This window comes from Enterobacter sp. CFEC122 (assembly GCF_052983755.1).
In genome coordinates this window covers 57,672-114,688 of sequence record NZ_JBRIQR010000003.1, presented here as the reverse complement: position 1 = coordinate 114,688, position 57,017 = coordinate 57,672, and the positions used below count along the sequence as shown (strand labels likewise).

At 58.7% G+C, this 57,017-nt stretch carries 49 protein-coding genes and 2 pseudogenes (1 of these 51 only partly in view); 18 read left to right on the top strand and 33 right to left on the bottom strand.

Features of this window, described 5'->3' with window-relative positions; all coding sequences use genetic code 11:
• Window positions 1–419 carry the beginning of a NarK family nitrate/nitrite MFS transporter gene (locus tag ACVCAM_RS03920; RefSeq protein WP_025910957.1) on the bottom strand. The gene continues 970 nt to the left of window position 1, outside the view, so only the first 419 of its 1,389 coding nucleotides appear in the window; the start codon lies at window positions 417–419; its stop codon lies off the left edge, out of view.
• A gap of 207 nt (window positions 420–626) precedes the next feature.
• Window positions 627–1,202, bottom strand: a complete 576-nt coding sequence (locus tag ACVCAM_RS03915) for a TetR family transcriptional regulator (protein ID WP_021240211.1) — start codon at window positions 1,200–1,202, stop codon at window positions 627–629.
• 117 nt (window positions 1,203–1,319) lie between these two features.
• Between ACVCAM_RS03915 and ACVCAM_RS03910 the strand changes: the two genes are divergently transcribed.
• Window positions 1,320–2,807, top strand: coding sequence for an MFS transporter (locus ACVCAM_RS03910; protein WP_025910960.1), 1,488 nt, complete (start codon window positions 1,320–1,322; stop codon window positions 2,805–2,807).
• A gap of 66 nt (window positions 2,808–2,873) precedes the next feature.
• Here the strand turns inward: ACVCAM_RS03910 and ACVCAM_RS03905 are convergent, their stop codons facing one another.
• Genes ACVCAM_RS03905 through ACVCAM_RS03875 form a run of 7 tightly spaced genes read right to left on the bottom strand, consistent with a single transcriptional unit; the run spans window position 2,874 to window position 9,324 of the window.
• Complete coding sequence (locus ACVCAM_RS03905) at window positions 2,874–4,100, bottom strand: Zn-dependent hydrolase (protein WP_407223382.1); 1,227 nt, start codon at window positions 4,098–4,100, stop codon at window positions 2,874–2,876.
• On the bottom strand, window positions 4,097–4,579 hold the full coding sequence (locus ACVCAM_RS03900) for an L-2-amino-thiazoline-4-carboxylic acid hydrolase (RefSeq protein WP_045352491.1): 483 nt from the start codon (window positions 4,577–4,579) through the stop codon (window positions 4,097–4,099). Before ACVCAM_RS03900 ends, ACVCAM_RS03905 begins: the two co-directional genes overlap by 4 nt.
• A gap of 17 nt (window positions 4,580–4,596) precedes the next feature.
• The gene (locus ACVCAM_RS03895; protein WP_039025279.1) at window positions 4,597–5,754 is read right to left on the bottom strand and encodes a branched-chain amino acid ABC transporter substrate-binding protein; all 1,158 of its coding nucleotides are present in this window, start codon (window positions 5,752–5,754) and stop codon (window positions 4,597–4,599) included.
• Between the two features lie 28 nt (window positions 5,755–5,782).
• Window positions 5,783–6,502 (bottom strand): ABC transporter ATP-binding protein, encoded by a 720-nt coding sequence (locus tag ACVCAM_RS03890; protein ID WP_025910970.1) that lies wholly within the window; start codon window positions 6,500–6,502, stop codon window positions 5,783–5,785.
• Window positions 6,495–7,262: an ABC transporter ATP-binding protein gene (locus ACVCAM_RS03885; protein ID WP_023327554.1), complete on the bottom strand. Its 768-nt coding sequence runs from the start codon at window positions 7,260–7,262 to the stop codon at window positions 6,495–6,497. The genes ACVCAM_RS03890 and ACVCAM_RS03885 overlap by 8 nt, the downstream gene beginning before the upstream one ends.
• Window positions 7,259–8,365 carry a branched-chain amino acid ABC transporter permease gene (locus ACVCAM_RS03880; RefSeq protein WP_128302257.1) on the bottom strand — a complete coding sequence of 369 codons (1,107 nt, stop codon included), beginning with the start codon at window positions 8,363–8,365 and terminating at the stop codon, window positions 7,259–7,261. The genes ACVCAM_RS03885 and ACVCAM_RS03880 overlap by 4 nt, the downstream gene beginning before the upstream one ends.
• 8 nt (window positions 8,366–8,373) lie before the next feature.
• The gene (locus tag ACVCAM_RS03875) at window positions 8,374–9,324 is read right to left on the bottom strand and encodes a branched-chain amino acid ABC transporter permease (protein ID WP_128302256.1); all 951 of its coding nucleotides are present in this window, start codon (window positions 9,322–9,324) and stop codon (window positions 8,374–8,376) included.
• 170 nt (window positions 9,325–9,494) lie between these two features.
• On the opposite strand from ACVCAM_RS03875, the gene ACVCAM_RS03870 reads away from it, so the two are divergent.
• Complete coding sequence (locus ACVCAM_RS03870; protein ID WP_045333835.1) at window positions 9,495–10,439, top strand: LysR substrate-binding domain-containing protein; 945 nt, start codon at window positions 9,495–9,497, stop codon at window positions 10,437–10,439.
• A gap of 52 nt (window positions 10,440–10,491) precedes the next feature.
• Here the strand turns inward: ACVCAM_RS03870 and ACVCAM_RS03865 are convergent, their stop codons facing one another.
• Complete coding sequence (locus ACVCAM_RS03865) at window positions 10,492–11,580, bottom strand: porin OmpC (protein WP_447093533.1); 1,089 nt, start codon at window positions 11,578–11,580, stop codon at window positions 10,492–10,494.
• 68 nt (window positions 11,581–11,648) lie between these two features.
• Between ACVCAM_RS03865 and ACVCAM_RS03860 the strand changes: the two are divergent.
• A pseudogene (locus ACVCAM_RS03860) lies at window positions 11,649–12,454 on the top strand (IS5 family transposase).
• Between the two features lie 647 nt (window positions 12,455–13,101).
• Here the strand turns inward: ACVCAM_RS03860 and yddG are convergent.
• A complete protein-coding gene (gene yddG, locus ACVCAM_RS03855) occupies window positions 13,102–13,980 on the bottom strand; it encodes an aromatic amino acid DMT transporter YddG (protein WP_045352495.1) in 879 nt (292 codons plus the stop codon).
• A 220-nt stretch (window positions 13,981–14,200) separates the two neighbouring features.
• Between yddG and fdnG the strand changes: the two genes are divergently transcribed.
• From fdnG to fdnI, 3 genes are read left to right on the top strand one after another with little or no spacing between them, the layout of a single operon-like run.
• On the top strand, window positions 14,201–17,248 hold the full coding sequence (gene fdnG, locus ACVCAM_RS03850; RefSeq protein ID WP_407223381.1) for a formate dehydrogenase-N subunit alpha: 3,048 nt from the start codon (window positions 14,201–14,203) through the stop codon (window positions 17,246–17,248).
• An 11-nt stretch (window positions 17,249–17,259) separates the two neighbouring features.
• Complete coding sequence (gene fdxH, locus ACVCAM_RS03845; protein WP_023292337.1) at window positions 17,260–18,144, top strand: formate dehydrogenase subunit beta; 885 nt, start codon at window positions 17,260–17,262, stop codon at window positions 18,142–18,144.
• Window positions 18,137–18,793 carry a formate dehydrogenase-N subunit gamma gene (gene fdnI / locus ACVCAM_RS03840; RefSeq protein WP_008501728.1) on the top strand — a complete coding sequence of 219 codons (657 nt, stop codon included), beginning with the start codon at window positions 18,137–18,139 and terminating at the stop codon, window positions 18,791–18,793. The genes fdxH and fdnI overlap by 8 nt, the downstream gene beginning before the upstream one ends.
• A gap of 58 nt (window positions 18,794–18,851) precedes the next feature.
• On the opposite strand, the gene ppk2 is transcribed toward fdnI, so the two are convergent.
• Window positions 18,852–19,670, bottom strand: a complete 819-nt coding sequence (gene ppk2, locus ACVCAM_RS03835) for a polyphosphate kinase 2 (protein WP_008501727.1) — start codon at window positions 19,668–19,670, stop codon at window positions 18,852–18,854.
• Between the two features lie 339 nt (window positions 19,671–20,009).
• Between ppk2 and ACVCAM_RS03830 the strand changes: the two genes are divergently transcribed.
• A complete protein-coding gene (locus ACVCAM_RS03830) occupies window positions 20,010–20,516 on the top strand; it encodes a YbjP/YqhG family protein (protein WP_407223380.1) in 507 nt (168 codons plus the stop codon).
• A 189-nt stretch (window positions 20,517–20,705) separates the two neighbouring features.
• Entirely contained in the window at window positions 20,706–21,881 is a 1,176-nt protein-coding gene (gene araJ, locus ACVCAM_RS03825) for an MFS transporter AraJ (RefSeq protein ID WP_447093532.1), read from the top strand.
• Between the two features lie 5 nt (window positions 21,882–21,886).
• Here araJ and ACVCAM_RS03820 read toward each other — a convergent pair whose 3' ends face one another.
• The 12 genes from ACVCAM_RS03820 to ACVCAM_RS03765 form a co-directional block, all read right to left on the bottom strand.
• Window positions 21,887–22,978 carry an alkylhydroperoxidase domain protein gene (locus tag ACVCAM_RS03820; RefSeq protein WP_407223378.1) on the bottom strand — a complete coding sequence of 364 codons (1,092 nt, stop codon included), beginning with the start codon at window positions 22,976–22,978 and terminating at the stop codon, window positions 21,887–21,889.
• 10 nt (window positions 22,979–22,988) lie between these two features.
• Window positions 22,989–23,978, bottom strand: a complete 990-nt coding sequence (locus ACVCAM_RS03815; RefSeq protein WP_008501724.1) for a putative FMN-dependent luciferase-like monooxygenase — start codon at window positions 23,976–23,978, stop codon at window positions 22,989–22,991.
• Window positions 23,975–25,582 (bottom strand): dipeptide ABC transporter ATP-binding protein, encoded by a 1,608-nt coding sequence (locus ACVCAM_RS03810; RefSeq protein WP_248244992.1) that lies wholly within the window; start codon window positions 25,580–25,582, stop codon window positions 23,975–23,977. Before ACVCAM_RS03810 ends, ACVCAM_RS03815 begins: the two co-directional genes overlap by 4 nt.
• Window positions 25,579–26,430 carry an ABC transporter permease gene (locus tag ACVCAM_RS03805; protein WP_126348272.1) on the bottom strand — a complete coding sequence of 284 codons (852 nt, stop codon included), beginning with the start codon at window positions 26,428–26,430 and terminating at the stop codon, window positions 25,579–25,581. The genes ACVCAM_RS03810 and ACVCAM_RS03805 overlap by 4 nt, the downstream gene beginning before the upstream one ends.
• Window positions 26,427–27,371, bottom strand: coding sequence for an ABC transporter permease (locus ACVCAM_RS03800; RefSeq protein WP_407223377.1), 945 nt, complete (start codon window positions 27,369–27,371; stop codon window positions 26,427–26,429). The genes ACVCAM_RS03805 and ACVCAM_RS03800 overlap by 4 nt, the downstream gene beginning before the upstream one ends.
• Before the next feature lie 10 nt (window positions 27,372–27,381).
• Window positions 27,382–29,001 (bottom strand): TIGR04028 family ABC transporter substrate-binding protein, encoded by a 1,620-nt coding sequence (locus ACVCAM_RS03795; protein WP_106105861.1) that lies wholly within the window; start codon window positions 28,999–29,001, stop codon window positions 27,382–27,384.
• 149 nt (window positions 29,002–29,150) lie between these two features.
• Entirely contained in the window at window positions 29,151–30,161 is a 1,011-nt protein-coding gene (gene adhP, locus ACVCAM_RS03790; protein ID WP_023327537.1) for an alcohol dehydrogenase AdhP, read from the bottom strand.
• A 197-nt stretch (window positions 30,162–30,358) separates the two neighbouring features.
• The gene (locus ACVCAM_RS03785; RefSeq protein ID WP_407223376.1) at window positions 30,359–32,068 is read right to left on the bottom strand and encodes an ABC-F family ATP-binding cassette domain-containing protein; all 1,710 of its coding nucleotides are present in this window, start codon (window positions 32,066–32,068) and stop codon (window positions 30,359–30,361) included.
• A gap of 769 nt (window positions 32,069–32,837) precedes the next feature.
• Window positions 32,838–34,535: an NAD-dependent malic enzyme gene (locus tag ACVCAM_RS03780; protein WP_008501715.1), complete on the bottom strand. Its 1,698-nt coding sequence runs from the start codon at window positions 34,533–34,535 to the stop codon at window positions 32,838–32,840.
• 176 nt (window positions 34,536–34,711) lie between these two features.
• Window positions 34,712–34,849, bottom strand: coding sequence for a stationary-phase-induced ribosome-associated protein (gene sra, locus ACVCAM_RS03775; protein WP_008501714.1), 138 nt, complete (start codon window positions 34,847–34,849; stop codon window positions 34,712–34,714).
• A gap of 95 nt (window positions 34,850–34,944) precedes the next feature.
• Window positions 34,945–35,160 (bottom strand): biofilm-dependent modulation protein, encoded by a 216-nt coding sequence (bdm, locus tag ACVCAM_RS03770; protein WP_013096534.1) that lies wholly within the window; start codon window positions 35,158–35,160, stop codon window positions 34,945–34,947.
• Window positions 35,161–35,392: 232 nt separating this feature from the next.
• Window positions 35,393–36,244 carry a Vmh family MBL fold metallo-hydrolase gene (locus tag ACVCAM_RS03765; protein WP_025911005.1) on the bottom strand — a complete coding sequence of 284 codons (852 nt, stop codon included), beginning with the start codon at window positions 36,242–36,244 and terminating at the stop codon, window positions 35,393–35,395.
• Window positions 36,245–36,354: 110 nt separating this feature from the next.
• On the opposite strand from ACVCAM_RS03765, the gene ACVCAM_RS03760 reads away from it, so the two are divergent.
• Window positions 36,355–37,230 (top strand): LysR family transcriptional regulator, encoded by an 876-nt coding sequence (locus ACVCAM_RS03760; protein WP_070532178.1) that lies wholly within the window; start codon window positions 36,355–36,357, stop codon window positions 37,228–37,230.
• Between the two features lie 19 nt (window positions 37,231–37,249).
• Here the strand turns inward: ACVCAM_RS03760 and ACVCAM_RS03755 are convergent, their stop codons facing one another.
• A complete protein-coding gene (locus tag ACVCAM_RS03755; protein ID WP_407223375.1) occupies window positions 37,250–38,209 on the bottom strand; it encodes a hypothetical protein in 960 nt (319 codons plus the stop codon).
• 115 nt (window positions 38,210–38,324) lie between these two features.
• Between ACVCAM_RS03755 and ACVCAM_RS03750 the strand changes: the two genes are divergently transcribed.
• Window positions 38,325–38,753 carry an OsmC family protein gene (locus ACVCAM_RS03750; protein WP_008501708.1) on the top strand — a complete coding sequence of 143 codons (429 nt, stop codon included), beginning with the start codon at window positions 38,325–38,327 and terminating at the stop codon, window positions 38,751–38,753.
• 23 nt (window positions 38,754–38,776) lie between these two features.
• On the opposite strand, the gene ACVCAM_RS03745 is transcribed toward ACVCAM_RS03750, so the two are convergent.
• Window positions 38,777–39,682 carry a LysR family transcriptional regulator gene (locus tag ACVCAM_RS03745; protein ID WP_045370935.1) on the bottom strand — a complete coding sequence of 302 codons (906 nt, stop codon included), beginning with the start codon at window positions 39,680–39,682 and terminating at the stop codon, window positions 38,777–38,779.
• A gap of 116 nt (window positions 39,683–39,798) precedes the next feature.
• On the opposite strand from ACVCAM_RS03745, the gene ACVCAM_RS03740 reads away from it, so the two are divergent.
• The gene (locus ACVCAM_RS03740; RefSeq protein WP_407223374.1) at window positions 39,799–40,548 is read left to right on the top strand and encodes an SDR family NAD(P)-dependent oxidoreductase; all 750 of its coding nucleotides are present in this window, start codon (window positions 39,799–39,801) and stop codon (window positions 40,546–40,548) included.
• Here ACVCAM_RS03740 and ACVCAM_RS03735 read toward each other — a convergent pair.
• From ACVCAM_RS03735 to ACVCAM_RS03705, 7 genes are read right to left on the bottom strand one after another with little or no spacing between them, the layout of a single operon-like run.
• Window positions 40,545–41,474, bottom strand: a complete 930-nt coding sequence (locus ACVCAM_RS03735; RefSeq protein WP_032663479.1) for an oligopeptide/dipeptide ABC transporter ATP-binding protein — start codon at window positions 41,472–41,474, stop codon at window positions 40,545–40,547. The genes ACVCAM_RS03740 and ACVCAM_RS03735 overlap by 4 nt on opposite strands.
• Window positions 41,467–42,453 carry an ABC transporter ATP-binding protein gene (locus ACVCAM_RS03730; RefSeq protein WP_447093531.1) on the bottom strand — a complete coding sequence of 329 codons (987 nt, stop codon included), beginning with the start codon at window positions 42,451–42,453 and terminating at the stop codon, window positions 41,467–41,469. The genes ACVCAM_RS03735 and ACVCAM_RS03730 overlap by 8 nt, the downstream gene beginning before the upstream one ends.
• Window positions 42,453–43,346 carry a D,D-dipeptide ABC transporter permease gene (gene ddpC / locus ACVCAM_RS03725; RefSeq protein WP_025911018.1) on the bottom strand — a complete coding sequence of 298 codons (894 nt, stop codon included), beginning with the start codon at window positions 43,344–43,346 and terminating at the stop codon, window positions 42,453–42,455. Before ddpC ends, ACVCAM_RS03730 begins: the two co-directional genes overlap by 1 nt.
• Window positions 43,343–44,365 carry an ABC transporter permease gene (locus ACVCAM_RS03720; RefSeq protein ID WP_407223372.1) on the bottom strand — a complete coding sequence of 341 codons (1,023 nt, stop codon included), beginning with the start codon at window positions 44,363–44,365 and terminating at the stop codon, window positions 43,343–43,345. Before ACVCAM_RS03720 ends, ddpC begins: the two co-directional genes overlap by 4 nt.
• Window positions 44,366–44,387: 22 nt before the next feature.
• Window positions 44,388–45,920, bottom strand: coding sequence for an ABC transporter substrate-binding protein (locus tag ACVCAM_RS03715; RefSeq protein WP_407223371.1), 1,533 nt, complete (start codon window positions 45,918–45,920; stop codon window positions 44,388–44,390).
• A gap of 15 nt (window positions 45,921–45,935) precedes the next feature.
• A complete protein-coding gene (ddpX, locus tag ACVCAM_RS03710; protein ID WP_059359968.1) occupies window positions 45,936–46,511 on the bottom strand; it encodes a D-alanyl-D-alanine dipeptidase in 576 nt (191 codons plus the stop codon).
• Window positions 46,512–46,523: 12 nt separating this feature from the next.
• Window positions 46,524–47,378: a MurR/RpiR family transcriptional regulator gene (locus tag ACVCAM_RS03705; protein WP_023327526.1), complete on the bottom strand. Its 855-nt coding sequence runs from the start codon at window positions 47,376–47,378 to the stop codon at window positions 46,524–46,526.
• A 265-nt stretch (window positions 47,379–47,643) separates the two neighbouring features.
• Between ACVCAM_RS03705 and ACVCAM_RS03700 the strand changes: the two genes are divergently transcribed.
• The 7 genes and pseudogenes from ACVCAM_RS03700 (at window position 47,644) to ACVCAM_RS03670 (ending at window position 56,979) form a co-directional block, all read left to right on the top strand.
• Window positions 47,644–49,125 carry an alpha/beta hydrolase gene (locus tag ACVCAM_RS03700; RefSeq protein ID WP_407223370.1) on the top strand — a complete coding sequence of 494 codons (1,482 nt, stop codon included), beginning with the start codon at window positions 47,644–47,646 and terminating at the stop codon, window positions 49,123–49,125.
• A 95-nt stretch (window positions 49,126–49,220) separates the two neighbouring features.
• A pseudogene (locus tag ACVCAM_RS03695) lies at window positions 49,221–50,431 on the top strand (diguanylate phosphodiesterase).
• An 88-nt stretch (window positions 50,432–50,519) separates the two neighbouring features.
• On the top strand, window positions 50,520–51,410 hold the full coding sequence (locus tag ACVCAM_RS03690; RefSeq protein WP_032674834.1) for an aminoimidazole riboside kinase: 891 nt from the start codon (window positions 50,520–50,522) through the stop codon (window positions 51,408–51,410).
• Window positions 51,411–51,582: 172 nt separating this feature from the next.
• Window positions 51,583–53,100: a carbohydrate porin gene (locus ACVCAM_RS03685; RefSeq protein ID WP_407223368.1), complete on the top strand. Its 1,518-nt coding sequence runs from the start codon at window positions 51,583–51,585 to the stop codon at window positions 53,098–53,100.
• A 66-nt stretch (window positions 53,101–53,166) separates the two neighbouring features.
• Window positions 53,167–54,537, top strand: coding sequence for a sucrose-specific PTS transporter subunit IIBC (locus ACVCAM_RS03680; protein WP_008501693.1), 1,371 nt, complete (start codon window positions 53,167–53,169; stop codon window positions 54,535–54,537).
• Window positions 54,537–55,943: a sucrose-6-phosphate hydrolase gene (locus ACVCAM_RS03675; RefSeq protein ID WP_306699012.1), complete on the top strand. Its 1,407-nt coding sequence runs from the start codon at window positions 54,537–54,539 to the stop codon at window positions 55,941–55,943. The genes ACVCAM_RS03680 and ACVCAM_RS03675 overlap by 1 nt, the downstream gene beginning before the upstream one ends.
• A gap of 28 nt (window positions 55,944–55,971) precedes the next feature.
• Window positions 55,972–56,979 (top strand): LacI family DNA-binding transcriptional regulator, encoded by a 1,008-nt coding sequence (locus ACVCAM_RS03670; protein ID WP_063417819.1) that lies wholly within the window; start codon window positions 55,972–55,974, stop codon window positions 56,977–56,979.
• The last annotated feature ends 38 nt before the right edge of the window (window positions 56,980–57,017 follow it).

Below are 57,017 nucleotides of genomic sequence, written 5' to 3'. Positions count from 1 at the left end.
AAGCCGCAGAGCAGGGCAATCACGATAAAAATCCAGTAAGGCGTCGCGGTGTTCTGAATGGCCATCCCCAGCCAGACGCAGGGAATGATCAGGATGACGGTACTCAATACCGTCCAATATCGTCCGCCAAATATGGGCACCATAAACGAATAGGGGACGCGCAATATCGCGCCGGAGAGAGAAGGTAATGCCGTTAGCATAAAAAGTTGATCGGTGGTGAAATTAAATCCGACTTTATTCAGATTGACGGCAATGGCGCTAAATAACATCCAGACGCAAAACGCTAACAGCAAACAGGCGACAGAAATCCACAGGTTTCTTCGCGCGATATGTTTTCCTTTGTTTTCCCAAAATTGCACATTTTCCGGTTTCCAGTTACTTAACAGATGCGGATTACTCTTCTCACTTTGTTGTGACATATCACCCTCTTGCTCGCCAGAATGAAGAGAAAACAAATGAAAACAGTTAGATAGATGTGAGTGCGCTGGTTGGTTTATTGGATGTTTTTGGATACAACTGAAAGGATAGATAAAAAAGCGAACCCCTGAGATTCGAAAGGAAATATGGGTTCGCTTAATGTGTTACTAATTGTAAAACTCGCGGTAAATAATACTCCGTTGGGAGTATTAACCCAATTCGAGGGAGATAAGTTTATCGAGATGCTTATTAAACGCCGCATCGTCCATTTCGGGCATATTTAAAATCGTGATCCCATCAAGCCCACAAACCAGCCCGATCAATCGCCAGGCAATATTTTCCGCGCGATCGGTAAGCGTAAAGGCGTTGGCCTCCGCCCCGGCGCGGATAATCGCCACGGTCTCCTGATGCCACATCTCCATGGTCAGGGCGTAAGCCGCGTTGATTTCAGGATCCCGGCTGGCGAGAATTTGAGCTTCCCGCCAGAGGCGAATGTAAGGCTCAAGCCCGCCGTCGTCACTGCCGAGCATGCTGTGCAGCCGTTCCCGCCAGCTGGCGTTTTCACCCACCACGTCGGCATCCAGCAGCTCGCGGATCACGCGCACAAAGGCCAGCGATTTTAGCTCGCCGCCGGAGGCGAAGTGGTGGTGGACCTGTCCGGTCGCGACGCCCGCTTCAGCGGCAATTCGCCGTACCGTCATGGCTGCCAGCCCCTCGGCCAGCGCCACGCGCATCGCGGCCTGCAGGATCGCTTCCCGTCTCTCTTCCTTGCTCAAATATTGCATTTTTTCACTACTCTCAATAGGAATGAAACGAGTGTAACAAAAAGCTGGACACGCGTTCAACTTTACGTAGGATCGCAATCTGGACATATGTCCAGGTTTGAGATGAAAAGGAAATTTATGTTTCGTCAGTGGTTAGCGTTAGTGATTATCGTGCTGGTGTATATCCCGGTGGCGATTGACGCGACGGTGCTGCACGTAGCGGCGCCGACATTGAGCATGACGCTGGGCGCCAGCGGCAATGAATTATTGTGGATCATCGATATTTACTCGCTGGTGATGGCGGGAATGGTGCTGCCGATGGGCGCCCTGGGTGACCGCATCGGTTTTAAACGGTTGTTGATGATCGGCAGCACGCTGTTTGGCCTGTCATCGCTGGCGGCAGCGTTTGCCCCCTCAGCAGGGTGGCTGATCGCGGCGCGCGCCTCGCTGGCGATCGGTGCGGCCATGATCATTCCTGCCACTCTGGCGGGGATCCGCACGCTCTTTACCGACGCGAAAGATCGCAACATCGCGCTCGGCGTCTGGGCGGCGGTCGGTTCCGGCGGGGCAGCGTTTGGCCCGCTGATTGGCGGTATGCTGCTCGAGCATTTTTACTGGGGATCGGTGTTTTTGATCAACGTACCGATTGTGCTGGTGGTGGTGTCGCTGGCCGCGCGTTTTGTCCCCCGTCAGCAGGGCCGACCGGAGCAGCCGCTGAATATCAGCCATGCCATCATGCTGATTGTGGCGATTTTGCTGCTGGTCTACAGCGCCAAAACCGCGCTTAAGGGCGCTCTGGCGCCGTGGCTGGTGGCGTGTACCCTGCTGACGGGTGCCGTGATGCTGTTTATTTTTGTGCGCATCCAGCTGCGCGCCCGCGTGCCGATGATCGACATGCGCCTGTTCTGTCACCGCATCATTTTAAGCGGCGTGGTAATGGCGATGACGGCGATGATCGCCCTGGTGGGCTTTGAATTGCTGATGGCGCAGGAACTGCAGTTTGTCCATGGCTTTACGCCGTTCGAGGCGGGCATGTTTATGCTCCCGGTAATGGTGGCCAGCGGGTTCAGCGGACCGATTGCCGGTGTGCTGGTGGGCCGTCTGGGGCTACGCATTGTCGCTGCGGGTGGCATGGGGCTGAGCGCGGTCAGCTTTATCGGCCTGTCGACGCTCGACTTCAGCACGCAGCAGTGGCAGGCGTGGGGGCTGATGGTGCTGCTCGGCTTCAGTGCCGCCAGCGCGCTGCTGGCCTCGACCTCGGCCATTATGGCGGCCGCGCCGAGAGAGAAGGCGGCTGCCGCCGGAGCCATTGAAACCATGTCCTATGAGCTGGGGGCCGGGCTGGGGATCGCCATTTTTGGTCTGCTGTTGACCCGCAGCTTCTCGGCGTCGATTGCGCTGCCGCAGGGGCTGAATGCCTCGCTCGTCGATAAAGCCTCGTCATCGATTGGTGAAGCGATGAAGGTGGCGCAGGAACTGACGCCGTCCCTCGCGGAGCCGGTGATTGAGGCGGCGAAAAGTGCGTTTATTACTTCCCACAGCGTGGCGCTGGGGAGTGCAGGCGGAATGCTGCTGTTGCTGGCAGTGGGGATCTGGTTCAGCCTGGCGAAGGTGCCGAAGGGGTAAAACACGCCCGGTGGCGCTGCGCTTACCGGGCCTACGGGCGCGGTTGTCCGAGCCGCGCCACCCGGTTTATTTTTCCTGGGCCGCGGCCAACACGCTGTGCAACAGCACGTTTGCCCCTTTCTCTGACCACTCCGGCAGGATCCTTTCCGCTTCGTTATGGCTGATGCCCTTCACGCAGGGGATAAAAATCATGCTGGCAGGGGCAATTTTGCTCACATAGCAGGCGTCGTGTCCCGCGCCGGAGACCATCGGTTTCGCCGAGTAGCCCAGTTCCACCACGGCCTTCTCCGTGCGGGCCAGACATTCGGCATCAAACGCGATGGGCGCGTAGTCAAAGATGCGCTCAACGACAGCCGCCACCCCGCGCAGGCTCAGGCTTTCAGCCACCTTATGCAGCGCTGCCTCCATGGCTTCCAGCGCCGTCTGCGCCGGATGGCGAAACTCCACGCTGCAGACCACCCGAGACGGCACGACGTTGCGCGAGTTTGGCGTAACCTGCGCCATGCCGATCGTCGCCCGTCCGTCCGGCGCATGCCGATAGCCAATCTCCTCCACCTTCAGCGCCAGCTCCGCGAAGGCGGTCAGCGCGTCGCGGCGGCTGTGCATCGGCGTCGTTCCTGCATGGGCGGCAAATCCGTCCAGCGTCAGGGTGAACCAGCGCTGGCCCATTGCCGCGCGGACGAGCCCGATATCCAGACCTTCGTCCTCCAGAATCGGGCCCTGCTCGATGTGCAGCTCGTAGCAGGCGTAAACCGGAAACGCGCGGGCAGGGGCTTCACCCCGGTAGCCGATGTTATCCAGGGCTTCACCCACGGTGATGCCATCGTGATCGGCGCGGGCATGGGCGTACGCTTCGCTAAATTGCCCCGTCCAGACCCCTGAAGCGAGCATGGCTGGCGCGAAGCGCGCGCCTTCTTCGTTGGTCCAGTTGACCAGCACAACGTCACGTTCTGTCTCAATATGATGGTCGTTGAGCGTTCGCAGCAGCTCCAGCCCGGCCAGCACGCCGTAAACCCCGTCGTAGTTCCCCCCCAGCGGCTGCGTATCCACGTGCGAACCGGTCATGACCGGGGTAAGCTGCGGATTTTTCCCCGCACGACGGATAAACATGTTGCCCATGCTGTCGACGTCACAGGTAAAACCGGCGTCCAGCGCCCAGTCGCGCAGCAGGTCACGCGCAATACGATCTTCCTCGCTTAATGCCAGACGGGTGACGCCACCGGCGGGCGTGCCGCCGATCTGCGCCATCATCTCAAGCGTTGACCACAGCCGTTCGGCGTTGACGCGGATCATGGCTTGTCCTTACTGCAGCGGTAGCGGAAATCACAGCACGCGCCGCCCTGCATAATGGTGGTGGTGCGGGTTAGCTCTACGTCGGGCGCATAGCCCACGATGAATTTTTCATCGCGCGCGCAGGAGAGCAGGTGACCAATTTCGCCCAGCCCCATCTCGTGGTACATCTCCGCGTAGCGACAGCGGGTCACGTTGTAGTTGTACTGCTGGTCGTCGGCGTCAATCACCTTCACCTCCAGGGCGTTATCTTTCTCCCACAGATACTGCAGGGCGATAAAGCTCTTGATGTTTGCGCCGTTGGGTTCTTTGCTGGCAAACCCTTTGCCAGCGTCAATCGCGGCCTGCTCAATGGCCTCACCAATCACCGCCTGGGCGCGGGCTTTCCCTATCTCGCGCACCAGGATTTCATAAATTGGCTTAATAATTTCGGCTTCAATTTTGCGGCGGGCGAGAATGCCCAGCTCATTATTATCACTCATCACATTGCCTCGCTGCGTTACTTCGCTTTTGCGCCGCCCAGCACGGTCTGCGGCTGCCATTTGCCGTCGACAACCTTATAGACCGTGAACGACGGCGATTTCAGGTTGCCCTCTTTATCAAACGCGATCTGTCCGGTGACGCCGGAGTAGCTGATGGCGCGCAGGGCGGGCAGATAGTCGGACGGCTCAACGGAGTCTGCTTTTTCCATCGCCGCCACCAGCACGCGGGTGGCGTCATAGGCGAACGGGGCGTGCAGTTCGATATGGGTGTGGTAGCGGGACTGGTACGCCTGCTCGAACGCTTTACCACCCGGCATCTGGTCAACGGGCAGACCCGGCTCCAGCGCCACAACGCCTTCGCCTTCTTTCTGCGCCAGCTTGAGGAACGTCTGGCTGACGAATCCGCCTGCGCCCATCAGCGTGGCGTTCATGCCCAGCTGTTTAATGCGGCGCGCCAGCGGTGCGGCCTGGCTGTCGACGCCGCCGAAGAAGATCAGATCGGCGTTTTTACTGCGGATGGCGGTCAGTACGGCGCTGAAATCGACCGTTTTGTCATCCACGTACTGACGGTCGACAATTTTCACGCCTTGCGCTTCCAGCGATTTAATAAACTGGTCTGCCAGACCCTGACCGAAGGCGGTACGGTCGTCGATCACCGCAATGCGTTTGGCTTTCAGGGTGTTAACCGCGTACTGACCGGCGAGCTGACCGCCGTCATCGTCGTGGCCCATCACGCGGAAGCTGGTGTCAAAACCCTGTTGGGTATAGGCATGACCGGTTGCGACCGGCGCCACCTGGGCGATACCCGCATCGTGATAAATGCGGGCCGCCGGAATGCTGGTGCCGGTATTCCAGTGACCGACCACGCCTGCCACGCCGCTATCCACCAGACGCTGCGCGACGGCTACGGCGGTGCGTGGGTCGGACTGATCGTCTTCGGACTGCAGTTTGAAGGTCACCGCTTTGCCGCCGATGGTCGGGTGCTGCTTGTTAATGTCGTCAATGGCCAGCTGCGCGCCGTTCTCCAGATCTTTCCCGATACGGGCAGACGGGCCGGTCAGCGGGCCTGCTAGTCCGATGACCACGGTTTCACCGTCGGCGGCCCACGCGGACGTTGAGGCAAAACCACCGAGCAGAATAGCGGCGCTGAGCGCACTGATTTTTACTGTTTTCATTGTATTTCCCTGATGTTGGCTGGTGTGGTTAAACGGGCATTTCGCCCAAATAAATCTGTGCAATCTGGTCGTCGTTGAGCAGCGCTTTCGATTCGCCATGATGAACAATGCTGCCGCTGTCCATCACCCACGCGCTGTCGGTCACCTCCAGCGCGAGCCGGGCGTTTTGTTCGATAAGCAGCAGGGCGACGCCGCGCTCGCGCAGCCCGGCAATAACGGCAAATATGTTCTCGACCATCTTCGGGGCAAGGCCCATTGACGGCTCGTCGAGGATCAGCAGGCGCGGGCGGCTGAGCAGGGCGCGGTTAAGGGCCAGCAGCTGTTGCTCGCCGCCGGACAGCAGCCCGGCAAGCTGATGCTGGCGTTCGCCCAGACGCGGGAAACGCTCGAAAATTTCGTTCATTTCGCGCCTGACGGTGACAGTGTCACGCCTGAGCCAGGCGCCCATCTGCAGGTTTTCCAGTACCGTCATGCGGGAGAAGATCCCGCGGCCCTCCGGGACCATCACCAGCCCGTCGCGAAGCAGGGTCTCCGGGCTCTGTTTACGCACCGCTTTACCGCTGAAGTCAATGCTGCCGCTAAAGCTTTCCAGCCCGGTAATGGCGCGCACGGTGGAGCTTTTCCCCGCGCCGTTCGCGCCGATCAGCGTAGCCTGTTCGCCCTCGCGCAGGGTAAAGGAGACATCGCGTACGGCCTGAATGCCGCCGTAATGCACGTCCAGACGTTCCACCTTCAGTAATTCAGACATGGGCGTGACCTCCAAGCCAGGCGGCGACCACTGCCGGGTCGCGCCGCACGCTTTCCGGCGTGCCGCTGGCGAGCGTTTTGCCGTAATCAAGCACCGTCAGGCGGTCGCAGATGCCCATCACCAGCTTGACGTCATGCTCAATCATCAGCAGGGTTTTGCCGTCATCGCGAATGCGGATGAGCAGCTCGCCGAGCGCCACTTTTTCCGCCGCGTTCATCCCGGCAGCGGGTTCATCTAGCGCCAGCAGCAGCGGATCCGTTGCCAGCGCGCGGGCGATTTCAAGCCGACGCTGATGACCATAGGCCAGATCGCAGGCGCGATAGTGGGCGAACTGCGCAATGCCGGTATAGTCCAGCCAGTGCCAGGCCAGTTCGCGGGTCTGCTTCTCTTCCTCGCGGGCGCGTTTGTGGCGGCTCAGCGCGGCCCACAGGCCGTTACGGGTGCGCACGTGGCGGCCCACCATCACGTTTTCCAGCACCGACATCTCGTTGAAGAGGCGCACGTTCTGGAAGGTGCGGGCAATCCCGGCGGCGGTCACTTTCTCTATCTGCTTCGGGAAGTAGGGCTTATCGGCAATCGAAAATTCGCCGCTGTCCGCCGGATAAAGCCCGGTGATCAGGTTAAAGCAGGTGGTTTTTCCCGCGCCGTTGGGGCCGATCAGCCCGTAGATCTCGCCTCTGTTCACGGTAATCGAAACGTCATCCACGGCAGTCAGCCCGCCGAAGCGTTTTGACATGTTGCGTACGGTTAACAGACTCATGCCTTCACCTCCTTGTGGCGTACCGGCCAGATGCCGGACGGGCGCACCAGCATCACCAGCACCAGTGCCAGACCGTAAAACAGCTGTCGCAACACTTCAGGATCAATCAGCACCGTACCGAACAGCGCCTGCTGCACCGGCGCTGCCTGGCTGCGCAGCAGTTCCGGCAGGGCGGTAAGCAGTACCGCGCCGAGGATCACGCCCGGAATGTGCCCCATACCGCCCAGCACCACCATCGCCAGTACGGCAATCGATTCCTGTAACGTGAAGGATTCCGGGGAGACAAAGCCCTGAAACGCGCCGAAAAGCGCACCCGCCACGCCGCCAAAGGAGGCGCCCATCGCAAAGGCGAGCAGCTTATAGTTACGCACGTTGATGCCCATCGCGCGCGCCACATCTTCATCCTCGCGGATGGCGTGCCAGGCGCGGCCAATACGGGAATGCTGCAGGCGCAGGCAGACGAAGACGATCGCGATAATCACCAGCATCAGCAGGTAGTACCACAGCCACAGCGCGGGTACTTTGAAACCAAACCAGTGGTATACGCCGCTGAACTTCAGGCCGAACAGGTTCAGCGTATCCACTCCGGTTATGCCCTTTGCGCCGTTGGTGATGTTCACCGGACGGTCGAGGTTACGCATCAGGATGCGGATAATTTCGCCAAAGCCGAGGGTCACTATCGCCAGGTAGTCCCCGCGCAGCTTGAGCGTAGGAGCACCGAGTAAAATCCCGCAGACGGCCGCGACGAGGGCGGCCAGCGGAATAATGAGCAGATACGAGGTATGCAGCCCCTCCGGGAACCAGACGCCGAGGATCGGGAACACCTCCAGCAGGTGCGGGGAAGCCATCAGTGCCGCGAGGTAGGCGCCGACCGCGTAAAAGGCGATAAAGCCCATGTCCAGCAGGCCGGTATAGCCCACCACAATGTTAAGCCCGAGCGCCAGCATGATGTAGAGCAGGGCGAAGTCGATGACGCGCACCCAGTAGTTGCCGCCAAGCTGCGTGGCCACCACGGGCGCAATCAGCAGCGCGAGGCAGAACAGGCTCATGCCTGACCAGAATTTGCGCGTCGCCGCCGGGGCCTGGAGTTGAAGTGTTGTCATGGTATTCCTTACGCCCTGTTCGCCACGCGCTCGCCCAGCAGGCCAGCCGGACGGAAGACCAGCACCAGGATCAGCACCATAAAGGCAAAGACATCCTGATAGTTGCTGCCAAATACGCCGTGAGTTAGTTCACCCAGGTAGCCTGCGCCCAGCGCTTCGATAATGCCGAGCAGTATCCCGCCGATCATGGCGCCCCGAATGTTGCCAATGCCCCCCAGCACGGCGGCGGTAAAGGCCTTGATCCCGGGCAAAAAGCCCATCGAGAAGCTGGCGTTGCCGTAGTTGCTCGCCATCATTACGCCTGCCAGCGCGGCGAACACGCCGCCAATGGCAAACGTCAGGGTGATAATGGCGTTTGGGTTAACCCCCATCAGCGTGGCCACGCGCGGGTTTTCCGCCACGGCGCGCATGCCGCGCCCCAGACGGGTGTATTCCACCAGCAGCCACAGCCCGGTCATCACAGCCAGTGCCAGCGCCACGGTGACAATTCCGGTAACGGTCACGATGGCGGGCGGGTGCGCTTCGCTGCCGGACGTGACGGCGATAGGGTCCATCGGCAGGATCTGCGGGAACATCAGCGGGTTGCGCGTCCAGATAATCATCGCCACGGTTTGCAGCAGGACGGAGACGCCGATACCCGAGATCAGTGGCGCCAGGCGCGGTGCGTTGCGCAGTCGACGGTAGGCAAAGCGTTCAACGGCCATTGCCAGCACGGCGCAAACGGCCATGGCAATCACCAGGGCAACGCCAAGCTGCAACAGCAGCGGCATATGCGGGAAGGTGGTATTCAGGGCGTTTATGGCGGAGAGCGTGGTGAGCGCGCCGACCATCAGAATATCGCCGTGAGCAAAGTTAATAATGCGCAAAATGCCATACACCATGGTATAGCCCAGCGCGATCAGCGCGTAGATGCTTCCCAGCATCACACCGTTGATCAGTTGTTGTATGAGTGTATCCAACGTCTGTACCCGCAAAGTGCTCGTTCTGCGGCTACCATCCAATAAATGAATTAAATTGTAAAATACGCATCTATTATTTCTTATGATAAATAGATATTGCTCTATCTTTATGATTTATATAAATATAATGAAGACCTGTTTTTGGGTGAAAAGCCTAAAGAAATCAACATATGAATAAAACAGAACAATTGGTTGGCCTGCCTGCGTATGCAGAAAGTCGCCTTGCAAACGATCCGCCGCTTCGGGCTGTGCGTGCCTTTGAGGCCATCGCCCGGCTGGGCAGCGTCACGCTGGCCGCGCAGGAGCTGGACATTTCTCCGTCGGCCGTCAGCCATCAGCTCAGGGTGCTCGAAGGGTACCTGCAAATGCCGCTGACGGAGCGTCAGGGGCGCAGGCTGGTGCTGAGCCAGCACGGGCGGGAATATTACCGCTCGATCCGTGCGGCGTTTAACGTGCTGCGCCAGGCGACGGAGCACCTGGCGGAGCAGGCGCAAACGCGTCAGGTCACCATCAGCCTGATCCCGCTTTTTGGTATGGGGTGGTTTATCCCGCGCTTGCCTGCGTTTATGCGCGCCAACCCGCAGACCGAGATTAACGTGGTGTATGCCAACCATCGTAACTATCTGAGCGACGCGTCGGATATGTCGATTCGTTTTGGCAACGGCCAGTGGGCGGGCTATCAGAGTGAAAAGCTGATTTCCGGACAGATGGTGCCGGTGTGCAGCCGCGCGTTTTTGCGCGTTCACGGCCATATCGACACGCCTGAGCAACTGCTGCAGATGCCGCTGCTGCACGATGAGGAGCGCACGACGTGGGCGCAGTGGTTTGTACAGCAGGGGGTGAAGCGTCCCGTTCGCCGCAGCGGTCCAATGTTTGAGGACGGTCTGCTGACGCTGGCGGGCGTACAGGCGGGTCTGGGGTGTGCGCTGATGCGGGAGCCGCTGATTGCGCCGTATCTTGAGAGCGGCGAGCTGGTGAAGATCTTTGACCTACCGATTGATGACGGACGCGACTATTACCTCTGCGTGCGCTCAGATTCAGAGATGACCGAAGACGGCAAGCTGCTGCAAAACTGGCTGCGGCGGGCAGCGGGCGGGGAGTCGTCTGGCGGGTAAAAGAGGACGATAAAAAAGCCAGCTGTTCAGCTGGCTTTAGGAGAGACAAGATTTAGAACTGGTAGGTCAGACCCAGCGCTACGATGTTGTCGGTACCTATGCCTGCCTGGCGAGTGAACGTGTTGTCATCGAGCAGGTTGATTTTGTAATCCACGTAGGTGGACATGTTTTTGTTAAAATAATAGGTCGTGCCAACATCGATGTATTTCACCAGGTCCTGGTCGCCGAAGTTTTCGATGTCTTTGCCTTTAGACTGCAGGTAAGCGATAGACGGACGCAGGCCAAAGTCGAACTGATACTGGGCCACAACTTCGAAGTTTTGCGCCTTATTTGCAAAGCCGTAAATGTCGGTACGCTTGTTGTTAGAGGTACCGAAACGGGTTGCATTGTAGGTCTGAGAGTACTGCGCCGCGAGGTAAATGTTGTTCGCGTCGTATTTCACACCACCGCTGTATACTTCTGCGCGGTCGCCTTCACCGTATACGCCAGCCGCATTCTGGTCAGCGGTACGACGGGAGGAGGACATTGCACCACCTACGCTGAAGCCTTCGCCCAGATCGTAAGTCAGGGATGCGCCATAGCCGTCACCGTTCTGGTTCAGCAGGCTGCGGCCGCTGGTGTTTTCACCACTCACGCTGCCGTTTTTACCCTGATACTGCAGAGCAAAGTTCAGGCCATCAACCAGACCAAAGAAGTCCTGGTTACGGTAGGTTGCCACGCCGTTAGCACGAGACTGCAGGAAGTTGTCGGCACCGTAGGTGTCACCGCCGAATTCTGGCAGAACGTCAGTCCAGGAGGTCACGTCGTAAATCACGCCGTAGTTACGACCGTAATCGAATGAACCTGCTTCCGCGAACTTCAGACCTGCAAACGCCACACGAGTCCAGGACTGGTTGTCGCCTTCGTCTTTGTTGCCCTGAATCTGGTATTCCCACTGGCCGTAACCGGACAGCTGATCGTTAACCTGGGTTTCACCCTTGAAGCCGATACGCATGTAGGTTTTATCGCCATCTGCGCCAGCATCATCAGAGAAATAGTGCAGACCTGTCACTTTACCGTACAGATCCAGCTTGTTACCGTCTTTGTTGTAAATTTCGGCAGCGTTAACAACGCCTGCTGCCAGCATGGAAGTGACTGCCACTGCAACTAAGAACCTATCCCAAAAGGAATTGTCAGATAATACAATATGATAATTTCTGAGGGCGAAGCGTGGCGGGCAACAAGTGGCAGATCAGTGATGGACTCTGGGAGAAAATGGCTCCACTCATCCCGGAGCATAAAACTCAACACCCGCTGGGTACGCACCGCAAGCGGGTTGATAATCGCGCTGCAATGAACGCCATTTTCTTCGTACTCAGGACGGGCTGCCAATGGAATGCGCTGAATGCCACCGGTATATGCTCGTCAAGCTCTGCTCATCGCCGATTTCAGGAGTGGCGAGATGCTGGAGTATTTGAACGCTTCTGGCAAAATGGGTTGCTTGCTTGCGAACAGTTGGACTCTATTGACTGGTCGTGGCTGTCGATGGATGGTTGTATAACCAAATCACCGCTGGCAGGCTCAAAAAAACAGGCAGGAACCCTACAGACCGGGGGAAACAGGGCGTAAAGCGCAGTCTGATGACTGACGGGAACGGGCTACCGCTTGCACTGGTTGTTGCCGGAGCAAATACGCACGACATAAAGTTGGTTACGGATACGCTCGATGCCCTCCAGACGGGCAGACCGGGCAAGAGGCTCCGGTTGTGCATGGACAAAGGGTATGAAGCGGAATGGCTGGAATCGTATCTGAAAAGTCGTCGCTATGAACCTCATATCCAGTCACGAAAGGATGAGTCAGAGGCCATCAAATACACGGATTTTAAGGCTCACCGCTGGGTTGTAGAGAGAACACACAGTTGGATGAATCGCTACCGCCGTGTCCTGACTCGTTGGGAGAAGAAGGTCGAGAATTATGAGGCGATGCTGCATTTTGCCTGTGGTGTCATTGTCTGGAACAAAACCCTATTGGGATAGGCTCTAATTTAAGTTTCATCTTAAATGTTCCTTATAATTTTTTTCGGTATTTCCTGAACCACTTTGAACGATTTCTAAACGAGGCTGTTCGTCAATGGCATGCTATTCTTAAAAATCTCGTAGTCTTATTTCAATAATAAGTTTCAAAATATTAGAGATAATTTCAATTAGTGTGATCTCGATCGTGTGAGAAGGCGATCATTCAAACAATATGGTCGGAATTTATACGATTAATAGCTATTTAGTTAGTGGGATTATTGCTTTTACTATAATTTCTGATGGTTTTTGTTTATCGCGTTAAATTTCGCAATTTCCGAGGGTTTAATGAGGGTGGTATTGCTGCTTTTCTTTAAAAACAATGGGTTATTTAATTTTTCAGCGTCTATTCCGCATATTATCATAAAACTGTCAGAGCTGAATTATTGCACGCCATGCTATCCTGAGCGTTAATATTCATTACTCACTAATTTCATTGGGTTGTCAGTTTGTGTCAACTCGCTTCAGGTCGCTTTACAGAAGGCGTTCAATATAAACCGAACTTAAACAGATGCTCTATTATCATGATAAATATTCTGATGTCTGATCACATTTTAAATTTATGTTAATTATGTTGCCGGGTTGAAATTCCCCCGGCCAGTCGAGCAGCGTTATTTTCGTGTGGCGTACCAGCAGAGCAACGACCCGGCGCAGACCATCAGCGCGCCTTGCCAGAACGAGAATGACAGGGGGGAGCTTAGCACCGCGGCGGCAAGCGCGGCAGAAAGCACGGGGGTAAAATAGGATACGGCAGCCAGAACCGTGACGTTACCGTGCAGGATGCCAATATTCCAGGCGGCGTAACCAAACCCAAGCGCGATACCGCACATAACCAGCTTCACGACTACCGGAAGCGTGAACACCATGTCGGGCTGATCGCTCAGGGCATATTTCACCCACAGACTCAGCGCGGTCAGCAAAACAAACAGGGTGATGCCGTTTTGCCCTTTCGCAAATTTGCTGGTGACGGTGCAATAGGCGGCCCAGATAAAGGCCCCGGCAAACGCCAGCGCATAGCTCAGAGGGCTGGAAACGACATTCCGGGTTATTTCCTCAAGGTGTAATCCTTCTTCGCCGCCCAATACCCAGCACACGCCCAGCAGCGAAATGAGCAAGCCGGGGATCACCCACAGGGTAGACTTTTGCCCGTTGAACAAAATCGCAAATACGATCGTCAGGCTCGGCCAGAGATAATTGACCATACCGACTTCAATCGCCTGCGCGCGCGTGGCGGCATAGCCCAGCGACAGCGCCAGACATATTTCGTAGCTGACAAATAAAACGCTGCCGGCAATAAGATAGCGGGGAGAAAACCGTCGGATATCAGGAAATCCTACCGTCACCAGACACAGTATTCCGCTGAGGGTGTAGATCATCGCGGCACCGCCAACAGGGCCCAATCCCTCACTCACGCTGCGAATAAGGCCGACCATGGTGCTCCATAACAGTATTGCCGCCAGCCCAATAAGCGTTGCTCTCTTTCTGTCCATTACTCGCCATCACAATAAAAATTAAAGGAAAAATGTATCGCATTACGCCTGTCGCTGTCGTGAATTATTCTCTTAAGCCGTTAATCAAAAAGGGGTAATGAAACGTTGCGGAGGTGACTATTAAGGGGGGGAAGGCTGATGACCTTGATTTGACGCAAAAAAATCAGGGGCTTTGCTGTTAGTTTGCGGCGCGAAGTCTTTTCAGATAACGAGGACAGCAATGGACGTCAGCCGCAGACAATTTTTTAAAATCTGCGCGGGCGGTATGGCCGGAACAACAGCCGCAATGCTGGGATTTGCTCCCAAAATGGCGCTGGCTCAGGCACGCAACTATAAACTGCTGCGCGCCAAAGAGATCCGTAACACCTGCACATACTGCTCCGTGGGTTGTGGGCTTTTAATGTATAGCCTGGGCGATGGCGCGAAGAACGCCAGAGAAGCGATTTATCACATTGAAGGGGATCCGGATCATCCGGTGAGCCGCGGGGCGTTATGCCCGAAAGGGGCGGGGCTGCTGGACTACGTCCACAGCGAGAACCGCCTGCGCTACCCCGAATACCGCGCGCCGGGCTCCGACAAATGGCAGCGTATCTCCTGGGATGAGGCCTTCTCCCGTATTGCGAAATTGATGAAAGCCGACCGCGACGCCAACTTTATTGAAAAGAACGCGCAGGGCGTGACGGTCAACCGCTGGCTTTCCACCGGCATGCTATGCGCCTCGGCGGCCAGTAATGAAACCGGCATGCTGACGCAAAAATTTGTGCGCTCGCTCGGCATGCTGGCGGTAGACAACCAGGCGCGCGTCTGACACGGACCAACGGTAGCAAGTCTTGCTCCAACATTTGGTCGCGGTGCGATGACCAACCACTGGGTTGATATCAAAAACGCGAACGTCGTGGTGGTGATGGGCGGTAACGCCGCTGAAGCCCATCCGGTGGGGTTCCGCTGGGCGATGGAAGCGAAAAACAACAACGATGCGACGCTTATCGTCGTCGATCCGCGCTTTACGCGTACGGCATCGGTGGCCGATATCTATGCGCCGATCCGCTCCGGTACGGACATTACGTTCCTGTCCGGCGTGCTGCTGTACCTGATCGAAAACAACAAAATTAACGCGGAATACGTTAAGCACTACACCAACGCGAACCTGCTGGTGCGGGATGATTTTGCCTTCGAAGACGGGCTGTTTAGCGGCTATGACGCCGAAAAACGTCAATACGATAAAACCTCCTGGAACTATCAGTTCGATGAAAACGGCTATGCGATGCGCGATGAAACGCTCACGCATCCGCGCTGCGTGTGGAACCTGCTGAAGCAGCACGTCTCCCGCTATACGCCGGACGTCGTGGAGAACATCTGCGGCACGCCGAAAGCGGACTTCCTGAAGGTGTGTGAAGTGCTGGCTTCCACCAGCGCCGCCGACAGAACCACCACGTTCCTGTACGCGCTGGGCTGGACGCAGCACACCGTGGGCGCGCAGAACATCCGCACCATGGCGATGATCCAGCTGCTGCTCGGCAACATGGGGATGGCAGGCGGCGGCGTGAACGCGCTGCGCGGCCACTCAAACATTCAGGGCCTGACCGATCTCGGTCTGCTCTCCACCAGCCTGCCGGGCTACCTGACGCTGCCGTCTGAAAAGCAGGCCGATCTGCAAGCATATCTTGAGGCCAATACGCCAAAAGCGACGCTGCCGGATCAGGTGAACTACTGGAGCAACTATCCGAAGTTCTACGTCAGCCTGATGAAATCCTTCTACGGCGATGCGGCGCAGAAAGAGAACGACTGGGGCTTTGAGTGGCTGCCGAAGTGGGATCAGGCTTACGACGTCATCAAGTATTTCAACATGATGGATAAGGGCGACGTCACGGGGTATATCTGCCAGGGCTTCAACCCGGTGGCCTCCTTCCCGGACAAGAACAAAGTCGTTCGCAGCCTGAGCAAGCTGAAGTACATGGTCGTTATCGATCCGCTGGTGACCGAGACCTCCACCTTCTGGCAGAACCACGGGGAATCGAACGATGTCGATCCGGCCTCGATTCAGACCGAAGTGTTCCGCCTGCCGTCCACCTGCTTTGCGGAAGAGGATGGCTCCATTGCCAACTCCGGCCGCTGGCTGCAGTGGCACTGGAAAGGTCAGGATGCACCGGGTGAAGCGCGCAACGACGGCGAGATCCTGGCCGGGATTTATCACCGCCTGCGCGAAATGTATCGCACCGAAGGCGGCAAAGGCGCGGAGCCGCTGCTGAAGATGAGCTGGCGCTACAAGCAGCCGGATCGTCCTGAATCCGAAGAGGTCGCGAAAGAGAACAACGGCGTGGCGCTGGCGGATCTCTACGACGCTAACGGCAACCTGGTGGCGAAGAAAGGCCAGCTGCTGAACAGCTTCGCGCTGCTGCGTGACGACGGTACCACGGCATCATCCTGCTGGATCTACACCGGCAGCTGGACGGAGCAGGGTAACCAGATGGCGAACCGCGACAACGCTGACCCGTCAGGCCTGGGCAACACGCTGGGCTGGGCTTGGGCATGGCCGCTGAACCGTCGCGTGCTCTACAACCGCGCGTCGGCGGATATCAACGGCAAGCCGTGGGATCCGAAACGGATGCTGATCCAGTGGAACGGGGCGAAATGGACGGGGAACGACATCCCGGACTACAGCACCGCCGCGCCGGGCAGCAACACCGGGCCGTTTATCATGCAGCCGGAAGGGCTGGGACGCCTGTTCGCCCTCAACAAGCTGGCGGAAGGGCCGTTCCCGGAACACTACGAGCCGATGGAAACGCCGCTCGGCACCAACCCGCTGCACCCGAACGTGGTCTCCAGCCCGGTGGTGCGGATCTACGAAGACGACGTGCTGCGCCTGGGCAAAAAGGACAAGTTCCCGTACGTAGGGACGACCTACCGCCTGACCGAGCATTTCCATACCTGGACCAAGCACGCGCGGCTTAACGCCATCGCGCAGCCGGAACAGTTTGTGGAGATAAGCGAAACGCTGGCGAAAGCGAAGGGCATCGCCAACGGCGACCGCGTGAAGGTGAGCAGCAAGCGCGGCTTTATCCGCGCGGTGGCGGTGGTCACCCGCCGCCTGCAGTCGCTGAACGTGCACGGCCAGCAGGTGGAAACCGTCGGTATCCCGTTGCACTGGGGCTTTGAAGGGGTGGCGCAGAAAGGCTACATCGCCAATACCCTGACGCCAAACGTCGGCGATTCCAACTCGCAAACGCCGGAGTATAAAGCGTTTCTGGTCAACATCGAGAAAGCGTAAGGAGCGATTAAATGGCGATGGAAACACAAGACATTATTAAACGCTCCGCGACCAACCCCATAACGCCCGCGCCCCGCGCGCGGGACTACAAGGCAGAGGTCGCCAAGCTTATCGACGTCTCCTCCTGCGTGGGCTGTAAGGCCTGTCAGGTGGCCTGTTCGGAGTGGAACGATATTCGCGACGAGGTAGGGCACTGCGTTGGGGTGTACGACAATCCGGCGGATCTGAGTGCCAAATCCTGGACGGTGATGCGCTTTAGCGAAACCGACCAGAACGGCAAGCTGGAGTGGCTGATCCGCAAAGACGGCTGTATGCACTGTGAAGATCCGGGCTGCCTGAAGGCGTGCCCGTCTGCCGGGGCAATTATTCAGTATGCCAACGGGATCGTCGATTTCCAGCAGGACAACTGCATCGGATGCGGGTACTGCATCGCGGGCTGCCCGTTTAATATCCCGCGCCTCAATAAAGAGGATAACCGGGTATACAAATGCACCCTGTGCGTGGACCGCGTCAGCGTCGGGCAGGAGCCTGCCTGCGTGAAGACCTGTCCAACCGGCGCCATTCACTTTGGCACCAAAAAAGAGATGCTGGACGTGGCGCAGGAACGCGTCGATAAGCTCAAAGCGCGGGGCTACGACAAAGCGGGCGTTTACAACCCGCAGGGCGTGGGCGGTACGCACGTGATGTATGTGCTGCACCATAGCGACCAGCCGGAGCTGTACCACAACCTGCCGAAGGATCCGGCGATCGATACCTCCATCAACCTGTGGAAAGGTGCGCTCAAGCCGCTCTCCGCGGCGGGCTTTATCGCTACCTTTGCCGGGCTGATTTATCACTACATCGGTATCGGGCCAAACAAAGAGGTGGATGACGACGAGGAGGAGCATCATGAGTAAGTCGAAAATGATAGTGCGCACCAAATTTGTCGATCGCGCCTGTCACTGGACGGTAGTGATCTGCTTCTTCCTGGTGGCGGTATCGGGAATTTCGTTCTTCTTCCCGACGCTGCAGTGGCTGACCGAAACCTTCGGTACGCCGCAGATGGGGCGCATTCTGCACCCGTTCTTCGGCGTGCTGATTTTCGTGGTGCTGATGTTTATGTTCGTGCGCTTCGTTCATCACAATATTCCGGACAAGCAGGATATCCCGTGGGTGAAAGGGATCGTTGAAGTCCTGAAGGGTAACGAGCACAAAGTCGCGAAGGTGGGGAAATACAACGCCGGGCAGAAGATGATGTTCTGGACCATCATGAGCATGATTTTTGTGCTGCTGGTGACCGGGGTGATGATCTGGCGTCCGTATTTTGCACACTACTTCCCGATACAGGTGATTCGCTACGCGCTGCTAATCCACGCGACGTCGGCCATCATTCTGATTCACGCCATCCTGATCCATATGTATATGGCGTTCTGGGTGAAAGGATCGATTAAAGGCATGATTGAAGGGAAGGTGAGCCGCCGCTGGGCGCAGAAACACCACCCGCGCTGGTACCGTGACGTGGAGCGACTGGAAGCAAAACAGGAAAGTACGGAAGGGATGAAGTAAAACCTGCGCCGTCGGCTTTGCCCGGCGGCGCTGCGCTTGCGCGGGCCTACTCTTCAAATCAGAACCGCTCTTCCACATACCGGAACGGGTATTTCGTGGGTTTGACCTTGCCGATTTTGCGTTTCGGTAAATCCACCTTGTCGACGTGAATTTCTTTATACGGGATCTGCGAAAGCAGATGCGAAATAATATTCAGGCGCACGCGTTTTTTATCCTCTGAACGCGCCACAAACCACGGCGCCCAGGCGGTATCGGTGGCTTCAAACATGGCGTCGCGCGCAAGGGTATACTCATCCCACAGGTTAAAAGACTTAATATCCATCGGCGACAGCTTCCAGATCTTACGCCCATCGTTAATACGGTCGCGCAGGCGGCGCTCCTGCTCTTTCGGCGTCACCTCCAGCCAGTACTTCAGCAGGATAATCCCGGCATCGACCATCGCTTTTTCCATAACCGGCGCGCCGTCTAAAAATTTCTCCGCCTGTTCCTCCGTGCAGAACCCCATCACTCGCTCAACGCCCGCGCGGTTATACCAGCTGCGATCGAAGATCACGATTTCACCCGCCGAAGGCAGGTGGGGCACATAGCGCTGGAAGTAGAGCTGGCTTTTTTCCTTTTCAGTCGGAGCAGGGAGCGCAACAACGCGAAACACGCGCGGGCTGACGCGCTCGGTGATCGCTTTAATGGTGCCGCCTTTGCCAGCACCATCGCGTCCTTCAAAAACAATACACACTTTTAACCCTTTGGCGACGACCCACTGCTGGAGCTTAACCAGTTCGACGTGCAGGCGGCGGAGCTCTTTTTCATACTCTTTGGTCTTAAGCGGTGCATTCGATACGACATCAACAGCGACAGGGGTTTTCTTTTTGCTTCCCATGATTGTCATCCTCAGGTTGTCCGGTGCGGAAAAAGCGAGGCCGCACTATGAAGTGTAATCCACCTGATATTATGCGTATTGTTTTTAGGTAATTAATGTCTCGACACTTTTTTAAGCAGATACAGAGGTATTAACGAAGGTGCTAAGCACCTGTTTCCCTATGCAGATGCAATAAAATCAGCACATTTAATCCCACGCTCTATTTGTGGTTAATGTGATAATTTCATTCTTATTTACTTAAAGGAACTAAGAATGAGTTGGAATAAAGACGCTGCGGTTTCGTATCTCCGTTCACACGCTCTGGTGTGCTCTCATAGTGAATGTGCTAAGGATGTACTGATGAAAAGAATATTTTTATCATTCGTTATGTTGCTGGTGGGATGTAGTTCGGCTGCCAATCAAGAACGTAGCGCACAAGACGCTACTGAATCATTTTATAAATCCTATCTTTCCGTATTCGGCAGCGATGAAACCAGGCCTTATCCTGCCGACGAACTGCGTAAATATGTTTCTGCTGATACGATTGCTCGCATTAATACCATTCAGGAAATCTCTGAACAAGAGTTAATAGAGTCTGACTATTTTACGTATACACAAGATTACTCCCGTGAATGGATACCTGCGTTACGAGTGGAAAACGCCAGACCATTTTTAAACGGTGAAGTAGTCCACGTCATTGAAGGGGCGGGTAACGGGAGAAGCATCCATCTTGAGGTATTTCTTCGTCGTGAAGATGATGAATGGAAAATCTACCGCGTTCGTGACGTAACGAACAATCACGAGCACCCAATTTTCAATGCTGGCGCGATTACACGCGCTAAAGCGGCGGCAGAAAGCACACCGTAAAAGCCAGACCTTAAACCCTTTAAAGCCCTGACGCCTGCCGGGGCTTTTTGTTTGCCAATCCCACCGCGTAGCAGTTGGAGAAAACCCCTGAATCAATGGATTAACCTGTCAGCCATCTGATTTGAACTGGCTCACCATACAAGATTATTCAATAATGCCCGCTGCGAGTGATTAACCCGTGGTTGAGGTATGAAAAAGACAATATTTTCGTTGGCGCTTGGCACATTTGGCCTGGGCATGGCTGAATTTGGCATCATGGGCGTGTTAACCGAGCTGGCGCATGACACCGGTATTTCGATTCCCTCCGCCGGGAATATGATCTCGTTTTATGCCTTCGGCGTGGTGATTGGCGCCCCGATTGTGGCGCTCTTCTCAGGCAAGTTCTCGTTAAAAACCACGCTGCTGTTTCTGGTGGCGATGTGCGCTGTTGGCAACGCCCTGTTTACGTTTTCTACGTCATATTTCTGGCTGGCGCTGGGGCGGCTGATTTCCGGTTTTCCGCACGGCGCGATTTTCGGCGTCGGGGCGATTATTCTGTCTAAAATTGCGCCGCCGGGGAAGGTGACGGTCGCGGTGGCCGGGATGATCGCCGGAATGACCGTCGCCAACCTGGTGGGTGTGCCGCTCGGCACCTGGCTGGGGCACCAGTTCAGCTGGCGTTATACCTTTTTCCTGATAGCCCTGTTCGATGCGCTGGTGATCCTCTCGGTGCTGATCTGGGTGCCGGACATTCATGACAAATCAGAAATTAAACTGACCGAGCAGTTCCAGTTCCTGAAGAAACCGGAGCCCTGGCTGATTTTTGCCGCCACCATGTTTGGTAACGCAGGTGTATTCGCGTGGTTCAGCTTCGTCAAACCGTTTATGGTCAACGTTTCTGGCTTCTCCGAAGGCATGATGACGATCATCATGATGCTGATGGGCCTTGGCATGGTGTTGGGCAATCTGTTGAGCGGCAAACTCTCGGGACGCTTTAGCCCGCTGCGCATTGCGGCGACTACCGACATGGTGATTGTCGCCTCGCTGCTGCTGCTTTTTGCCTGCGGTGAACTGAAAACGGCCTCGCTGGTGATGGGCTTTATCTGCTGCGCCGGACTGTTCGCGCTTTCTGCGCCGCTGCAGATCCTGCTTCTGCAAAATGCGAAGGGCGGGGAGATGCTGGGGGCCGCGGGCGGGCAGATGGCGTTTAATCTCGGCAGCGCGATTGGCGCGTACTTTGGCGGGATGATGATTACCCTCGGCTTTAGCTGGCTCTACGTCACGCTGCCTGCGGCGATACTTTCTTTCTCGGCCATGAGCGCGCTGCTGATCTACGGTTATCTGCGGGCCAGGCAGGCTCAGGCTAACGCTCGCGCGCTAGCCTGATCGGGTCAGGCAAGCCAGGGCTCGCCAAGGGTCAGCATCAGGCGGTTGGCCCAGGCGAAGAACGCGGCGGACTGCACCAGGTCAAGCTGCGCCAGGGTATCCAGCCCCTCTTTTTCGAGTGCGGCAAGGTGCAGCGGCGTGGCGGCAGGCGGCGTAACCGACAGCGCTGCCGCAAAGTTAATTTCCGCCTGCCAGCGCGCAGACTGCCCCTCGCTCAGGGATTGCCCCGGACGCACGGCCAGCAGGGCCTCTACCGCCGCGTCATCCTTTGACAGCTGGCTGGCTTTCCGCGCATGGACAGATGCGCAGTAAATGCAGCCGTTGATTTTACTGGCGACCGTTGCGGCCAGCTCGCGCTCGGCGCGCGGCAACCCCCCCGGCGTATAAAAAATCCCTTTATCCGTTAGCGTGCGCTGTTCAAGCACCGGCAGGTTGCGCCCCAGCAGGCGGAAATAGTCGGAATCGGTGTGGCCAAACTTCGCCAGTATAGCAACCTCGTCATCACGAAAATCCGCCAGCGGTTTGGCGGCGATCCACGGCTCCCAGCCCAGCTCCTGCTGGGTGAAGGCGACGGGAGCCGCCTTCCCGGTGGCCGTGGTGGCGTTCGTGTGCCAGACGCCTGCCGCCACCGGCGCATCGCTTGTGGCGACAGGCCTGTCGTTCAGCAGCCGCAGGCCGGCAATCAGTCGGCTCTGGAAGCTGACAAAGGCGATAAGCTGCGCCAGGGTCACGATTCCTTCCTTGCTCCATCCCGCCTGGGTCAGCGCCCTTAACGATGTCGGCGTGGCTTCGACGGGGGAGAAGGTCAGCAGGCGCGCGAAATTGAGCGCCGGCGTCAGACGGGCTGAGGTCGGGTCTGCCAGGCCAAACCCCGCATAGTGCGCGGCCAGCGCCTCCGCGTTGTGCCACCTCGCAACTTTTGCCGCGACGGCGAAGCGCTCGTTCAGCGCAAAATCGCTATCCTGCTGAGTGAATAAGATTTCGTAGCTGCCCTGGGCGTGGCGCGTGGCGGCGTCCCGCGTGGCGCGCGCCTCTGCCAGAGGGGAACCGGGTTTGATTTCCGCCAGCTCGGCGAGAATGTCGTGACTTAATGACATAGGTGTCTCCTCAAAGGATGTGGGGGGCAATATGTTCGGCGATCAGTTCGATAGAGCGCAGGGTGTCGCGATGGGTGGGCTCGACCGAATGGACCTGGAATGAGATGTCCGTGGCGCGCCGGAGAACGGAATCGGCCTGCAGCGAACGCAGCACCGTCTCGGGCGAACCGATGTGGGCGTCGAACTGGCGACGAAAATCGGTGACGGTGTCACCCTTAACCGCGTGTCCGGCAGCGCGATGCTGCTGGGCCTGTCTGGTGAGACCCGGCGTCGCAACCTTCAGCGCGTAGTCATCGCTGTCGGCGACGAATGCCGTACGGGAGGCCAGAATACGCGGTGCGATACCGGCAGGCAGGGCCTCAAGGTAGGCATCCACAATCGGGTTCTGGATCGCGTCGAGCGTGAGATCCAACTGGTCTGCCGGACGCGGCTGCGTGCGGGAGAGCATTAACCCGTGTCCGGCCCGCGCGGCGCGAACGGCGCCGTCGACGGAAAAGGTGGCAATCCAGATCCTGTCAGCCAGCTGTGGCGCTGGCGGATAAAGGTGGTTATCCGGATGGGTGAGCGAATCCCCGCGCCAGGCGCTCTGGATCACATGCAAATGGTCAGCAAAGGCCGCGCCGCGCTGTTCAAACGTCAGTCCGAACGGCAGGAAAGAGGTCGGCGTGCCGCCCGAACCAAAGCCGACTTCGAGACGTCCATCGGCGAGTAAATCCAGCACCGCCGCATCTTCCGCCACGCGCAGCGGGTTTTCCATCGGAAGGGTGATGATGGCCGTGCCCAGCCGGATGGTTTCGGTATGCGCCGCAACGTGGGCCAGAAACAGCAGCGGCGACGGCAGGCCGCCTTCACTTTCGTGGAAGTGGTGCTGGGCAATCCAGGCGCTGTCAAAACCGTGGCGTTCAGCGTGGCGGATCTGTTCTGTAGCCAGTCGATAGCGCTCTTTCGGCGTGGCGTCGTCAAGCAGGCGGGTGAAAAATCCCAGGCGTTTTCGCGTCATGCGAACTCCTCCGTAGCGGGTGAAAAATGGGGAATGGCGGCAATCAGCTCGCGGGTATAGTCGTTCTGCGGTGACGTGAATAAGGTCTCGACGTCACCGTGTTCGACCACCTGACCGCTGCGCAGCACCGTGACGCTGTGGGCGATCCGGCGAACGGTAGAGAGATCGTGCGTGATGAACAGGTAGGTTAATCCCAACTGCTGCTGCAGCTGCTGAAGCAGCGCCAGGATCTGCGCCTGGACGGTGACGTCCAGCGCGGAGGTGGCTTCGTCCAGCACCAGAATGGTCGGCTCCAGGATCAGCGCCCGGGCGATGGCTACGCGCTGGCGCTGCCCGCCTGAAAGCTCTCTGGCGGTGCGGGTCAGGAGTTCGACGGGCAGGGCAACCCGCTGCGCCACGGTCTCCACCCGGGCCTTTCGCTCCGCCTTGGCGAGGCGAGAAAAGTTCTTCAGGGGCTCTTCGATGATCTCGAACAGCGTCTGACGCGGGTCGAGAGAGGCGAACGGATTCTGGTAAACAAACTGGATCTTCTGGCGCAGCTGACGGCGGGCCTCGCGGCTGAGCGCGGTGGCATCAATGTCATCAATAATGACCTGCCCGTTATCCGCCTGTTCAAAACCCAGCAAAATACGGGCGAGGGTGGTTTTCCCGGAGCCGGATTCACCGACCAGCGCATGCGTGCTGCCGCGCCTGACGTCAAACGTCACCCGATCCAGCGCCTGAAGCTGATGACCTTTACCCAGCGAGAACCGTTTGCTGATGGCGCGGGCGCGAATGGCCGGTGACGCCAGCGGAAGGCCCGCTACCGGGGCGATGGTCAGGCGTTGGCCCTGAAGATCGCTCAGCAGCTGACGGGTGTAGGCGTGCTGCGGCGTGCGGACGATATCGGCGGTGTCGCCGTGCTCCTGAACCTCGCCGTTGCGAAACACCAGCAGCCTGTCCGCGCGCTGGGCGGCCAGGGCCAGATCGTGGGTGACAAACAGAACGGCGGTGCCCGATTCCCGGCGCAGGATATCCAGCAGGTCGAGAATGCGTTTTTGCACCGTCACGTCCAGCGCGCTGGTGGGCTCATCGGCAATGATGACGTCCGGGCTCAGGGCAATGGCGATGGCAATCAGCACACGCTGTTTCATCCCGCCGGAGAGCTGATGCGGATACTGCTTCATGCGCTGTTCGGGATGGCTCAGTCCCACCTTTGTCAGCAGGGCGAGCACCTGCTCGTCGCGCTGGAGTGTCGTTACCTTTTGGTGCTGCTGAATGATTTCCCCGACCTGTACGCCGATCGTCTTCACCGGGTTGAGTGAATTACCCGGATCCTGCGGAACCAGGCTGATTCGCGCGCCGCGAAGGGTATCGAGACGCTTCGCTGACCACCGGCTAATCTCCTCGCCGTTGAGCACGATTTTCCCGGCATCCCGACGGGCGTTATCCGCCAGCAGGCCAATGATCGCCTGCGCCGTGGTCGTTTTGCCGGAACCGGATTCGCCGACAAAGGCCAGCATTTCCCCCCGCTGAAGGGCGAAGCTGACGTTATGCACCACCTCGCGCCATCGGCGCGCGGTACGGTAGCTGATGGTCAGGTTTTCTACCGAGAGTACGGTCATTTCAGGCCTCCGCTGAACTGCTGGCTGATACGGTTGGTGGCAAGCACGACGGCGATGACGACCACGCCGGGGAAGGTGGTTAACCACCAGGCGGTAGAGAGATAGTTACGCCCTTCGGCGATCAATAAGCCCCATTCCGGTACGGGCGGCGGGGTGCCGTAGCCGAGAAAGCTCAGCGTGGAGAGGGCCAGAATGGCCTGACCAAACTGCAGCGTGGCAAAGGCAAGGACGGCGGTTAAGGCGTTGGGCAGGATGTGTCGCCACAGCACCGCCAGGAACGTCCCGCCGCTGCCAAACGCCGCCTCGACATAATCCGTATGGCGGATGCGCACCACTTCACCGCGCGCGAGGCGGGCGAAGCTGGCAATGGAAGCCACGCCGACGGCAATGGCGGCGTTAACGGTGCCAAACCCGAGCAGAATAATGACCGTCAGCGAGAGCAGCAGAGACGGAATGGACAACAGCACGTCGACAAAACGCATCAGGAAAGACTCGACGCGTCCTCCGAACGCCCCGGCGATCACCCCGAGACCGGTGCCCACCACCAGCCCCATCGTGACGGCAGCGAGCGCCGCGCTCAGGGAGTGGGACGCACCGTACACAATACGGGTGTAAACATCGCGGCCAAGCTGATCGGTGCCGAGCCAGTGGCCCGCCTGCGGCGCCAGACGTTGCGCTCCGGCGATGCCCTCAATCGGGCTGTAGTGGGTTAACAGGCCGGGCGCCACGGCGGCAAAAATCGCGAGAATAATCACCGCCCACGCCAGCCACAGTCCCGGCTGCCACGCGACGCCCTGCCAGCCGGGAACGCGTTTTCGCGCCGCGGCAGCGTAATCGACCAGGCTCATGATGCACCTCCGGTAACGGTTTGCAGACGGGGATCCAGCAGCGGCATCAGCAGGTCCACCAGCAGATTGATCAGGACAAAGCCGAGGGCGGAAATCATCACCACCGCCTGAAGCACGGCGATGTCCTGGTTATTTACCGCCTGCTGGGTCAGCTGCCCGAGCCCGCTGCGGCCAAATACGGTTTCGGTGATTAGCGCTCCGGCAATGAGCTCGCCCAGCAGCAGCCCGGCAATATTGAGTACCGGCAGCAGCGCGTTGCCGGTGACGTGGCGCCACAGGACGACGGTTTCACTCAGCCCTTTGGCGCGGGCCACGGCGACAAACGGCTGCGTCGCCACCTGGTCCAGGCTGCGCATCAGGATTTGCGCCAGCGGGGCGGAGATCGGGATCGCGACGGTCACGATCGGCAGGATCAACCCCTGCAGCGGCGTCGGGTTAATCACCGGGATCAGCCGCAGCTGGAAAGAAAAGAGCTGGATGAGGGCAATCCCCAGCCAGAACGTCGGTAAGGAGATAAACAGGACCGGCAGCGACTGGAGAGTATTACTTAGCCAGCGCAGACCCGGCAGGCGCGACGCAAAGGCCAGCGCAAACGCCAGCAGGACCGCGAGTAAAAAGGCGGGCAGGGCGAGACTCAGGGTATCCGGCAGATTGCTGGCAATCAGCTCGCTGACCGGCACGCCTGCCTGTAACGAGTAGCCGAAATCCCCGCGCAGCATCGCCAGCAGCGTGTGGCCGTATTGCTGCCACAGCGGGCTGTCCGCGCCGTAGGCCACGCGCATCTCCTCGATTTGCGCCGGGCTTAAGCCCAGGTCCGGGTTCTGAAATTTAATCAGCACCGCGTCGCCCGGCAGCACCTGGAGCAACCCGAACGAAAGGGTAAAGGCGGCCCACAGCACCAGCAGCCCGTGCCCAAAGCGTTGAAGAAGTGCGTGGCGCATCGTCAGCTCCTCAGTGTTTCTCAAGCCACGCGCCGTAGAACGACGGGCGGCCGACCGCTTCAAAATTCACGCCTTTTAGCCACGGCGCACCGGCAAAGACCTGCGGCTCCTCGAAAATCGGAATGACGTAGGCGTTATCCAGCAGGTAGCGCTGGGCATCGCCGGTCAGCTGCAGGCGTTTTTGCGGGTCGACTTCGGCGGAGATATCCACCAGCAGCGCATTCAGCTTGTCGTCACGGAAGCTTTTGACCTTGTCACTGGAGCCGCCTTTTTGCAGCAGCGCGTCGCGGTTAGCGGGGTAGAACATGCTTTTCACCACGTCAGGATCGGCGCGGCCCACTTCGGAGACGGTTAACGGGGTTTTCAGCGGGTCAAGGTTATCCAGCGTGCGGCTGCCTGCGTCACCGGCTTTCACGCTCAGCGCCACGCCCACCTGTCGCCACTGCTGGGCAACCAGCTGCAACACCTCTTTGTTTTGCGGCTGCGGCAGGGATTCATATACCGTCAGCGCCAGCCGCTGGCCGTCTTTGGCGCGGATCCCGTCGCTGCCCGCTTTCCAGCCCGCCTCGTCCAGCAGCTGGTTAGCTTTAGCCGGGTCAAAGGTCAATTTGTCGCTGAGATCGACAAAGCCAGCGGCGGAATCGGCAATCACCGACTTCGCCTGCGGATAGTTAGCCGAGAAGAGGGTCTCAACCACCTGTTTTGCATTGGTGGCATGCAGCAGCGCCTGGCGCACGCGAATATCGGAGACCAGCGGGTTATCCGGGCGGAAGCTGATGCTGTCGTTCACCCCGCGCGTTGGGGCAGCGTAGATCTTATAGCCCTGATCGGTCGCCTGCTTTTCGTCATACGCCTGCACCTGGCGGATAAAGTCGGCCTGACCGGCCAGCAGGGCGCCGACGCGCACGCTGTCTTCCTGAGTCACGATAAACTTGATGCCATCAAGATTGGCTGGCCCCTGTTGCGCCAGATTTTTGGGCCCCCACTGGTAGTCCTTACGCGCTTCCAGCGTCACTTCGCGACCCAGCTTCTCGTCCTTCACCACAAACGGGCCGGAGCCGATGATATGCCGGGCGTCACCCAGCTCTTCAAAGTTGCGCTTCAGCGTGCTGAGCGAGACCAGGCCCGAGCCAATCGTGGCCGTGCCCTGCAGGAACCCCGGCGACGGTTTTTTGAAGTAGAACTTCACGGTCAGCGGGTCGACCACTTCGCTGCGATCGTAGTTATTGATCACTTCTGACACCGGCAGGCGCTGCGCCTTGTTGCCTAAGCCGTAGGTATCAAAGTTTTTTGCTACGGCGTTGGCGTCCAGCGGCGTGCCGTCGGAGAAGGTTATCCCCGGGCGAATTTTAAAGGTGTATTCGGTTTTATCGGCGTTGGTGGTCCAGCTTTCGGCCACCCACGGTTCGACCTGCAGCGTCTTTGGATTTTGCCACGTCAGTTTGTCGGTGATCTGGTTCAGAATGCCGCCGTTCGGGTAGAAGCCGCCGGCGGGCGGATAGAGGTTAGTGTGCGCCTGTTGCTCCAGATAAATCAGCGTGCCGCCTTTGACCGGCGCATCGGCGGACCAGGCTGCGGTGGTCGTCAGAATCAGCGCCGTCAGCAGCGGCAGACGAAATGGGGTTTGCATGGTGAATTCCTTTGTTATCTTCTTGTTAGCGTCGGATTCATCATCGGGCGCGGGGGAAAACAAGGGAACAAAGGAATTAAGATAAGGATTGCCGGAAAATGGCTATAAAAAAACCGCCCCGGTAAGGAGCGGCGATGTACGGTGGGTGATTACGAACGCAGGTCAATCACCATACGGCCACGGATCTGGCCCTGTTCCATCTCTTTGAAGATGGCGTTGATGTCCTCGATCGGACGCATCGTGACCTTAGGTACCACTTTGCCCTCGGCCGCAAACTGGAAGGCCTCCTGCAGATCCTGACGGGTACCGACCAGCGAACCCACCACCTGAATGCCGTCCAGCACCAGACGCGGAATATCGAGGCTCATCGCTTCCGGCGGCAGGCCAACCGCGACCACGCGGCCACCGGCACGCACGGCATCTACCGCCGAGTTGAAGGCCGCTTTTGCGACGGCAGTGACGACTGCGGCATGCGCGCCGCCAGTTTTTTCCTGCACAATCTTAGCGGCATCTTCGCTGCGGGAGTTGATGGTTAAATCCGCACCCATGCTGGCCGCCAGCTTCAGCTGTTCGTCGTTCACGTCAAGGGCGATGACTTTGGCGTTAAAGACGTTTTTGGCGTACTGCAGCGCGAGGTTGCCCAGCCCGCCCAGACCGTAAATCGCAATCCACTGGCCCGGTTTAATACCCGACACCTTCACCGCTTTGTAGGTGGTCACGCCAGCGCAGGTAATGCTGCTGGCCGCCGCCGAATCCAGACCGTCCGGCACTTTTACCGCGTAATCCGCGGTGACGATGCACTCTTCCGCCATGCCGCCGTCAACGGAGTAACCGGCGTTTTTCACGTCACGGCACAGGGTTTCGTTGCCGGAATTACAGTATTCGCAGTGGCCGCAGCCTTCAAAGAACCAGGCCACGCTTGCGCGGTCGCCGACTTTCAGCGACTTCACGCCAGGGCCGACTTCTTTCACGATACCAATTCCTTCATGGCCCAGGATAACCCCGGTCTTGTCGCCAAAATCACCGTTCTTCACGTGAAGATCGGTATGGCATACGCCACAGCACTCCATCTTCAGCAGGGCTTCCCCATGCTTAAGCGGGCGTAAGGTTTTTTCGGTGACGCTGACCTGGTGGTCCTGAGTGACAACAGCAGCCTTCATGTGTATCTCCTTGTTCATGATAAGAATCTGCATAGCAGGTGTAATACCCCTTAAGGATTAATACATTAGCCTGGTAATGCAAGGCTGCGGCAACATAATGTCATCATTTGATTCGATTTCAGATTAAGAATACGGCGATCCTCTAATAATTAAGGGGGGAAAATGCTGGCCCGGCGAGGCGCTCGCCGGGCGCAGACTTACAGCTGGGCTTCTATCTCCTCAATCTCTTTACGCCATTGCGCCTGGAGCTGCGGCTTTTGATGCTTTGGCTTGCGCGCCAGATCGTCTTCCAGCAGCGTTTCCAGTGCGATCAGCCGTTCAAGCAGATCGTCATGCGGCGAGGGGTGAACCGTCGCGGCGACAGCGGGTGCAGCGGCTGTCACCAGCCCCGCGCGTTCACGCAGCCGCTCAAACACCGCTTCTGCATCGTGCCATTCGCTCAGCGTACCGTCCTCAATCAGCCAGAAACGGTTGCAGCTTTGGCTAATTAACTGACGGTCATGGCTGACCAGCAGCACGCCGCCTTCGAACTGCTGAAGGGTTTGCGCCAGCGCCTCTTTGCCTTCCATGTCCAGGTGGTTGGTGGGCTCATCCAGCATCAGCAGGCTGTAGCGGGCAAGCGTCAGGCCCACGAACAGCAGGCGCGAACGCTCGCCGCCGCTGAGCGTGCTGACTTTCTGCCCATGGCGGGACCACGGGAACCCGGCGCTGATGAGCGCCATTTTGCGGTTCTGCGGATCCGGTGCAAAAGGTTCCAGCGCGTCGAGCAGCGTGGCGTCATCCGGCAGCTGATGCAGCGTCTGGTCGTAGTAGCCCGGCGAGACGCGCGGATGGATTTTCAGCCCACTGTCCGCCGGTTCATCGGAAAAATGTCGCCAGATAAGCTTCATCAACGACGATTTACCGCAGCCGTTACGACCGACAATCGCCACGCGATCGCCGCTTTTCAGCCGCGCCGTTTCGATGTTAAACAGCGGCGGTAGCCCAGGCGCGGGCGGGACGCCGAGGTTTTCCATCTCCAGCAGACGGTCAGCCCGCAGCGCGTCGCCGCGCAGGGTTAACGTCCACGGGCTGCCCGCCGTGAGCGCGGTCTGGCTCTCTTTGAGCCGTTCGACCTGTTTTTCCATCTGTTTGGCTTTGCGAGCCAGGTCTTCGTTGTCGTAAACCTTACCCCAGGTCGCCAGACGTTTGGCGCTGGCGGTCACGCGGTCGATCTCCTTTTGCTCCGCCTTGTGGCGCTGCGCGTCGGTCTCATCTTTGGCTTCCAGCGCCTGACGTGCCGCCGTGCAGGGAAGGGCAAAGTAGTGCAGCGTTTTATCGCGCAGGATCCAGCTGCCGTTGGTGACGGCATCCAGCAGCTGTCTGTCATGCGAGACCAGCACAAAGCTGCCCGACCAGGTCTGTAAAAAGTGCTCCAGCCAGAGCATGGTCGGCAGGTCAAGGTGGTTGCTGGGTTCATCCAGCAGGAGCAGGTCCGGCTCGTGAATCAGCGCCCGGGCCAGCAGCAGGCGGGTGTGCTGCCCGCCGCTCAGCGTGGCGGAGTGCAGCATCATATCCTGCGGCGTAAAGCCCATGCCTGCCAGCAGCGTTTCGGCTTTCCAGCGCAGGCTGTCCCGTTCCGCTGCGGGCAGCTGGGCCAGGACGGCATCCAGCATGGTGAGCGGTAAAATAGCGTCCGGGAGATGTTGCTCCACGCGCGCCATCAGGCAATGCCCGGCCAGCGCTACCGTTCCGGCAGCAGGGGAATCCGTGCCGTCCAGCACCTTCAGCAGCGTACTTTTTCCGCAGCCGTTATCGCCCAGCAGGCCAATGCGGTCGCCTTTTTTCAGCGTAAAGGAGAGTGAGTCGAAGAGCGTGCCAAACGCCGTATCAACGCGTAAAGATTGTGCAGTGAGTAAAGTGCTCATTGTTGCTTACCCAAGAGTTACAGGCATGTTTATGCCTCGTCAAACATCGCTGACGATAACTCAGTAAGCCCGAGAGAAGGGATTTCAGGGGTTGGTGTCTTCGCTCAAGCCGAAGTTATCGCAGCACGATACCGATAACGCTTGAGCGGGTGCGATCACCAAATGTATGTGAAACATTGAAAATTTCACGATACAGCATAATTGGCCTCCTTATATATTCAGTTGGTTAATGGATGAAAGGAGTGTAGCGGGGGAAAAGGGGTTTGGCTAGGGGGGGGACGAATGTAATTCCCTCTCCTATGGGAGAGGGTTAGGGTGAGGGGAACATACGGCTCTGGTGGTCATTACGTTCACTTTATGTTCCTTGCTACTCTTTAGCGATGTGACCGGTGAACGTGCCAGGGTGGCTCAGTCGCCACCACCCTGGCGACCCGGGCTCCCGGCGGTAAATCGCCGCTTCGCGGTGCCCTCAGCTTATTCCTTCAGGCTATCGGGTCGGGCATGAGCCTGCATCCCTGCAGGCCACGCCCTCTCGGCGCATCCCTGCGCCTCGCCCCGGCCTTACGGAAACGCTTCGGCGATTTACAGCCGGACCAGGGCGTCGCTGTAAGTCATTCATTTTCCTGAAGCAACATTCATCGCATCCGGTAAAAATTACTGGGATTCCTGAGCCCACAGGGAGAGCCCCCGTAGGCCCGGTAAGCGAAGCGCCACCGGGCGATTGGGCCGCACCGCGTCTCCCACTGGGAGAGGGAACGGTCAAAGCGGATCAAATCGACGTACGGCGATAGCTGCGGTATTCAGGCTTCCAGAAGTTGTCGTCGATGGCCTGCTGCAGCGCGTCGGCAGAGGTTTTCACCGCCACGCCCTGCTGCTGTGCCATTTTACCCACTGCAAACGCGATAGCGCGCGACACCTTGTGAATGTCCTTCAGCTCGGGCAGAACCAGACCTTCGCCGTCGTTGACCAGCGGCGAGTGGCCCGCCAGGGTCTCGCTCGCCGACATCAGCATTTCGTCGGTGATGCGGGACGCGCCGGAGGCAATCACGCCCAAACCAATGCCCGGGAAGATGTATGAGTTGTTGCACTGGGCAATCGGATAGGTTTTATCCTTCCACACCACCGGATCGAACGGGCTGCCGGTGGCCACCAGCGCATTACCTTCGGTCCAGGCGATGATGTCCTGCGGCGTCGCCTCCACGCGGGAAGTCGGGTTAGACAGCGGCATCACGATAGGGCGCTCGCAGTGCTTGTGCATCTCGCGAATAATCTCTTCGGTGAAGAGACCGGTTTGCCCGGAAACGCCGATCAGAATATCCGGCTTCACGTTGCGCACTACGTCCAGCAGGGAAAGGACTTCGTTGTCGGTATCCCAGTTTTTCAGGTTTTCGCGTTTCTGCACCAGCTTGGTCTGGAACGGCAGCAGGTTCGGCATGCCGTCGGTCAGCAGGCCGAAACGGTCCACCATAAAGACGCGGGAGCGGGCCAGCTCTTCGCTTAAGCCTTCGCGCTGGGTCTGGGCAATAATCTGCTCGGCAATACCGCAGCCCGCGGAGCCTGCGCCCAGGAAGACGATTTTCTGGTAGCTCAGCTGGCTTCCCGCCGCACGGCTGGCGGCGATGAGCGTACCCACCGTCACGGCCGCGGTGCCCTGGATATCGTCGTTAAAGGAGCAGATCTCATCGCGATAGCGGTTCAGCAGCGGCATCGCGTTTTTCTGCGCGAAGTCTTCGAACTGCAGCAGCACGTCCGGCCAGCGGTGCTTCACGGCCTGGATGAAGTCGTCGACAAACTGATAGTACTCGTCGTCGGTAATACGCGGATGGCGCCAGCCCATATAGAGCGGGTCGTTGAGCAACTGCTGGTTGTTGGTGCCGACGTCCAGCACCACCGGCAGGGTATACGCCGGGCTGATCCCGCCGCAGGCGGTATACAGAGAAAGTTTACCGATAGGGATCCCCATCCCGCCGATGCCCTGGTCGCCGAGGCCGAGAATACGTTCGCCGTCGGTCACCACAATTACTTTAATGTTGTGGTTAGGCACGTTCTGCAGAATATCGTCCATGTTGTGACGGTTCTGATAAGAGATGAATACCCCGCGGGAGCGGCGGTAGATCTCGGAGAAACGCTCGCAGGCGGCACCCACCGTCGGGGTGTAGATCACCGGCATCATCTCTTCGAGATGGTTTTGCACCAGGCGATAGAAGAGGGTTTCGTTGGTGTCCTGGATGTTGCGCAGGTAGATGTGTTTGTCGATTTCCGTTTTGAAACCCTGGTACTGGATCCACGCGCGCTCTGCCTGTTCTTCAATGGTTTCAACCACTTCGGGCAGTAGACCCAGCAGGTTAAAGCTGCTGCGCTCTTCCATGCTGAAGGCGCTGCCTTTGTTGAGCAGGGGGAATTCGAGTAAAACCGGTCCGGCGTATGGGATGTATAAGGAACGATGTTTTTTCAGTTTGTTGTCCATGTCACTCACTCTTTTTATGAAGATCCGTCCCTGACACTGCTGTTTGTCATCTTTCTGGCCTGTGCGATGGGGTGCGGTCCGGCGGTATTATAAAGGAGCTAAATATTAATTACCGCAACACATAAACAAAAACACCACCGGGATTACCGATGGTGTTCTGGATCTCAGTCTGGAACTTACTTGCCGGCGTGGCGTTTTCTGCCGGTGGCGTGAGTGACTTGCGTTTCATGGTCGCCTTCAATCACCACTTTGCGCTGATTAGAAAGCTTGTAGTTCAGTCCCAGAATATGGCGTGCCTGACGGTTCGATTTCATATTAACTCCTCAATCCTGTTGATAGTTTTAAGGACCAGTTTGCTTACGCAAACGAAATGTAACCCCTTAGGTTGCAGATCCAGCTTAGCAGGTTTTTACAAGGGTGCGTTTTGCCCGCTGACGACGTAGTTAATGGTCTGCTGGTAGATGTCACTGAGGATGTCATTATCTGTGGATTCCACCCACTTGGTGAGTTCCATCAAAATGTCATCTTCAGTCACAGCACCGTGCTCGGCGTGAAGACCCTGTGCAATCGCGTTAACGAGTTCAGGTTGTGCTGCTGCGGTATTTGCCGGGTAATAAGTAAACATGCTGCCTCCGTGTCGTTGTCTGTTTAATGGTACGGCTCGCAAAAAATTTAATTCACAAACAGAATGGCAAATATTTTCACGGTTGTGGCTCAGATTCATCTTAGAAATAAAAATGACATAAGTGTATGCTTTTGTGTGCTTTTGAAATGCGGGTGTAAATCGACGTGGCGCTGAGAGAATATTATGACGGTGCTCCTGCTATCTCGAAAAAATAGCAGGAGCAGCGTTTAAATTACCACTTCATTTCGCCGGTATTCACCTTAGCGCTTAATTCCAGCGAGCTCTCTTCAGCCAGATTCGGATACTGTTTTTTCAGGGTGCTGATGACGCCCGCAGAATCTTTATGAACGGACAAGGCCTTTTCAAAGCGCTGGAGATAGTCACGGGTAAAATCAATCGCACCCGTCCCGGCTGGCGGGGTACCCAGATAGTGACCCGGGATTACGCGCTCGGGTTTGTGCGCCGCCATGTTCACCAGCGTTTCCTGCCACTGCTTACGGCTTTCCGCTGTCTGGGTGTCCGCCGTCCAGACGTGAATCCCCCAGGCTACGCCAGTGCCGCCGAGGATGGTCTTTGCGGACGGGATCCATACATAGGCCGCATAGCTGTCAGGCTGTTCGATGTCGATCTTCTCCCCGTCAACCATAAACGTGGTGGAGGCGAGCACCTGCGGGACGACCAGCTCCGTTGGCGCGCCGTCTTTCATCTGCGGACCCCAGAAGGCGAGCTTGGCGTCTTTAGTGGCCTTGATGTGATCAACCACGTGCTGCGTGGCCACCACTTTGGCGTTCGGGAAGGCTTTGACCAGCGGCTGCAGGCCAAAATAGAAATCCGGATCGCCGGAGGTGATCACAATCTTGTTCAGGGTCTTACCGCTTTGACGAATTTTCTCTACCAGCGCTTCGCCATCCTTCACGCTGAACTGCGCGTCAAACAGCACCGCCTCTTTCGGGCCGGAAACCAGCGTGGAGGAGACAGCGAAAATGCCTTTCTCCTGCGGGTTATAGGTATCAATGCTTAACGGCGCGGCAAAAGCAGCCGGCGTGAAAAGGGTGGAAAGCAGGGCAAGGTGAGTGAATTTCATGCTGTTGTCTCTGTTGTTCAGGAATGTCTCTATTGTACGGAAATTCGCATTTGCCAGAATTCCTGAAACAAGACATGCTTAGTTTCATAAATCGAGCAGATGGAGTTGATATGGATCGCGTGATTGCCGCTCAGGTTTACAACCGAATATGCGAGCTGGGAAGTTTGAGCGCGGCGGCCCGGGCGCTGGGTATTTCCCGCCCAATGGTGAGCCGCTACCTTGAACAGATGGAGAAATGGGCGGGCACGCGGCTGGTAAACCGCTCCACGCGCAAGCTGACGCTGACCGCGGCAGGCGAAAAGGTGCTGCAAAAAACGCGGACGCTCTCGCAGATCTCGCAGGAAATTGAAGGCCAGTCGGAAAAAGATCTCCCGTCTGGCACCCTGCGGGTGGCCTGCGCGCACTTTACCGCCATGCACCTGATTGCGCCGGTCCTGCCCGGTCTGCTCTCGCGCTACCCGCAGCTGCGCATCGAACTGGACGTGAATAACCACCCGGTCAGCCTGGTGGGAGAGCGCATTGATGTTGCCGTACGCATTACCGATAACCCTGAACCCGGCATGATTGCCCGTCGGCTGGGGGAGTGTCGTTCGGTCCTTTGCGCCTCGCCGGACTATCTGGCGCAGCACGGCACGCCCGGCAGCCCCGAAGAGCTAGCCCGGCATAACTGCCTGCACTACAGCTTTTTTGCCGGGCAGTCCTGGCACTTCCTGACGCCGGAAGGCGAAAGCCTGAGCGTGGCCGTTAGCGGCAACCTGAGCGCCAGCATCTCTTCGCTGCTGATGGACGCGGCGATTAAGCACTGCGGTATCGCCATGCTGCCGGAGCGTGAAGCGCGTGCCGCGCTGGAGAAGGGATGGCTGGTGCCGGTACTGGCGGCGCTGGAGCCGAAGCCGCTGGCCATCCATGGTATTTATCAGTCCCGGGAATACCAGCCTGCCGCGCTGCGGGCGTTCCTTGATGAGCTGGCCCGCTATCTGGCATGAGCGCGGCGTTTGCCGTCATTTACTTAGCCTTTAGCCAGGGGGAGGTCGTGCTCCAGAAAATAATATCCGCCCCGAGATAATTTTCCGCGAACCGATCAAATTCTGCTTTGGTGAAGGGCTTGCCGGTCTCAGGGTTCTTATAGGTCAGGGTCGGTTCCTGAACCGCCATGGCGATAAGCGGCAGCGTCTGTTTATTTTTATGGAAGAAAGGATAGGCATTCTTCATATGCGCCTTGCGGTTGGGAACAATGTCCGGCCCACCGAGGCCGACATTGTTGGCGCTGGCATACGCAAAAAGACGCCCCATGTAGTTGTGGTCATTATCCCATTCGCACGGCCAGAAGTTCACGTATTGCACCACGTGTGATTTCTGAAAAGCCTTGCGCGCAAAGGCCAGGTTTTCCATTTCTCCCGCAAAATAGCTGTCGCAGGTAAATCCGGCGGGCGGATTTTTTTCGTCAAGATCGATGGCGGTTTCAGGCAGGTTTACGCCATATACCTCGCCATCAAAGCGTTTCGCGAGGGCGGCCAGCAGCGCCTGGTAGCGCTGGCGCACCGCGGGATCCCACTGACGCGCCACCCAGCCTGAACCGACTGGCTTCCCTTCGCCGGGGTTATCGAACTGCGGCGCAATCCCGCCTCCGTATTGCTTATCGTGCATCAGATAATCCGGCACGTAGCGCGCGTCCGCCTCAAAGAAACGGTCCTGAATCTGGATAAAAAGCTTTTTCCTGGCAGCCTTAAGACGCGCGAGATCCCGTTCAATGCGCGAGAAATCGTAGCGATCCTTCTCAGGCTCAAGCGCGCGCCAGTTGTAGACGATCTGTACGCCGCCGATATCGCTTCGCACAACGAGCGGGAACGCCGCGTCGAGCTCGCCGGAGCTGGTATAGATAAAGTTCTCGGGCGTTTTCGCCTGCAAAGGCAACGATAGAGCGAGGGTAGCGATCGCAACGGCCATCCTGATTTTTAGCGCCATAGGTTTATCCTTTTTGTCGGTACAGCAGGTGTAAGTCCCGGAATTGTCTGTGTTCCAGGGGCAGTCAGATGCGTAGTCTATACTTAACCCTTTGTAAGCCAAAAGGAGAGCAAGAATGACTATTCATAAGCACGGTTCGGCACACTGGTCTGGCGACATTAAGCGCGGTAAAGGAACGGTTTCCACCGAGAGCGGCGTTCTCAATCAACAGCCTTATGGCTTTAATACCCGTTTTGAGGGTGAAAAGGGGACCAACCCCGAAGAGCTGATCGGCGCGGCACATGCGGCCTGCTTCTCGATGGCGCTGTCGCTGATGCTCGGCGAAGCGGGCTATACCGCCGACGCCATTGACACCACCGCGGATGTCTCCCTCGATAAAACGGACGGCGGTTTTGCCATCACCAAGGTTGCCCTGAAAAGCAAGGTGACCGTCCCGGGCATCGCCCCACAGCAGTTCGACGGTATTATTCAGAAAGCCAAAGCGGGCTGTCCGGTTTCGCAGCTACTGAAAGCCGAAATTACGCTGGACTATACGCTCAACTAAGCCTCAGCCGGGCTGGTGCCCGGCTATCCCTTCAGCGCGGCGGGAAACACCTCCGCCAGCCAGGCAATAAATACCTTCAGCCTGTGCGTCAAATGGCGGTTCTGCGGGTATACCACGTGAAAAGGGTACGCGGCAGGGCGCCAGTCGCCCAGGATCGGCGCCAGCGTTCCCGCCTGTAAATACGGCTTTGCCGAATACTCAAACGTCTGCACGATCCCCAATCCTGCCACGGCCGCCGCCAGGTGGGCATTACTTTCATTTATGCCGAGATAATGGGGGATATTGATTTCCATCGCCTCGCCATGCCGCCTGAAGCGAAAGGGAAACGCCCGCCCGGTGACGGGCGAGAGGTAGCTAATGAGCTTGTGGCCGTTGCACAGCTCCTGTGGATAGGCTGGAACGCCATGGTTTTTCAGGTAGCCCGGCGTCGCGCAGGTGACCATTTCGGCGTTACCAATATGGCGAGCGATAAGGGTCGAATCGTCCAGCGGGCCGCCGCGGATCACGCAGTCTACGTTACCGCTGATCAGATCCACCGGACGATCGGCCACGCCAAGGTCGATGCGGATATCCGGGTAGCGCCGCATAAAGTCCGGCAGCAGGGGGATGAGCACGTCCCGGGCGGTGGAGCCGCCCACGTCAACCCGCAAATGCCCTTTGGGCGTCGCGCGGGAAACGCGAAACGCGGTGTCGATATCTTCGATATCTATCAAGACCCTGAGCGCTTTTTCATAGTATTCCATCCCTTCCGGCGTCGCGACCACCCGGCGAGTCGTCCGGTGCAGGAGGCGTATCTCCAGATGCGTCTCAAGCGATTTCACCAGCTTGCTCAGCGTGGCGATGGGCATGTTCAGCGAGTCCGCCGCGCGGGTAAAGCTGCCGGTTTCCACCACCCGGGTAAAGGCGCGCATCGCCATGAGCTGATCCATGAGATTCCCTCTGATTATTTCTGTATGTGAATAGTCATTTTCATTTTTGCTGGTTTTTCACTAATCCTGCAAGGGCTAAAGTTTGTCCAATGCAAACCCAACAAAAGGTAAATGACATGAACACGACTCTCTCAGGAAAAATCGCACTGGTCACCGGCGGCAGCACCGGCATCGGTCTTGCCACGGCGCAGGAGCTTGCTGCACAGGGCGCGAAGCTGTACATCACCGGACGACGTCAGGCCGAGCTGGACGCGGCGGTGGCTGAAATCGCTTCAACGGCAGTGGGCATTCGCGCTGACGTGTCAAAACTGTCGGACCTGGACGAGGTCTATGCCCGGATAGCCAAAGAAGAAGGCCGCCTCGATATTCTGTTCGCCAATGCGGGTGGCGGCGATATGCTGCCGCTGGGCGCGATAACCGAAGAGCAGTTTGACCGGATTTTCGGCACTAACGTCCGCGGGGTGCTGTTTACGGTACAGAAGGCGCTGCCGCTGCTCTCCGCCGGATCGTCGATTATTCTGACCGGCTCGACGGTGTCCATTAAGGGGACGGCAAACTTTAGCGTCTACAGCGCCAGCAAGGCCGCCGTGCGCAACTTTGCGCGCTCCTGGGCGCTGGATTTGCAGGGCCGCGGGATCCGCGTCAACGTGGTAAGCCCGGGCCCAATCAAAACGCCTGGCCTCGGCGACCTCGTGCCGGAAGAACACCGCCAGGGGCTGTACGACGCGCTGGCCGCTCAGGTGCCGCTCGGCCGTTTAGGCGCGCCGGGTGAGGTGGGTAAAGCGGTGGCGTTTCTGGCCTCCGATGCGGCCAGCTTTATTAACGCCACCGAGCTGTTCGTGGACGGCGGGATGGCGCAAATCTAACCCAGACTGCGCCAGCAGCGGACGTCACGGCCCTCGCGAGAGGGCTGTAACGGCTGAGGACGTTCGCAGCCCTGCGCGGCCATCGGGCATCGGTCGCGGAAAAAACAGCCTTCGGGCAGACGGCGGTTGCCGGGAAGCTCCGTTTTGCGTAAGGCCAGCGTCTCATCCAGCGGTTCACCGGTGCGCGGAACCGAATCGAGCAGCAGGCGGGTGTAAGGATGGCGCGGCTCGCCAAGCACCTGCGCGGCGCTGCCCAGCTCCACAATCTGCCCAAGGTACATCACCGCCACGCGGTCGCTCATGTGCCGGACCACCGAGACGTTATGCGAGATCAACACGTAGGTCAGATTACGCTGCTGTTGTAGCGTCACCAGCAGGTTAAGGATCTGCGCCTGCACGGAGATATCCAGCGCGCTGGTGGGTTCATCGAGCACGATGATATCCGGATCGGACGAGAGCGCCCGGGCGATGGCAATGCGCTGGCGCTGCCCGCCGGAGAAGGCGTGCGGAAGCCGGTCGAGATATTCCGGGCGAATACCCACCTGCAGCGCCAGGTTTTCAGCCTGCTGGCGGCGGTCGCGCTCGCTGCTGCGCTTTTGCACCCACACCGGCTCGGTGATGATTCGCCAGACCGGCAGGCGCGGGTCAAGCGAGGAGAGCGGATCCTGAAACACCATCTGCATGCCGCCCGCGTGATGCGCCCGCTGGCAGGCGCCGGTGCTGGGCTTGAGCATGCCCATCAGCAGCTGGGCGAGCGTGCTTTTCCCACAGCCGGATTCCCCGACGATGCCAAGCGTTTCTCCCCGACGGATCTCAAGGTCGAGCCCGTTGAGCGCATGGACCCGTTCCGTCACGCGGCCCAGCCAGTTTTTGCGCGCCGCAAAGTTCACGTGCACGCTATCCAGTTCCAGCAGTACATCAGACATGGGCTTTCTCCCGTTGTGGATACCAGCAGGCGGCCTGTTGGCCTTCTGCGCCAGTGGGCGCTAGGCGCGGCGTTTCGCTGCATTTCGCCCCGGCGGCAAAGCAGCGCTCGCGGAATGCGCATCCCTGCGGAAGCTGGCTGAGGTTGGGCACCGTGCCGGGGATGGCGGGAAGCGGGGCGCGCGGCTGGCCGTTTTCCGGCGCGCACTGCAGCAGACCAATAGAGTAGGGATGCACGGGCTGGTGGATCAGCGTTTGCGTGGTGCCGCTCTCGATCACGCTGCCCGCATACATCACGTACATTCTGTCGCAGAGCTGGGACACCACGGCCATATCGTGGCTGATAAACAGCACCGAGGTGCCGCTGGCCCGCGCCTTGTGCTTCAGCAGGCGCAGCACCTGCAGCTGAACGGTGACGTCCAGCGCCGTGGTTGGTTCGTCGGCGACGATCAGCTCCGGCTCGCAGGAGAAGGCAAGGGCAATCATCACCCGCTGGCGCATGCCGCCGGAGAGTTCAAACGGATAGCGCGCCATGACCGCTTTCGCGTCCGGGATTTGCATCTCTTCCAGCAGGGTAATCGCCTTCTGCTGCGCCTCACGACGGGAAAGCGGTTGATGCTGGCGGATCACCTCGACCATCTGTTTGCCAATCCGCCGCGTCGGGTTGAGGGCGGTCATGGGCTCCTGAAAAATCATCGCGACCTTTGCGCCGCGCCACTGGCGAAGCTGTTTCTCGGACGCCGTCAGGACATTTTCGCCGAGTAATTTCACCTGACCATGATGAATGCGGTAGCTGCCTTCCGGTAGCAGACGCATGGCGAGCATGGCGGTCACGGATTTACCCGAACCGGATTCGCCCACCACGCCGACAATTTCACCCCTGCCGATCTCCAGCGAGACGTGGTTCAGCGCGTGGACCTCGCCGCGGAAAATCGGGAAGCTCAGATGCAGGTCTTCAATCTTGAGAACCATGTCGGTCATCACTGTTTACCTCCTGACTTCGGATCCAGCAGATCGCGGATGCCATCCCCAAACAGGTTAAAGCCCACGGCGGTTATCAAAATCGCCGCTCCGGGAAACGCGCAGTACCACCACTGGTCCAGAACGTAGTTACGGCCGACGGCCACCATCGCCCCCCATTCGGCGGTCGGCTGCTGCGCCCCCAGGCCAATAAACCCCAGCGTGGCGGCCATCAGGATGGCGCTGCCGATGTCCAGCGACGCCTGCACGATCAGCGGCGGCAGGGCGTTGCGCAGGATATGCCAGCTGATCACATGCCAGCGGGAGGCGCCAAAGGTGCGGGCCGCCTGAACGTAGGTAAACTGGCGCACCACCAGGGTTTGGCCGCGCGCCAGGCGGACGTAAAACGGAATGCGGACAATCGCAATTGCCAGCATGGCGTTAAACAGGCTCGGCCCGAGCGCGGCGGCCAGCGCCATGGTCAGCACCAGGGAAGGTATCGAGAGCATAATGTCCATCACCCGCATGATGACGGCGTCGCCGCGCCCGCCCAGCACGCCGGACAGACAGCCCAGCAGCGAGCCGATGCCGCCCGCAATTACCACCACCGCCAGCCCGGCGGTAATGGACTGCTGGCTGCCCGCCAGCACGCGGCTGAACAGATCGCGACCCACCTCGTCGGTGCCAAACCAGTGCTGCGCGGACGGCGCCTGCAGGCGCGCGGTCAGATCCAGCGCGTTCGGGTCGTGCGGCACGATCCACGGTGCGGCCACCATAATGAAAAGCATCACCAGCATAATGACGCCGCCAACGATCGTGAGCGGGCTTTGACGCAGCATCCAGAACAGCTTTGCCCAGTTGATGCGTTGTCTGGCGGTTTTCACCGGGACGGGCGTTTCCTGCGTTAACATCATTCGGCACCTCCGCGCCCGATTCGCGGGTCAATCCACAGGTAAAGCAGATCGACCACCAGATTAACCAGCACGTAGGCCAGCGAAACAACGACGGCAAAGCCCATCACGGCAGGGAAATCGAGCGCCTGAATGGACGTCACCACCCAGGCGCCCATGCCCGGCCAGGCAAAGACGGTTTCGGTCAGCACGGCCCCGTAAAGCAGATCCCCCAGCGCCAGCCCGAGCACGGTAATCGACGGGATCATCGCATTCGGCAGGGCGTAGCGCAGGACGATATACCAGCCGGGCAGGCCGCTGGCGCGTGCCGTGCGGATGTAGTCTTCGCTAAGCTGCTCCAGCATCGCGGAACGGACCTGACGCGCCACGATGCCGAGATGCACGAATGCCAGCGTCAGCGAGGGTAAAATCAGGTGCTGCAGCGCATTGAAAAAGACCTCGCCGTTGCCTTCCAGCAGCGCGTCCAGCAGATAAAAGCCGGTGACGTGCGTCGGCGGATCGAGCCAGTCGTCCAGCCTGCCGCCGCCCGGCAGGATTTGCAGGTGCCCGTAGAACAGCACAATGACGCCCAGCCCAAGCCAGAAGGCCGGGGTGGAGATCCCGGTCATCGCCATTAAACGCACCAGGTGATCCAGCCAGCGGTTGCGGTACACCGCCGATAAAACCCCCAGCGGCACGCCGATGACCAGCGCCAGCAGGAGGGAACAAAAGGCCAGCTCCAGCGTGGCGGGGAAAAAGTCCTTCAGGTCTTCCGCAACCGGGCGTCCGGTACGGATGGAAGTGCCTAAATCACCGTGGGCCAGGGCGTCCACGTAGCGGCCAAACTGAACGTAGAGCGGCTGATCCAGCCCCAGCTGCTGGCGAATGTTCTGCACGATGTCGTCGCTGGCGCGGTCGCCGGCCAGCAGACGGGCCGGATCGCCGGGGATCAGGTGTGAAATAATAAAAGTGATAATACAGACACCGGCCACCACCAGGAGTAACCCCCAGCAGCGCTGGCGCACGATGCTCCAGAACGTCATACACTTTCCCCCGGCGAAACGGTTACTTGCTCATGGTGGCGATGTTAAACACCTGCTCGAGCATCGGATTAAAGGTGAAGCCTTTGACCTCTTTGTTCATCGCCAGCTGGTAGTTCTTCTGGAACAGATAAACATAGGCCGCTTCGTCGATGACCACCTTTTGCGCCTGCTGGTAATCTTTGGTGCGTTCCGCCTGGTCGGTGGTTTTCAGCGCGGCCTGCAGCAGGGAATCGACCTCTTTGTTCTCATAGAACGAACGGTTGCCCGGCAGACCTTTCTTGTCAGATTCGAACCAGTAGTTCATAAACATGTACGGGTCGGCAAAATCCGGGCTCCAGTTGCCGATGGCGATGTCGTAATCGCCTTTGCCGACGCGGTCGCGCATGGTGGCGTTGGCCAGTTTCTCCAGCTTGACGTTAATGCCGATCTTGCCGAGGCTGGCCTGAGTCGAAAGGGCGATAGGCTCCCAGTTTGGATCGTTGTCCGAGTAGAGGAAGGTCAGGCTGGCGGGCTTGTCTTTGACCTTCTCCAGGGCTGCTTTAGCTTTGGCTTCGTCGAAGCTGTACTGCATGGCCGTGGCGTCAAAGCCCCACATGCCTTCCGGGATCGGACCGCGCATCTGCTTGCCGTTGCCGCTCAGTATGCCTTTCACCATCCCCTCATAGTCCGTCGCCCAGGAGACCGCGCGGCGTAAATCCACCTGATTGAGCGGCGCTTTGCTGTTGTTGAGGTAGAGGTAGGTCACGCGCAGAGACGGGTATTCGGCGACGGCGACTTTGCCTTCCTGCTTCAGGGCCGCCAGCTGATCGACCGGCAGGGCGTCGGCAATGTCCAGATCGCCGCGGGAAAGCTGCAGACGGCGCGACGCGCTCTCACCGATAATTTTCACCGAGACGCGCTTGAAGTGCGGCTTGTCGCCCGACCAGTGCGGGTTTGGCACCAGCACCAGCTGCTGGCCTTTCTGCCAGCTCTTCAGCATAAACGGCCCGGAGCCGGCGGTGTTTTGCGCCAGAAAGCCGCGCGCGTCGTCCGCGGCATTGGCCTTCAGCACCGTCGGGTTAATGATGGAGGCGCCGTCGTTCGCCAGGGTGTAGAGGAAAGGCGCGAACGGCTGGCTGAGGGTGAATTTCACCGTGTGCTCATCAACGGCCTCCACTTTCAGATCTTTCGGGAAGGCCTCAGACGGCCCCTGGCTGAGCTTCAGCAGGCGTTCAAAGGAGAGTTTGACCGCCTCGGCGTTGACCGGCGTGCCGTCGGAGAATTTGGCGTTATCCGCCAGGGTGAAGGTCCACTCTTTCTGGTCGTCGGACGCTTTCCAGCCCGTCGACAGATCGCCTTCCACCTCGGTAGAGCCTGGCTTGTACTTGACCAGACGCTGGTAGGACGGATAGGTGACGGTCCAGTCGTTGTTATCAATGGTGATGGCAGGGTCGAGCGTTTGCGGGTCGGCGGCTTTACCGATGACCAGCATGTCTTTCGGGACGGCAGCCAGCGCCAGCGGGGCGCTCAGGGCCAACGTGGCGGCAATGACGGTCGAGAGAAGCGATGTTTTCATGGCAGTGCTCCAGGTTCAAAGAGAGGTGTGCGTCAGGGGAAAACAGGCAAAACGGTCATCAAGCAGCGGGTAGCTGGCGGCGTTCGGCAGTTCGAAGTGCCACCATTCGCTGCCGATCCCGACAAAACCGCCGCCGAACATGATGGCGTTCAACAGCAGACGGTTGCGCTGGGCGTGCGGCGGCACGGAAGGGTGATACGGATGCGAGCGGTCATGCATTTCGTCAAAACCGGCGCCCATATCCAGCACGGCGTTATGCTCGTCCATCAGCGTGACGTCGATGGCCGTGCCGCGGCTGTGGTTGGAGCCAATTGCCACGTCGACCACATATTCCGGGTTCGGGCAGGCCTCCCACAGCTGGGCCTGCGCCTGCTGCGGGCGATAGGCGTCGTAGACCACCAGCTTCAGCCCGGCCAGCGTGGCAATGCTGATGGCTTTTGCCAGCGCGGTAGCGGCATCGGTATGCAGCAGGCACTGCGCCTCCTGATAGATCGGGCGGCCTGTGATGTTGTCGGCGGTGGCGTACTTCAGATCGATATGCAGCGTGGGGAACGTCTTCGCCACATCAATCAGTTCACTCTCTACGGGCATAGCTCCGCTCCTTTAGCGTTCGAATTGACCAAACTCTTGTTGTAATTGTCGGTTTACCGCCAGGCGCGCCGGGAGCGCATCGCCCAGCGCTTCCACCACGCCCGACAGCAGCAGGTTGAACAGACAGCTCACGGGGGCAAGTGAATCCCAGAAATGACCGGTATCGGTTTTCACCTGCAGTAAATCCATCGGGTAATCCCGCGCCCACGGGCACCAGATGTCGGTGATTAAGGCCAGCGGAATGCCTTTCTCGCTCGCGACGCGGCAGTACTGGCGCGCCATTGTGGAGTAGGTGCGCGTATCGGTCAGCACGACATAAGGGTGCGCAAACCCGGAGTTAAGGGATTCCACCCAGCTGCCGGAAGCGCCTTCGGCATAGCTCACCCGCGGGCGGAGGTATTCAAGGTGGCTGAAGAAGGCGTTGGCGATCCCGCGCGTGGACTGGATCCCCAGCACAAAAACCGCGTCTGCGTGGGCCAGATGGTGTACCACCTGGCGGAAGGCGTCCGTTTGCGCCAGCTGATACACCTGCGTGATGGCGTCCACTTCCAGCGACAGGGCGTGCTGAAGGCGGTTGGGCAGGGGGCGCTGCTGCTGCCAGGAGTCGAGGCGCTCGTTCATGCCCCAGGGCTGATACGGATCGCGCAGGCTCTTTTTGGCATCCTCCAGGTTGCGATATCCCAGCTTGCGCAGGAAGCGTCCGACGGTGATCCCGCTGGTCCCGCTCGCCAGCCCGACGCTCTCCGCCGTTTCAAACGGGATTTGCGCGGCGTGCGCCAGCAGCCAGCTTCCGACCCGCTTTTCGCTGGGCGTGAGCTGGCTGAAGGTCGCCTCGATACGGCTTAACATCTCGGGTTTCGTCGTCATACCGTCTCGCTGTTAACAGGCTGTCAAAAGCTGAATATGTGTTACCGGTTTAACAATGCATGACGCGTGCCATGTTCACAGAAGGGCGAAAACCCGCTGCGCAATAAACTTCATGCAATATTTCGTTAACCAATGATCAACATTTGTGCAGCGTAGTTCACTTTTGGTGCACTGGCTGACCTGGCAGGGATGAATTTGGTGAATACGTCAGCCCGTTCACATTTTTGATAAGATAGAAAGACAGTGAACATAAAGGGATCCCGGCATGGCGAATTGGCCCTGGCAAGTCAGCGTGCGCCTGGTGGCGCTTGCAAAGAAAACAGGGATGGTCGTGGGGATCGTCCTGGTCGTCCTGCTGGCGGTGCGGGTCTATCTCTCGCAGCAGGGGCCGGAACTGCACCTGTGGCACACCTGGCGGGGAGATGAGATGTCCGTGCGTGAGCTGGATAACGCCGATTTCGCCGGGTACCTCGCCCGTGAAAAGGCGATTTTCACCGATCTGGATAACGCGGTGACGGCGAAAGCAGCGGGCGAGGATCAAACTCCGTTAAACCGCTACTACCGCCAGAGCCTGGTGTGGCCCGGCCAGTTTGCCCCCGATGCCAACCGCTCCTTTGTGCTGATGCCAGCCGGGAAGCCCCGCGGCGCGGTGGTGCTGCTGCACGGCCTGACCGACTCGCCTTACAGCGTCAGGCACCTTGCCGTGAACTATCAGCAGCACGGCTTTGTGGCCGTGGTCCCGCGTCTTCCCGGACACGGCACCGCGCCCGGTGCGCTGACGGACGTGGACTGGGAAATGTGGCTGGCGGCCACGCGGCTTGCCGTGCGGGAAGCCACGCGTCTGACGGGGAATAACGTGCCGCTGCATCTGGTGGGCTACTCCAACGGCGGGGCGCTGGCGATGAAGTATGCCCTCGATGCGCTGGAAGACCCTGCGCTGCGTAAGCCTCAGCAGATGATCCTGCTCTCACCGATGATCGGCGTGACGTCCTTTGCGCGGTTCGCCGGATTCGCCGGGCTACCGGCGCTGTTGCCGCCGTTTGCCAAAGCGGCCTGGCTGAATATCTCCCCGGAATATAATCCGTATAAATACAACTCGTTCCCGGTGAACGCCGCCCGCCAGTCGTGGCTGCTGACGAAGGCCCTGCAGGAGCAGATTGGCCGTGAGGCGCGGGAAAACAGGCTGGCGAATTTGCCGCCGGTGCTGGCGTTCCAGTCGGTGATGGATTCTACGGTCAGCACCCGCGCGGTGGTCAGCGGCCTGTTTGACCAGCTTCCGGCAAACGGCAGCGAGCTGGTAGTGTTTGATATCAACCAGGCGGCGAGCTTCCGTCCACTCTTTAAACCGTCGTCCTGGACGGCCACCACGGCGCTGCTGCCGGTCGCGCAGAGGCGTTACAGTGTCACGATTATCACCAATGCCGGCGAGCACAGTTTCTCGACGGTGGCGAAAATCACGCCGGCAGGCAGTACGCAGGAGACGGTCGTGCCGCTTGCCCAGTCCTGGCCGCAGGATGTTTATTCCCTGTCGCACGTTGCGGTGCCGTTCCCGCCGGATGACGATCTCTATGGTCGTGAACCACGCGTGAAAAACCGATATGGCATCAGCCTGGGGACAATTGCGCTGTGGGGAGAGACGTCCGTGTTGAGCGTCGGGAAAGAGGCGCTTATGCGGGTCACCTCGAACCCGTTCTACGACTATATGCAGGAGAGGATTAACAGCCGGATCGGGGACCAGAAAAAGTAATGTTCCCTTGTGGCGTGAATATGTTAGGTCGCATTGATTAAGTATGTTACATAGTAGCTTCAAGGCACCTCTCTTTATCACTGGAACCCCTTTTTGTGCTGACGACGCTGATCTACCGAAGCCACTTGAATTTATCCTGCCCGTCCACCGAACTGCGGGAGCTGGTGGAGCGCGCCAGGGGCCGCAACGTAAAACTGGACATTACCGGCGTCCTTCTTGCTAAAGGCAACGACGTTCTGCAGATCCTCGAAGGGTCGGAAGAGAGTGTGGTCAAACTGTTCCATAAAATCCGCGAGGACAAGCGGCACAGCGGGGTGGTAGAACTGCTGCGGGACTATGGTCCGCGCAGACGCTTCGAAAACGTCGGTATGCTGCTGTTTGATCTGCAAACGCAGTCGCCGAAAGAGGTGCTGCGTCGGTGCTGCGCTACAGCAAGCTGGACAGCTATCTGACCTCCGACGATCGGGTGTTCAAATTTATTCAGACCTTTATAACCGGTAAACGTCCGGCCCCGTCGGGGGCACGCTACACGGCAGACAAATGGACGCTCTCGACCGAAGCGCTTCCCTTTGGCGAACATCTGGGCCTGATTGCCGGGCAAACCTGTCAGTTTGCGCTGCAGCCTATTGTCGAGCCCTCGGAAGGGAAAATCAGCTCCCTTGAGGCACTTATCCGCGGCAACGACGGCGGCAGCCCGGAGCATTTCTTCAGCACCGTCGACCCGGACAACGTCTACGAAGTCGATCTCCAGACAAAAGCCTATGCCTTTGCGCTGGCGGAAAAGCTGGGCATTGGTAGCCATAAAATCGCGGTCAACCTGCTGCCCATGTCGCTGGTAAATGTCCCAGGCGCGGTGGAATTTCTGGTCGATCAGATTAAAAAACATGGCCTTCAGCCGGAGCAGGTGGTCATTGAAGTCACTGAAAACGAGATGATCTCCGGGCTCAACCAGTTTAACAGCGCCATCAAGCAGCTTCGCGGCGAGGGGATTGGCCTGGCGATCGATGATTTTGGCTCGGGCTATGCCGGGCTTTCGCTGCTGACCCGCTTCCAGCCGGACAAAATTAAAATTGACCGTGAGATTGTCAGCAACATCCACCTGAGCGGCCCAAAACAGGCGATTGTGCGCTCCATCATCAGCTGCTGCTCCGATCTTGAAATCACCCTGGTGGCCGAAGGCATTGAGAAAATTGAGGAGTGGTGCTGGCTCGAATCGGCCGGAATCCGCCGCTTTCAGGGATTCCTCTTTGCCCGGCCGCAGCTTAATGGCGTCGGCGATATCCACTGGCCGCATCTGGTGCGGTAAGCCAGTTTTCCCTCCCGTTATTTCCCCTTTGCCCGGCCTGTGCTTAAATAGCTAAAACGGTTTAACATGGTTTAGCTACGAGGATCACATGAAGAAAATCTGGGTACTTGGCGATGCGGTAGTGGATTTGCTGCCGGATGGAGAAGGTCGATTACTGCAGTGTCCCGGCGGCGCGCCGGCGAACGTCGCGGTCGGTATTGCCCGGCTGGGCGGCCAGAGCGCCTTTATCGGCAGGGTTGGCGACGATCCTTTCGGGCGCTTTATGGCGAAAACGCTCGCTGACGAGCGGGTTGACGTGACGTGGATGCGCCTTGACCCGGCGCACCGCACCTCAACGGTGGTGGTCGATCTCGACGACCACGGCGAGCGCTCGTTTACCTTCATGGTGCGCCCGAGCGCCGATCTGTTTCTCGAACCCGACGACCTGCCGACGTTCAGCGCCGGGGAGTGGCTGCACGTCTGCTCCATCGCCTTAAGCGCCGAGCCGAGCCGGACTGCGACGTTTCAGGCGATGGCCGCCATTCGTGAGGCGGGCGGTTACGTCAGCTTCGACCCCAATATTCGCCCGGATCTCTGGCCGGATGAGAACGCACTGCATGGCTGCCTGGAGCAGGCCCTGCAAAGCGCCGACGTGGTGAAACTTTCGGTAGAAGAGCTGGCCTTTTTCACCGGCAGCGCGGAGGTCAACGTTGGTCTGGAGGTGCTGATGCAGCGCTGCCCGGCGCGTCTGGTGCTGGTTACCCAGGGAAAAGCGGGCGTAACCGCGTGGCATGAAGGTAGCGTAAAACACTACCCGGCAACGCCTGTGCAGTGCGTCGATACGACCGGTGCGGGCGATGCCTTTGTGGCGGGGCTGCTCTACGGGCTGGCCGCCGGACAGGACCTGACGCCGGTTATTGCGCTCGCCCAGCGCTGCGGCGCGCTGGCCACCACCGCCAAAGGGGCGATGACCGCGTTGCCCTGGCAGCACGACCTGTAATTTCTCCTCTCCTGGCCGCCATCCGGCGGCCTGAATTGTCGCCTCGATCACACTTACTAAATCGGTTTAGCAAAAAAGATTGCCGATCCAAAATTCACAGGTTTAGTATCAGCAACCTAAACCGCTTTAGCAATTTAGCACGTTTAATGACTTCTTTTAGGGATGCGACAAAATGTATAAAAAACGCAGACTTGCCGTGATGATAGGCATGCTGGCCGGAAGTACCTCTGTTTTTGCCCAGACGGATATGTCCAGTATTGAAGCGCGTCTTGCCGCGATGGAGCAGCGCCTTCAGGACGCGGAAACGCGCGCGCAGGTGGCCGAGAAGCGCGCTGCGGCAGCAGAACAAAAAACGCAGCAGCTGGTTGCCGCTCAGCAGCAGGCGCAAACGACAACCCAGGCGGTGGCGCAGCGTACCGCCGCGCTGGAGAAGAAGGCGGATCAGACCGGCGGGTTTGAGTTCCACGGCTATGCCCGCTCTGGCCTGCTGATGAACGATGCGGCCTCCAGCAGCAAAAGCGGCCCTTACCTGACCCCAGCCGGTGAAACTGGCGGTGCGGTAGGGCGTCTGGGTAACGAAGCCGACACCTACGTCGAGCTGAACCTGGAGCACAAGCAAACCCTGGATAACGGGGCGACCACGCGCTTCAAGGCGATGCTGGCCGACGGTCAGAGAACCTATAACGACTGGTCAGCCGATACCAGCGACCTCAATATTCGTCAGGCCTTCGCGGAGCTGGGCAACCTGCCTGATTTTACCGGCGCGCTGAAGGGCAGCACCTTCTGGGCGGGTAAACGCTTCGACCGCGACAACTTTGACATCCACTGGCTGGATTCCGACGTGGTGTTCCTGGCCGGTACCGGCGGCGGCGTTTACGACGTGAAGTGGAACGATTCGCTGCGCAGCAACTTCTCCATTTACGGCCGCAACTTTGGCAGCGTGGAGCAGACCGACAACAACGTTCAGAACTATATCCTCAGCATGAACCACTTCGCCGGCCCGTTCCAGCTGATGGTGAGCGGGCTGCGGGCGAAGGATAACGACGACCGTAAAGACACTAACGGCGATCTGATTAAAACGGATGCCGCTAATCACGGCGTTCATGCCCTGGTAGGCTTGCATAATGACAGCTTCTACGGCCTGCGTGAAGGGACCGCCAAAACGGCGCTGCTGTACGGTCACGGGCTGGGTGCGGAGGTAAAAAGCATCGGCTCCGACGGCGCGCTGCTGTCTGAGGCGGATACCTGGCGCTTCGCAAGTTACGGTGTCACGCCGATCGGCGGTGGCTGGAGCGTTGCGCCCGCCGTTCTGGCACAGAGCAGTAAAGATCGCTACGTCAAGGGCGATAGCTATGAGTGGGTAACGCTCAATACCCGACTGATCAAAGAGGTCACCCAGAATTTCGCGCTGGCGTTTGAGGGAAGCTACCAGTACATGGATTTAAACCCGGAGGGCTATAAGGACCGCAACGCCGTGAACGGCAGTTTCTACAAGCTGACCTTTGCGCCGACGTTAAAAGCGAGCAAAATCGGCGATTTCTTCAGCCGTCCGGAACTGCGCCTGTTTGCCACCTGGATGGACTGGAGCAACAAACTGGATAATTACGCCAGCGATGATGCCTTTGGCAGCAGCGGCTTCAACGCCGGCGGGGAATGGAACTTTGGGGTCCAGATGGAAACCTGGTTTTAACCCATCACGCTCCCGCCTGGCGGGAGCGTTTCGCACATCATAAAAAGAAGTCAGGCAGAGGTATTTATGGATTTTAATCAAATCGCCCGCGAGCTTATTCCGCTGCTCGGTGGCAAGGAAAACATCGCCAGCGCGGCGCACTGCGCAACGCGTCTTCGTCTGGTGCTGGTTGATGACGCGCTGGCGGATCAGCAGGCCATCGGCAAGGTTGACGGCGTGAAAGGCTGCTTCCGTAACGCCGGGCAGATGCAGGTGATTTTTGGCACGGGCGTGGTCAACAAGGTGTACGCCGCATTTATTCAGGCGGCCGGGATTAGCGAATCCAGCAAATCGGAAGCCGCGGATCTGGCGGCGCGCAAGCTGAACCCGTTCCAGCGCATTGCCCGCTTACTCTCCAACATCTTTGTGCCGATCATTCCCGCGATTGTGGCGTCCGGTCTGCTGATGGGCCTGCTCGGCATGGTGAAAACCTACGGCTGGGTCAATGCGGATAACGCCCTCTACATCATGCTGGACATGTGCAGCTCGGCGGCGTTTATCATTCTGCCTATTCTGATTGGCTTTACCGCCGCGCGCGAATTTGGCGGTAACCCGTACCTCGGCGCGACGCTGGGCGGGATTCTGACCCACCCGGCGCTGACCAACGCCTGGGGCGTGGCGTCGGGCTTCCATACCATGAACTTCTTCGGCCTTGAGATCGCGATGATTGGCTATCAGGGTACGGTATTCCCGGTGCTGCTGGCCGTCTGGTTTATGAGCATCGTCGAGAAAAACCTGCGCCGCGCGATCCCGGATGCGTTAGACCTGATCCTGACGCCGTTCCTCACCGTCGTCATCTCCGGCTTTATCGCCTTGCTGATTATCGGCCCGGCGGGGCGCGCTCTGGGGGACGGTATCTCCTTTATTCTGAGCACGCTGATCGCACACGCGGGCTGGCTCGCCGGGCTGCTGTTCGGCGGACTTTACTCGGTGATTGTGATCACCGGTATTCACCACAGCTTCCACGCGATTGAAGCCGGGCTGCTGGGGAATCCGTCGATTGGCGTTAACTTCCTGCTGCCGATCTGGGCCATGGCGAACGTGGCGCAGGGTGGCGCCTGTCTGGCGGTGTGGTTCAAAACCAAAGATGCCAAAATCAAAGCCATTACCCTGCCGTCGGCGTTCTCTGCAATGCTGGGCATCACCGAAGCGGCCATTTTTGGTATCAACCTGCGCTTCGTTAAGCCGTTTATCGCCGCGCTAATCGGCGGTGCGGTGGGCGGGGCCTGGGTGGTCTCCGTGCACGTGTACATGACCGCCGTCGGGCTGACCGCGATTCCGGGGATGGCCATCGTGCAGGCCAGCTCGCTGCTGAACTATATTATCGGCATGGTGATTGCCTTCGGCGTGGCGTTTACCGTCTCACTGCTGCTGAAATATAAAACGGACTCTGAATAATGACGTTACCTTCCCGCTGGCCTGCGATCCTGCAGGCCGTTATGACAGGTCAGCCGCGGGCGCTGGCGGACAGCCATTATCCGCAATGGCACGCCGCGCCGGTGACGGGGCTGATGAACGACCCGAACGGGTTTATCTGGTTTGCTGGCCGCTATCACCTGTTCTATCAGTGGAACCCGCTGGACTGCGAGCACCGCTTTAAGTGCTGGGGGCACTGGAGTTCTGCGGACCTGGTGCACTGGCAGCATGAGCCGCTGGCGCTGATGCCCGACGAAGCGTATGACCGCAACGGCTGCTACTCCGGTAGCGCCGTCGATAACCAGGGCGTACTGACCCTGTGCTACACCGGCAACGTCAAGTTCGATGACGGCAGCCGCACCGCCTGGCAGTGCCTGGCCGTGGAGCAGCCGGACGGGACCTTCAGGAAGCTGGGGCCGGTGCTGGCGCTGCCGGAAGGCTACACCGGCCACGTGCGCGACCCGAAGGTGTGGCGGCACGACGGGGACTGGTACATGGTGCTCGGCGCGCAGGATGTGCAAAAGCGCGGCAAGGTGCTGCTCTTTAAATCAGCCGATTTGCACGCCTGGACATCCTGCGGGGAGATCGCCGGTCACGGGGTTAACGGCCTGTCGGACGCGGGCTATATGTGGGAGTGTCCGGACCTGTTTGCCCTCGACGGGACGCACGTCCTGATCTGCTGCCCGCAGGGGCTGGCGCGCGAGCCGCATCGCTACCTTAACACCTATCCGGCTACCTGGATGAGCGGGGCGTTTGACTATGCCCGCGCGACGTTCGATCACGGCGAGCTGCACGAGCTGGACGCGGGCTTTGAATTCTACGCCCCGCAAACCACGCTGGCGGAAGATGGACGCCGCATCCTGATTGGCTGGATGGGCGTACCGGACGGGGAAGAGATGCTTCAGCCAACCCGGGCGCACGGCTGGATGCACCAGATGACCTGCCCGCGAGAATTGCGCTTCCGCGACGGCAGGCTCTGGCAGACCCCGGCGCGCGAGCTGGCGGCGCTGCGTGAAGATGAGCAGCACTGGCAGGGGCGCGCCAGCGACGCGCCCGAACTGGACGCGACGCGCCTGGAGTTTGAGCTGAGCGCATCGCAGGTGAATGTCGATTTTGGCGGCGCGCTGCGCCTCACGCTCGATGAGCAGGGCGTGCGCCTGGAGCGCGCGAGCCTGAAAACCGGTGAAACATTGGCCCGCTACTGGCAGGGCGACGTCCGTCATTTGCGCGTCCTGTGCGACCGCTCCAGCGTTGAAATTTTCATTAACCACGGCGAAGGGGTGATGAGCAGCCGCTATTTTCCTGACCATCCGGCTCGGGTGCGATTCGAAGGTGCGTCCGATATCACATTACGCTACTGGTCGCTGCGCGCCTGCATGATAGAATGAGGGTTTTGGCAGCCGGATCTAAGTCGTTGTGAGAAAAACAAAACGCGTCACCATTAAAGACATCGCGGAGCTGGCGGGGGTGTCAAAAGCCACCGCCAGCCTGGTCCTGAACGGTCGCAGCAAAGAGCTTCGCGTGGCGGAAGAGACGCGCGAGCGCGTGCTGGCAATTGCAAAAGAGCACCACTATCAGCCCAGCATTCACGCCAGGTCGCTGCGCGATAACCGCAGCCACACCATTGGTCTGGTGGTCCCGGAGATCACCAACTACGGTTTTGCCGTCTTTTCTCACGAGCTGGAAACGCTGTGCCGCGAGGCGGGCGTGCAGCTGCTGATCTCCTGCAGCGATGAAAACCCGGGGCAGGAGACGGTGGTGGTGAACAACATGGTGGCGCGTCAGGTGGACGGGCTGATTGTGGCCTCCAGCATGCTCAACGACGCGGACTACCATAAGCTGAGCGAGCAGCTGCCGGTGGTTCTGTTTGACCGTCATATCAACGACAGTGCGCTGCCGCTGGTGATCACCGATTCCATCACCCCGACGACCGAACTGGTGGCGGATATTGCGCGCCAGCATCCGGATGAATTCTACTTCCTCGGCGGCCAGCCCCGTTTATCCCCGACGCGCGATCGTCTTGAAGGCTTTAAGCAAGGCCTGCGAGAGGCCGGCGTGGCGCTGCGCCCCGAGTGGATCATTCACGGCAACTATCACCCGAGCTCCGGTTACGAGATGTTTGCTGAACTCTGCGCCCGCCTGGGGCGTCCGCCGAAAGCGCTCTTCGCCGCCGCCTGCGGGCTGCTGGAAGGGGTGCTGCGCTATATGGGCCAGCATAACCTGCTGCAAAGCGATATCAGGTTAGCCAGTTTTGACGATCACTATCTCTACGATTCGCTGACGATCCCGGTGGATACCATCCGCCAGGATAACCGACAGCTGGCGTGGCACTGCTTTGATTTGATTAGCAAACTGATCGAGGGCGAGACCCCGGAACCGTTGCAACGCAAGCTGGCGGCCACCCTGCAGCGGCGCTATAAGTGAGCAATATAGCCCGGACCGATACATCAATAACTTTAATT

Coding starts and splice junctions, on each gene's coding strand:
- ACVCAM_RS03830 (WP_407223380.1), top strand. CDS start 20,010: ATGAAAAGAATATTTTTATCATTCGTTATGTTGCTGGTGGGATGTAGT.
- ddpX (WP_059359968.1), bottom strand. CDS start 46,511: ATGCCCGTAGAGAGTGAACTGATTGATGTGGCGAAGACGTTCCCCACG.
- ACVCAM_RS03705 (WP_023327526.1), bottom strand. CDS start 47,378: ATGACGACGAAACCCGAGATGTTAAGCCGTATCGAGGCGACCTTCAGC.
- ACVCAM_RS03815 (WP_008501724.1), bottom strand. CDS start 23,978: ATGACGCGAAAACGCCTGGGATTTTTCACCCGCCTGCTTGACGACGCC.
- ACVCAM_RS03795 (WP_106105861.1), bottom strand. CDS start 29,001: ATGCAAACCCCATTTCGTCTGCCGCTGCTGACGGCGCTGATTCTGACG.
- ACVCAM_RS03900 (WP_045352491.1), bottom strand. CDS start 4,579: ATGAGTGATAATAATGAGCTGGGCATTCTCGCCCGCCGCAAAATTGAA.
- ACVCAM_RS03730 (WP_447093531.1), bottom strand. CDS start 42,453: ATGACCGACATGGTTCTCAAGATTGAAGACCTGCATCTGAGCTTCCCG.
- ACVCAM_RS03895 (WP_039025279.1), bottom strand. CDS start 5,754: ATGAAAACAGTAAAAATCAGTGCGCTCAGCGCCGCTATTCTGCTCGGT.
- araJ (WP_447093532.1), top strand. CDS start 20,706: ATGAAAAAGACAATATTTTCGTTGGCGCTTGGCACATTTGGCCTGGGC.
- ACVCAM_RS03780 (WP_008501715.1), bottom strand. CDS start 34,535: ATGGACAACAAACTGAAAAAACATCGTTCCTTATACATCCCATACGCC.
- ACVCAM_RS03905 (WP_407223382.1), bottom strand. CDS start 4,100: ATGATCCGCGTCAACGCCGAACGGCTGTGGTCAACGCTTGAGATGATG.
- ACVCAM_RS03690 (WP_032674834.1), top strand. CDS start 50,520: ATGAAGAAAATCTGGGTACTTGGCGATGCGGTAGTGGATTTGCTGCCG.
- ACVCAM_RS03870 (WP_045333835.1), top strand. CDS start 9,495: ATGAATAAAACAGAACAATTGGTTGGCCTGCCTGCGTATGCAGAAAGT.
- fdxH (WP_023292337.1), top strand. CDS start 17,260: ATGGCGATGGAAACACAAGACATTATTAAACGCTCCGCGACCAACCCC.
- ACVCAM_RS03700 (WP_407223370.1), top strand. CDS start 47,644: ATGGCGAATTGGCCCTGGCAAGTCAGCGTGCGCCTGGTGGCGCTTGCA.
- bdm (WP_013096534.1), bottom strand. CDS start 35,160: ATGTTTACTTATTACCCGGCAAATACCGCAGCAGCACAACCTGAACTC.
- ACVCAM_RS03755 (WP_407223375.1), bottom strand. CDS start 38,209: ATGGCGCTAAAAATCAGGATGGCCGTTGCGATCGCTACCCTCGCTCTA.
- ACVCAM_RS03910 (WP_025910960.1), top strand. CDS start 1,320: ATGTTTCGTCAGTGGTTAGCGTTAGTGATTATCGTGCTGGTGTATATC.
- ACVCAM_RS03740 (WP_407223374.1), top strand. CDS start 39,799: ATGAACACGACTCTCTCAGGAAAAATCGCACTGGTCACCGGCGGCAGC.
- yddG (WP_045352495.1), bottom strand. CDS start 13,980: ATGGACAGAAAGAGAGCAACGCTTATTGGGCTGGCGGCAATACTGTTA.
- adhP (WP_023327537.1), bottom strand. CDS start 30,161: ATGAAGGCTGCTGTTGTCACTCAGGACCACCAGGTCAGCGTCACCGAA.
- ACVCAM_RS03720 (WP_407223372.1), bottom strand. CDS start 44,365: ATGACGTTCTGGAGCATCGTGCGCCAGCGCTGCTGGGGGTTACTCCTG.
- ACVCAM_RS03885 (WP_023327554.1), bottom strand. CDS start 7,262: ATGAGTCTGTTAACCGTACGCAACATGTCAAAACGCTTCGGCGGGCTG.
- ACVCAM_RS03810 (WP_248244992.1), bottom strand. CDS start 25,582: ATGACCGTACTCTCGGTAGAAAACCTGACCATCAGCTACCGTACCGCG.
- ACVCAM_RS03915 (WP_021240211.1), bottom strand. CDS start 1,202: ATGCAATATTTGAGCAAGGAAGAGAGACGGGAAGCGATCCTGCAGGCC.
- ACVCAM_RS03715 (WP_407223371.1), bottom strand. CDS start 45,920: ATGAAAACATCGCTTCTCTCGACCGTCATTGCCGCCACGTTGGCCCTG.
- ACVCAM_RS03745 (WP_045370935.1), bottom strand. CDS start 39,682: ATGGATCAGCTCATGGCGATGCGCGCCTTTACCCGGGTGGTGGAAACC.
- fdnI (WP_008501728.1), top strand. CDS start 18,137: ATGAGTAAGTCGAAAATGATAGTGCGCACCAAATTTGTCGATCGCGCC.
- ppk2 (WP_008501727.1), bottom strand. CDS start 19,670: ATGGGAAGCAAAAAGAAAACCCCTGTCGCTGTTGATGTCGTATCGAAT.
- ACVCAM_RS03890 (WP_025910970.1), bottom strand. CDS start 6,502: ATGTCTGAATTACTGAAGGTGGAACGTCTGGACGTGCATTACGGCGGC.
- ACVCAM_RS03760 (WP_070532178.1), top strand. CDS start 36,355: ATGGATCGCGTGATTGCCGCTCAGGTTTACAACCGAATATGCGAGCTG.
- ACVCAM_RS03750 (WP_008501708.1), top strand. CDS start 38,325: ATGACTATTCATAAGCACGGTTCGGCACACTGGTCTGGCGACATTAAG.
- ACVCAM_RS03800 (WP_407223377.1), bottom strand. CDS start 27,371: ATGCGCCACGCACTTCTTCAACGCTTTGGGCACGGGCTGCTGGTGCTG.
- sra (WP_008501714.1), bottom strand. CDS start 34,849: ATGAAATCGAACCGTCAGGCACGCCATATTCTGGGACTGAACTACAAG.
- ddpC (WP_025911018.1), bottom strand. CDS start 43,346: ATGATGTTAACGCAGGAAACGCCCGTCCCGGTGAAAACCGCCAGACAA.
- ACVCAM_RS03880 (WP_128302257.1), bottom strand. CDS start 8,365: ATGACAACACTTCAACTCCAGGCCCCGGCGGCGACGCGCAAATTCTGG.
- ACVCAM_RS03680 (WP_008501693.1), top strand. CDS start 53,167: ATGGATTTTAATCAAATCGCCCGCGAGCTTATTCCGCTGCTCGGTGGC.
- ACVCAM_RS03685 (WP_407223368.1), top strand. CDS start 51,583: ATGTATAAAAAACGCAGACTTGCCGTGATGATAGGCATGCTGGCCGGA.
- ACVCAM_RS03805 (WP_126348272.1), bottom strand. CDS start 26,430: ATGAGCCTGGTCGATTACGCTGCCGCGGCGCGAAAACGCGTTCCCGGC.
- ACVCAM_RS03675 (WP_306699012.1), top strand. CDS start 54,537: ATGACGTTACCTTCCCGCTGGCCTGCGATCCTGCAGGCCGTTATGACA.
- ACVCAM_RS03735 (WP_032663479.1), bottom strand. CDS start 41,474: ATGTCTGATGTACTGCTGGAACTGGATAGCGTGCACGTGAACTTTGCG.
- ACVCAM_RS03820 (WP_407223378.1), bottom strand. CDS start 22,978: ATGTCATTAAGTCACGACATTCTCGCCGAGCTGGCGGAAATCAAACCC.
- ACVCAM_RS03765 (WP_025911005.1), bottom strand. CDS start 36,244: ATGAAATTCACTCACCTTGCCCTGCTTTCCACCCTTTTCACGCCGGCT.
- ACVCAM_RS03785 (WP_407223376.1), bottom strand. CDS start 32,068: ATGAGCACTTTACTCACTGCACAATCTTTACGCGTTGATACGGCGTTT.